Origin of the sequence: Paenibacillus solani, assembly GCF_050475945.1 — a bacterium.
In the GTDB taxonomy this organism is placed as follows: Bacteria; Bacillota; Bacilli; order Paenibacillales; family Paenibacillaceae; genus Paenibacillus_AQ; species Paenibacillus_AQ solani_A.
On sequence record NZ_JBCMXJ010000025.1, the window covers coordinates 1 to 40,533 of the forward strand.

The window sequence follows — 40,533 nt, forward strand, 5'->3', positions numbered from 1 at the left end:
GCTTGCTCTCAATGGAGCCTTCAGCAATCTGCAAACCGTCCAACGATCCCTCGGCCACATTCGCGCCGGTGATGGTGCCTTCAGCGATTTGACTTCCCGTTACTGATCCCTCGGCGAGAGTAAAGTTATCAAAAGCATCCGGTGCAAGGTGCTTGCTCTCAATGGACCCCTCCGCAATCTGTTCCCCGCTCAGGGATCCGTCGGCTACGTTCGCGCCGGTGATGGTGCCCTTGGCGATTTGTCTACCGGATACAGATCCGCCGGCCAGGGTAAAGTTGTCAAAAGCATCCGGTGCAAGATGCTTGCTCTCGATGGAGCCTTCGGCAATCTGCGCCCCGTTCAACGATCCCTCGGCCACATTCGCGCCGGTGATGGTGCCTTCAGCGATTTGGCTTCCCGTTACTGATCCCTCGGCGAGAGTAAAGTTATCAAAAGCATCCGGTGCAAGGTGCTTGCTCTCAATGGAGCCTTCGGCAATCTGGGCACCGTTTAGGGAGCCATCGGCTACGTTCGCGCCAATGATGGTACCCTTGGCGATTTGTCTTCCGGATACTGATCCGGCGGCCAGGATGAAGTTTTCAAAAGCGTCGGGTCCGAGGTGGCGGCTTCCGATGGAGCCCTCTGCAATATGGGAACCATTCAAAGACCCGTCGGCCAGGTTCGCGCCGGTGATAGCACCCTTGGCGATTTGGCTTCCGTTTACAGAGTCCTCAGCGAGTGTAAAGTTATCAAAAGCGCCCGGTGCGAGATGTTTGCTCTCGATGGAGCCTTCGGCAATCTGCGCCCCGTTTAGGGACCCATCAGCCACGTTCGCGCCGGTGATAGTACCTTCCGCGATCTGGCTTCCACTTACAGAGCCCTCAGTGAGAGTAAAGTTATCAAAAGCGCCCGGTGCGAGGTGGCGGCTTTCAATGGAGCCCTCGGCAATCTGCGAACCATTCAAAGAACCTGCCGCAATGTTCGCTCCCGTGATGGTTTCCTTGGCGATTTGGCTTCCCGTAACAGAACCATTAGCCAGGTTGAAGTTATCAAAGGCGTCGGGTCCTAGATGCTTACTCTCGATAGAGCTCTCGGCAATCTTGGAGCCGTTCAAAGAACCCGCCGCAATGTTCGAACCGGTAATCGTTCCATAGGCAATTTTAGCTCCCGTAACCCCATTATCCTGAATAAGCTCCGTTGTAATCGCGCCAGCTTCAATATGCTTCGTGCTGATGCTGTGCGTCTGCAAGTGATGGGGGAGAACGGCGCCCTCTGCCAATTGCCTTGATTTCACAGACCCGGGTTGCAATTGATCACCCCCGACACTATCCGGCTGCAAGTGGACATGGCCGACAGACTGATCCGCCAGATGGGCCATGTTGACGGAGTAAGGTGCGAGATGGTGACTCTGAATAGAGAATAACTCTATATGCTTGGATGCGACAGCCCCTTCGCTGAGATGGTCTCCATGGATCGATTCTCCGGCAATATGCTGGGAGAGAACGATACCGTCTACAAGGTGTGATGATTCAATGCTTTCGTTCTGGATATGCTGTGCGCTGACCGAGCCTGGCGCTATATGCCGATCGGTTATGGCAACATTCTCAATATGCCGGGATTGGACCGCCTCATCGCCAAGATTTTCCGATAGGACGCTCGCTTCTTGGAGATGCACTGTCGAGATGGAGAGCGGTTTGATTTTTTCTCCGCTAACGGCGTTTGTTTTTAATGCCGTCCCCGATACGGATGAAGGCGTGAGGTGATCTTCCGTAATCGATTGCGATTTAAGCTTCGCTCCGGGAATACTCCCGTCGGCAAACAGCATGTCGGCCGAACGGCTTTCGTCAGCCAGATGGTTTAGCGTAATGGATTTCTTTTTTAAATGATAGCCGTGGATCGCTTGCTGTGTGATATGTTTGCCCAGGATGGACTCCAGTCCAAGATGTACTCCCTCCACCGCCTGTTGGGCAATTTTGTCTGAGGTAATGGCTTCATTCTGAATGGCTTCCTTGGCCACGGAATGGGCTGACAGGTGGGTGGAACGGATGGCTTGGGAAGCTATTTTGTCACCAGTAATACTGCCCTCGGCAAGTTTGGACGACGTAACGGAAAGATCCACCAGCTTGTCGGTCGACACGCTTTCCGGTGACAGCTTCAGAGACGTAACAGCATGATCTGCCAGATGCCGAGGTGCAATAACCCCTTCGCCGATAGACGATTCGATAATGCTGCCTTCGGCAATTTTGTCGCTCGTTACCGCTCCGCGTCCGAGCGCTTCTGTTCCTACGCTCTCGGTCTGCAAATGGCAGCTGCCAACCGAACCGTTGGTCAAATGCGACGATTGGATCGCTCCGTCTTGTAAGGCATGTGCTCCGACGCTGTCCGCGGCCAGATGCTGCTGCAAAATCGATTGGCTTGCGATATTGCTGGAAGTTACGCCGCTCTGCCTGATGATGCTACCGCCAACCGAGCCCAACGCCAGCTTGCTGCTCGTTACACTTTCGGGTGCAAGCTGTTCTTCCCCAACCGACTCTCGCTGAAGATGCTGTCTCGCGATGGAACGGTCGGCCATGTGCTGCTCTCCGATCGCTCTGGAATGGATGGCCGCCCCGAGCACGCTTTCCGGAGCAAAGTGCTGCGGCAGAATGCTGCCAATTGCGATATGTTTTGCTTTCACTGCATCTTGAGAGAGATGCCGGGCTTGAACAGCCTCCGAAGCGATTTGGGATGATTCCACGGCCCCTTTAGCCAGATGACGCGTTTGTACAGCTTCATTGGAAATCTTACTCGGGAGAACACTCTGATCTGCGATTTTTGATGCAGTAACAGCTTGCTCGACCAGTTTTGCCGTATGGACCGATTGATCGGCAAGTTTGGAGCTCGTTATGCTGGAATCGCTCAGGTGACGGGTGGACACGGCACTGATGTCAATCTGATTGGGACCGACGGAACCGGGCAGAATCTGATCAGGCCCTATTGCCCCATCTTCCAGATGGCGGGCGCCCAGCGATCCATTCTGAATATGGTCGGCGCCAATGCCTCTAATAGCAATTTGGTCGGGGCCGATGCTTCCCTTGGCAATATGCTCCGATGTCACGGCCCTGCTGACGAGATGGTCGCTGTTAATGGATTTCTGCTGTATATGGGAGCCGTCCACGGCGCTATCGGCTATTTTGTTTCCGGTGATGGCGCCGTCGCGAATTTTGGATGACGTGACGGCATTGTCGGCAAGCTTGGAAGTGTGAATCGCCTCATTGGAAATATGCCGGGTTTCTACGGCGCTTGATGCGATTTTTTCTCCTATGACAGATTGGTCGTCCAGCAGTTCCGTCGATACGAGCAGCTGCTCGAGATGCCTAGCCGTAATAGCTCCGTCTGCTATTTTCTTTCCTTCAACGGCATGGTCCGCCAGTTTTTGGGTGGTAATGCTGCCATCCTTGATTTTGCTTGCGTTGACCGAGCCGTCCCTGAATTTGCGCGTCGATAAGATTCCGTCCATGAGATGCTCGCCCGTGACTGATAATGGAGCAATTTTGCTCGAAGTCACTGCTTCGTCTGCAAGGTGAAGGCTGGAAACGCTATAGTCTTGCAGTGCTTCAGGACCGACCGCTCCACGAGCAAGCTTGGAAGCCGTAACCGACTTGGATGCGATCCGGTTCTCGGTTATGGCATATTCACCTATGTCCTCTGTAAATATAAATGCTCCCTTAATTTCGGGCATTTCTTTTTCAAGAATCAACTGCTCCGGTTCGATTTCCGTGTTCGGCAGAGAAGGAGGATCGGAAGATAGCGTCAAATGGTCAGAAGACAATGGCGGGGATTCAGAAACTGCGATGGGAGAGTCAGGAACCGCCGGGGTGGGTTCAGAAGTTACTGTGAAGGTGTCAGATACTGCAGCATCTTCTGTTTGTATAGCAAAAGTTTCGCCATTTATTATAGGATCGGTGACTTCCTCGCTTTTTTGCTGCCTTAATTCAATAATGCCAATGAGATCCTCTTCCGGATCAGCAAGAGGTAATGTTGAAAGAATATGGGCTTCTTTATCGGTATCTGTTTCTGTTGATTTTTCTACTTCGGTACTGCGTCCTTTACCACGCATCAACATATCGAGTTCTCTGGTACTGGGGTCGACCCTGAATGGGGAGTTAGAAGAGGCCGAAGTTGATGAGTTCTTTTTCTTTTTTTTCAAGACTGCACGCTCCTTCCGAATACTGATCGTCTCCGGTATCATATGCAGGTCATTAGGCGACCGTCACTGGTCTTTTGTTATTGAGAGCCAGAACTGGAGCTTAATATATGGAAAAAGGACCTGGCACTGGCCAAGTCCTTCATAGAGCGCGAAAAGCGCATATAAAATTTAACCCCTGACAGCCTATTAAGGCTACAGTTGGTTCCAATTTGAAGTTTCTTTTAAGAATCTTTGCTTCCAAAACGACAAAAGCCCTGCCTCTCTTCCGTCCTTGCGGCTCCGATGACCGCTCCAGTGTGAATCAGAAAACCATTCCGTAAAACTCTTACTCTAGGGTCATAAAATAGGAATTTGCACTTCAACAGAGATGTTAATAGCTATGTTTCGAGGAACTAACGGGGTTAAACTTCATGTAACAATGAAATATTATATCATAAAAATCTGACATTAGCAAATACAATCAAATGAATCTTGAAATGTTACCTAAAATAGCTTGATTTTTTTTGGAAATCCAACGATATTCATATTAACAGTTTTTTCTTGAATAGGGTGTTGATCAACTCTTAAATCTGTTACATCATGTCGAATACGTATGGAATCACACAGATCTTGCGGGTGTTTATTATCTGTATATGAAAGTAGGCGTTCCATGCAACTGTATAAGTCATTTCTTAAACAGCTGATCCGAAACTATATGATCGGGTCCATGGCGGCTGTGCTTGTTGTGGGTGGCGTATTAATGGTAACGACCCTGGAGATTTCTTTTGAAGAAGGCGTACGTCTCATGGTCATATTGGCCATATCGTTCATGGTGATGATTGCCTCGGAGCTGATCGTCTTTCTGCGGCATCTACGTCCGATTCATGCAGGCTTCGACGAAACCAATACGAGTCTGGATACACTGGAAAAAGCCTATTTGAGTATACATCGTATGCCGCGTCTGGCGGTATATCGTATATTCGGACCCCATTTATTAGGTTTGTCTATTCCAGCCATTCTACTCACCATTTGGATGATGGAGCAGGGAAAGTTAAGTTTTCCGCCATTTTATATTTGGTTGGCTTCTCTTGGGGCGGTTTTGCTTGCCAGCTGTCATGCCATGATTGAATTTTTTCTGACCATAGCAGCTGTCCGTCCGCTGATCAAGGAGATCCGGAGGCAGGCGTTATCGCGGTATGGTGTGGATTTTTCCCTTGAGGGTCATGTATTTATGGCCATTCGAACGAAGTTTCTGCTAAGTACGATGCTGATCGGCACCTTCCCGTTGTTTTTGTTCAGTTTGGCTGTCCAGATCCGATTGGAGGGTCTAAGTCAGATCGTAGCTCAGCAGTACTGGGGCTGGGCCGGGTTTATATTGCTGCTTGGTGTCGGATTTGCTTATGTTGGCGCCTTGCTCTTAACGCAGGATCTCCAGCGGCCGATCCGGCAGCTGTACCGGGCGATGAATGAGATTAAGGAAGGGCGTTTGATTCAGACATCCAATCTGTATTCCGACGAATTCTCCACCTTGATCGCAGGTTTTAATATGATGGTGCGCGGATTGCAAATGCGGGAGGAGCGGAATCGCAAGCTGCTGGACAGTTATTTTGCTGCACTGGCAGCGGCACTGGATGCGAGGGACCCCTACACGGCAGGACATTCACTTCGGGTGGCGGAATATGCAGTTTTAATCGGCCGACTGGCAGGACTAAACGAAGAGCAAGTCGATCTATTGCACAAGACGGCATTGCTTCATGATATCGGCAAAATTGGAGTTCGGGATAATATTCTGTTGAAGGAAGGGAAACTCACGGCAGAGGAATTCGATCTGGTGAAAGCCCATCCGGCGCAAGGAGAGAACATCCTGCTTCAGATCGAGCCTGCTGATGCTATGGCTCCTTATTTGGAGGGAGTACGCTCCCATCATGAGCGTTATGATGGTGGAGGATACCCTGATGGCTTGAAGGGGAAGGAAATTCCTTTGTTCGGTCGTATTATTGCTGTGGCTGATGCTTATGATGCCATGACGTCAGACCGGCCTTATCGCAGTGGAATGAAATCTGTAGATGCATTGAATATTCTTGAAGCCGGCAGGGGAACCCAGTGGGACCCTGATTATGCGGGAATGTTCGTCAATTATATGAAAAGAGACAAGAAGGCCCTTTCGATCCGCTAGTGCAGATTTGGCTGGCTGTGCTGTTACATAATTCTTGAAACAGTTCGTAGATAAACTCAGAGAGACCGTATACTTTTGACGGTATACAGTCTCTCTTTTTTGATATGCGAAGGTTAGGAGTGATTTCAGCTGCCTCTTTCTATGAACCATTCTTATCCTCAACTGGCCGCGCTCAAAATAGAAAACATCAGGGTTGGCAGGGATTGTCAGGATTCAGGGAAACGCCCGCGGGGTAAACACAAGTACAGGCATTTAACAATTCATCATTTCATTTTACTATGAGGAGCTGATATTTATGGATAGCAACGTATTTAAAGGTAAATGGGAGCAGATGAAGGGCGAAGCGAAGAAGCAATGGGGTAAGCTGACAGATGATGACCTCGATGTTATTTCCGGGGAAAAGGATAAATTGGTAGGCAAGCTGCAGGAGCGCTACGGACATACAAAAGATGACGCAGAGCGCGAATATAAGAATTGGAGTTCAAGATTTCGTGACTAATCCATAAGGACAATGAGGGAGGCAGAACGAATCATGTTGGAATCCCCGGCTGTGACCGGTAAAGTATTCGATATTCGTGACGGCAAGGTGTTTACCTTACACGGAGATATGGTCAGCACCTATCATTTGGGATACTATGAGTTGACCCATGAGGAAGTTCTCCCAATCACTGATAGTCAGCGGGTGACAACATCCTCTGAGGGTCTTATGGCGGGGGACACCGGCAAATCCTTCGGCTGGCTCCGCAGGGAATGGAAGCCGCTGATAAACCTTATATTTTCATGGAAAAAGAGTGCAAATCGAGCCTGATTTGCACTCTTTTTTTAGGTTTGGGACCTCTTTAAAGCTGCTGCGAATCAACATAATAATTTCGTTTTTAAACGTGATATTGACTTGATTCGGGTGGGGTGTAGAATGAGTTCAAAAGGAAATTTTTGATGGATAGAACAGGAGGGGATGTGGTGGGAATGGTTGCACTCGTAGTCGGGGCTACGGGGCTTGTAGGACGTTTAGTGACCGCTGAGCTTCTGGATCGTGAGGAGATAGAAGAGGTTCGTGTTCTTGTGCGAAGACTTCCGGATGTCACACATCCTAAACTGAAGCCCATCCTCGTGAATTGGGAAGAGCTCGATCAATACAGCAACGCTTTTGCCGGCGTACACAGTGTGTATTGCTGTTTGGGAACAACGATAAAGAAGGCCGGTTCTCAGCAGCAGTTCCGTAAAGTTGACGTGGATTATGTAATGAAGACCGCGGAACTGGCGAAGCAGCATGGAGTGAGACAATTTCTGTCTGTCAGCTCTGTAGGTGCTAACTCTAAGGTGCGTAATTTCTATCTTCGAACCAAGGGAGAGGTTGAAGAAGGATTGGCCGGGATCGGGTTTTGGGGGCTGCATGTGTTTAGACCGTCATTACTGCTGGGAGAGAGACCCGAGCAGCGGTTTGTAGAGCGGGCTGCTTCCATGCTAATGACCACATTTGACTTTGCCTTCAAGGGACCAAAGCTGGCCCCATATCGGGCTGTTCCTGCCCTGAAGGTGGCCAAGTCCATGGTGAATATCGGGCTGGCGGATATGAAGGGTTATCATGTTTACACGAACGAAGTTATACATGTGTTAGGTGATGCAGCCGATTAAATTTGCCAGAGTCCCCCACGGCAGATTACAATGTACACATATAGGAATACATAGAAAGGGTGACTCATGATGGGTAAAAATATCATATCAACAAAGAAAGCTCCAGGAGCTATTGGGCCATACAGCCAAGCTGTAGAAATTAATGGATTTGTATATACTTCAGGCCAACTGGGGCTCAATCCGGAAACAGGACAATTCGGCGAGGGTGTTCAAGAACAAGCAAAGCTTTCGCTCAGCAACGTGAAAGCGATCCTGGAAGCGGCCGGCACAAGCCTGGATCAAGTGGTGAAAACCACGGTATTCCTGAAGGATATGAATGATTTCGCAGCAGTAAATGAAATTTACGGCGGTTTCTTCTCTGAGCCTTATCCTGCAAGAAGTGCGGTTGAGGTTGCCCGTTTACCAAAGGACGGTTTGGTTGAAATTGAGGTTATCGCTGTTAAGAACTAAATGAGAACCCTGCTTTATAGAACAAGAGCTTTGCCGGTATCGGCAAAGCTCTTGTTTTTTTGGTAAAGAAGTTACCAGATCTTAAGAGTAGGGGCAAGGGGAATGAAGAATCCCTAATAGGATCTAATATCTGGAGCTTCTTCGATTGCGCGTGAAGAAGAGCCAAATAGCATATACCAGCAGGATGACCGAAATCACAAAGGCAGACATTAAAATACTGTCGGTCTCCCGATGCTCAGCTGCAATGGCGACATAGGCCCAAGTGAAAACCAAGGGGACGATGCTGTCACGGTACCGCAAACTGATAAGCAAGGCAAGCAAGGCACCGATGCAGAGCAGCACGATTCCTGTCGTGGTTTCGTCCATCCCAAAGGGATTCCAGCCATTCTTTTGAAGCACGATGGCCACATTGACGATAAAGGCAGGACTCACCCAGCCAATATAGAGACTGAATGGAAGCTTCAGCAGCCATTTCTCGCCTGTCGTCGGGTAGCTTATCGCTTGTGTACGAGCATGTAAAATCCAAAGCGTCACCAGCAGTAACAGCATGGCGATGACAGACCATTCAATATACAAATAGTGCCATAACACAAGCCAGGTCATGTTAAATACGCAGCTCAGTATAAACCATGGTCCGATGGCTCGGACGGAATCCCGGTTGCCGGTATCGCGGCGAAGCTGGTAAATAACGAATAGAAGCAGCATGATATAGATAAGCGACCATATGGAAAAGGCGTAGCCTGCTGGGGTGATCGGCGTATAATACATATCGGATATTTCCCCGGTCGTTCTACCTCCAAGCGGTAGAACCATTGATAACACATTCACGGTAATCACGCCGGCGAAGAACAAAAGATTCCACCAGCGGTACGTGTTGGTACGATACATATAATCTCCTCCTGATAACAGTCTGGGAATATATAGAATATACCCAAAAGAATGAATATCAAGCCAGCGCGATGGTGTAAACGCTGATTCTTGCCTTTATATATATATGATTCTTTACTTAATGTATGTGAGTCTTTCGATACTCGTTCGGGGTGACCCCCTCCAGCTTCTTGAACACTTTGCTGAAATATTTCTCGTCCTGATAACCGATCAACTCGGCGATTTGCGCGATACGGATCTGGGGATTGAGCAGCAGCGTCTTCGCTTTATTGATGCGAATTCGCCCGAGAAAATCAGATAGCGTGACGCCGAATTCCTGTTTGAATTTTCGAGAAATATATTCTCTGCTAAGAAAAAATCTGCCGGCAATTTGCTGAAGCGAAATTTCTTCATGATAATGCTGCTCCAAGTACTGGGCAATGTCATGAATGATATGATTGTCCTTGGAATGAAGTTGGGTAAGAACCCGGGATGCAGAATAGAGTCTTCCGCTAATCTGTTCGCGCCAGCGATCCCAGCAAATCATGCCTTCCTCGCTATACGGGAGCGCGTACGGTAAGTCCTGCGAAATTTCAGTGTCTTCCACGGGTTCCTGCGTGCTTTTCACTTCATTTTCGGTCCAATGATATTGAATCCAGTCCCATTCTGAATTCCATCTCACCAGATGCTCAGGCGATACAAGATCTCGTTCTTTCACATCCCGCAGCCACTCTTCGGTGGCTGCTTCAATCCTGTCCTTGCTCCCGCTAAGTGCGGCGAGTTTAAATTGTTCCTCATAGGAGGAGAGCCGCAGACTGCGTGAGTTCTCGCTCTCGATGGCCCGCTCACGGTGGATCCTGCTTTTGCCGGTCAATAGATTGCGGCTGCATAAAGCCTGGACGGCAGCTGAATAAGCTTTTGGCAGATCATCGGGGAAGGAGTTCATTTTGGCAGCACCGAAATGGCTCTTCCTGCGAAGAATGGAGTAGAACCCGTCATTGATTCTCTCCAGAATGTCGTTAAAGGGGAGTCGCGAATCCCAGCAGAGCAGGATGACTTCCCCCGGTTTATCGATGTGTCGAAAGGCAATCCCCTGATCCTTAAGCAGCTCATTGCAAATATTAATAAGGGTGAAGGAGAGCAGATGCCGTTTGTTGCGGAACTTGGACAGCAAGCCTTCATCAAATTGGTCATCGCGAAGAACGGCTAAGTTGCATTCCATCCCGGCTGCAGGCAAGGGGACACGGTTTTGCAATTGAGAGACGATGGTCTCCCTGCTGCCATAACCGTTGATAAGATCCGAGAACAGGCGATCCATATAAAAGGGGGCCATTTGATTCATTTCAATATTCTGTTTGGTAATCTGTTGTCGTTTCTCCTCTTCCAGCTGCCAGGCTTGAACGGCTTTACTCAGCGCCTCGTTCAAGCTGTCAGGGTCAACGGGCTTAAGAATATAATCAATGCCGCCGGAACGGATCGTATGCCGTACATATTCAAAATCATCATATCCGCTGATGACAAGTACTTTAATATCTGGCTTCGTTGTATGGAGCCAGGTCAGAAGCTCAATTCCATTGATGCGGGGCATACGCATGTCGGTCATCACAATTTGCGGTTTGCGCTCCTCGATCAATCGCACGGCTTCCTCTCCGTCCACCGCCTGGTCTATTTCCGTAATGCCATGCCGCTCCCAATCCGCCAGAAGTCCAATAGCTTCGCGAACATGCTGTTCATCGTCAACGATCAATACTCTCATCTCTACTGTTCACTCTCCCGTGTGTTGATATTGAGCGTGACTATGACGCCGTGTGGTTCTGCATTCTCAATCGTTAGTTCGGCCTTATCGTTAAAGTATAGATTAAGACGCATCCATACGTTCAAGAGACCAATTGAATCATCGTCCTCATCACTTCGGTGATTATAGGCAGCTGCAAGCTTGCCGCGTACAGAGGCAAGCTCTGCCGCTTCCATCGATGCCCCGTTATTCTCCACCACAATGATCAATCGCCGATCATCTGAGATACGGGTTGTTATGGATATATGGCCAGTGCCTGCATGTGTATTCATACCATGCTTGAAATAATTTTCAACAATCGGCTGCAAAATCATTTTTGGCACCGGAGCTGTAAGACTTTCAGGTTCCAAATCCCATGTGATTTCCAGCTGGTCCCGGAATCGCTGCTTCTGGAGATCGAGGTACTGCCGCACATGGTTGATCTCGTCCTGCAAGGTTACGCTGCCTTCGCTCTGGCGCATATTGTAGCGCATCATATTGGCAAGCGAAGAGAGCAGGGAATAGATCCGTGGCACATTATGCTGCAGCGCCAGCGTTCCGATAGACTGAAGCGTATTGTATAGAAAATGCGGATCGATCTGCGCCTGCAGCGCTTTCAGCTGGTTGGTCTTATTGGCAATTTCCAGACGATACTCCCGCAGGATCAGATTGTTGATGGTGTCCATCATATTTCGGAAGCGCCGGGAGAGGATCCCGATCTCATCCGGGCTTGTAACGTTGATATCGACATCCAGTCGTCCCGTTTTCACCTGATTCATATAGCTTGTGAGTTGTTTAATGGGTTTTGTAATCCGAATGGAAATCCATAGTGTGCCGAATATGACAACGAATAGGGCCAAAATTGCGATAATTGCGTTAATGCTCGTTAATTCTGTTGAATTTTTGTAAAGCGTCTGGTGCGGGATCATTTTCACGAGCGTCCAGGGAGCGTAGGGCAAATCCAGCTTCTCGTAAACAATCATGGCATCCTTCCCGTCGTAATATCCTTTATCCTTTTGGGCGATTTTCTCCATAAGCACAGGGTCGTCCAAAGAATGGCCTCTTTGCTCCGCATCCGGACCGTATATGATGCTGCCGCTGTCATCAATCAAGTATAGCTGTTCTTCCCCTTTAGCATACAGTTGATCGCAAATGGCCAAAATACTGTCTAGTTTTACATCGATGGCCATAAGAGCATATTGTTCGGGAGACGGTACGTTAGTGATGGATCGATAGAAGGTGATAACTTCAAAATCCAGCATATCTGCAGGCCGCGGAGGAAAACCGTAATTATGCACCTGATGCACAGGCTCGATAGCCGTATTGCCTTGGCCGAACTCTTCTATTCTTCGATAAGGCTCTTGGCGGAATTCCCTGCGAGGCAGATTACTGGATACTTGGGTGGACTGTCCGGTCAAAGCGTTATGAAGATAAATTTGATGAATGTCCTGTGTACCTGTCACGATGGTTTGCAGTGTAGCATACAACTCGGCAACAACCCGGTGGTTATCGGGATCCAGAGCAAGATTGCTTAGAAAATGGGGATCCGAATATACGGACAAGGAAGCACGGTCAATGCCGCGCAGATAGTTCATCAGATTGGTCGCTCCTTGGTAAATCAAGCGTATATTCTCATTCACCGTCTGCTCCTTCACAGACTCTCGCGTGTGCGTAAATGTAATGATGAGCGAGAGCAGCAGGGGAATCGTTGTGACAGCGAGCATGAACGTGATCAGCCGGGACTGGATGCTGCGATACTTCATGAGGATCATCTCCTGGATTATCAAAATAGCATAAACGCGTATGGTCAATATTTTACACCTAATGGTTCATGATTCTCCGTGTTTATTGTTTACAGGTTACAGCATAATGGCTATACATCATATAACTACTTAACGAAAAGGGGAGATCAAGGGATGAATCGAAAAAAAAAATCTTCGGCGCTGCTGCAGCAGTTTCTTTTTGTGGGACCGTCCACTATTTTTTTCATCCTGATCATGATCATTCCATTCTTTCTGGGGCTTTATTATTCCTTTACGAACTGGAATGGTGTGTCTAGCAAAATCGACTTTGTCGGGTTTCATAATTTCATTACCATCTTTACCAATGATGATAAATTCCGGGATGCCTTCTCGTTCACGGCCCGCTTCACGATCCTCGGTGTCATCCTTACGAATCTGCTAGGATTTTTATTAGCCTACTTCCTCACTAAACCGCTGAAGACACGGAACGTGCTGCGTACGATTTTTTTCATGCCAAACGTGATCGGCGGGTTGCTGCTCGGATTCATCTGGCAATTTATTTTTGTCAAAGGATTTGCAGCGATCGGCAATGCCACGAATCTGGGATTCTTTAATCTGCCGTGGCTCGGAACAAAAGGGACTGCCTTTTGGGCGATTGTAATCGTTTTCGTATGGCAGACGGCCGGATATTTGATGGTCATCTACATTTCCTCGCTCAACAATGTGCCAAAGGATATTCTTGAGGCTGCCGAGATAGACGGTGCGAGCAGAGGGCAGGTATTGCGCTCCATCATTATTCCACTGGTCATGCCAGCTGTTACGGTTTGTTTGTTCCTCGCGATCTCCTGGTCCTTTAAAATGTTCGATCTGAACCTTTCCTTGACCAAGGGCGGACCGTTCGGTTCGACCGAGTCGGTGGCGATGAATATTTACAACGAGGCTTATACGAATAACCGTCTCGGACTCGGAACCGCGAAGGCAGTCATTTTCTTCATTGTGGTTGCCATCATAACCAGTCTGCAGGTTCGATTTACGAAGAGCAAGGAGGTTGAAGCGTAAATGGAGTCTACGAAAAAATACCGGCTGAACACCATGGCCACAGAACTCATTATGGTGATCATCGCATTGCTCTTCCTGGTTCCGTTCTACTTCCTGTTCGTGAACTCCGTCAAAACCTTCGGCGAACTGCTAACGGACTCGGCAGGTCTTCCGAGCACATTCGAATGGAGCAACTATTCACGGGCATGGGATATAACGAATTTTCCTAAGGCTTTCTGGAACTCGCTGGTCGTGACGGTTGTCAGCAACCTGCTCCTGGCCATGTTGAGTGCGATGACCGCCTATCAGATGGTGCGGCGCAATACACGTTTTAACCGGATCATGTTCGCGTTGTTTGTGGCCGCTATGGTCATCCCGTTTCAGTCCATCATGATTCCGCTTGTAAAGGTAACTTCATCTATGGGCATTAACAACAGCTTGTATGGACTCATTATCTGTTACCTGGGCTTTGGAGTTCCGCTGAGCGTGTTTCTATTCCACGGCTTCGTAAAGTCGATTCCGATGGAGATCGAAGAAGCGGCAACCGTAGATGGTTCCAGCGGATACGGCGTGTTCTTCCGGGTAGTTTTCCCGCTGATGAAGCCGATGTTTGTTACAGTCATTATCTTGAACACCTTGTGGATATGGAATGACTATCTGCTTCCATCCCTGATCTTGCAGTCCGCAGAGCTGCGAACGATTCCAATTGCGACCTTCGCCTTTTTCGGGCAATATACCAAGCAGTGGGATTTGGCGCTTCCGGCGCTGGTGTTAGGAATCATGCCCGTCATTATTTTCTTCCTCTTCATGCAAAAATATATCATTGAGGGCATTACACAGGGAGCCGTGAAGGGGTAGGCATCAATCGGTCAATTCTTTACCCCAGAACGATCAATATATTACCTGATCTAACGGAAAAAGGTTATTTATACTGAAAACGCTAACAGCAAAATGCAGCACATAGGGTTAAAGAAAAAAAGGGAGGTTTCATCATGAAAAGATACGGTAAGCTGTTCCTGGTTATGGTATTGGCTTTCTCTACATTGCTTGCAGCCTGCGGCGGCAAGAATGAGAATGAAGGCGCTGAGGGCGGTGCCGAGGGCGGCACGAAAACGATCAAGATTTTTCAATTTAAAGTCGAGATCGCTGAAGCTCTGAATAAAATGAAAGCGGAGTACGAAAAAGAACATCCAGGCATCAAGCTGGATATTCAGACTGTAGGCGGCGGCTCCGACTATGGTGCGGCACTGAAAGCAAAGTTCGCTTCCGGTGATGAGCCCGACATTTTCAACGTCGGCGGATATCGTGACTTGGAAACTTGGTTCGAGAACGTTGAGGATCTTTCGGATCAACCATGGGTGAAGGACGTTGTTGATGTTGCTAAAGAACCTATGACGAAAGACGGTAAGCTGTATGGACAACCGATGACCATCGAAGGATATGGCTTCATTTATAACAAAGACTTGTTTGAGAAAGCGGGAATTACCGAGCTTCCTAAGACGATCTCCGAGCTTGAAGCAGCAGCCAAAAAGCTGCAAGATGCAGGCATTACGCCATTCGTGAACGGATACCAGGAAACATGGATTTTGGCTAACCACTTGCTGAATATTCCATTTGCTCATCAAGAAGATCCGGATGGATTCGTCAAAGGATTGAATGAGGGAACACAGAACCTGGTAGGAAACGCAAAATTCGACGAATGGATGCGACTGTTCGACCTGACCGTTCAATACGGACAGAAGAACCCGCTGACAACAGATTACAACACGGAAATCACGACCTTTGCTAGTGGTGAAGCAGCCATGACCCAGAACGGGAACTGGACGCAAGTACAAATCGACGGCATTAACCCGGACCTGAACATTGGCCTTCTGCCAATGCCGATCAATGACAATCCGGATGAGAACGACAAGCTTCCGATCGGTGTTCCGAACAACTGGGTTGTGAATAACAAATCCAAAATGAAAGATGAAGCCAAGGAATTCTTGAACTGGCTCGTAACCTCGGAAACCGGTAAACGCTACATTACGGAAGAGTTCAAATTCATACCAGCGCTGACTAGCATCGAAGCGAACAGTGAGACGCTTGGCGACCTGGGGAATGATGTTGTGAAATACAGTAAGGAGAACAAAGCGCTTAGTTGGGAGTTCAATAAATTCCCTGACGGTGGCATGAACGAATTCGGCAGCCAGATGCAAGGTTATGTGGCTGGCAATGTGGATAAGAACCAATTGTTTGAAGGTATTCAGAAGTCATGGCAAAGCCTGAAAGCGAAGTAATGACGTAAAGGGAATGGCGCCTCTAAAATGAGCCATGTACGATAAAAAGACGGTGCAGAACAAAATCTGCCCCGTCTTTTTTATGGTTATCATTAATCGTAATTTCGAACCAGTAGATAAACAATCAACCCTACGACAGGGAAGAACAGCAGACCCAAAACAACCAGGATTGAAAATTCGGGGCTCCGCCCTTTTCGCCGGGCGTCATTATATCCCCATACGCAGACGGCAATGTGAAGGAAAAAGAAGAAAAAGCCCAGCAATAAAGCAATGATTCCGAATAAACCAAAACTAACCATCATACCGATAAAACCTCCCGAGCCAATAATTGTATATCATCTACATACGGGTGATCGCAGGAAGGGTTGCGTTAAATTGCCCTATTTTCCCTCTTTTTAACAAGGCGTGGCAGAACCCTGCATAAGATTAAGGGGTTATTACTACCCTATGGATATAGGAAAAGTTTTGGAATACATAGATCACATCACGACCGTAAATACATGGTATGATAGAGAGTGACGTTATTTTTGGTATGGAGTGAAAAACTCCTGGTGTGGTTTTGAAATTACGAAGTGATCGTATAAGATAATAATAATATCTATAAAGCAGTAAAAGACGGGAGACAACGATGAATCAACCGCTCTATGGTGTATGGTTAGGAGACGTATTCTTTTGTTTTTCCGGTGAAGTTTCAGAGCCTAAAGTGGACGCATGGAGCCGCGTAGTCCGTGCATTTCGTATGCCGGATGGAACCCGTCCCTTCACGAATGCTTCCCTTCGGCTAGCTGAACTCAGATATCCGGCCAAAACGCTAGGTTCCACAAGCAACCGACGGCCGGAACGGAAGACGCTTGGTGGCCGGACGATGGAAGGGCTTGCGATTACACCGGGGGATGCTTTTCAATGGCTGATTTCAATGGATGCCGAGTATTACCGGTCACAAGGACTGGCAGTCGGTGAAGAAATAGAATTTTGGGTACTAGCGAGCAGATTTGCCTTGGAGCTGCTCTTGCAAGGAAAGTTTGCCCCGGGGACGGCGGAGGTGCCCTCCGTCGGAAGGCGCCGGACCGCGATGCAGACCATAAAGGCGGTTTGGAAACCGCAGCTGTCTGCCGAGGATACGGATCGCTTCATGCAGCTTGCAGCGAACATTCCACCGATCGCGATTGGAACGCCGGCAGCTCTGGCTGGAAGCGATCCGACTACCCGTGAAGAAGCTGGGGCTATTGTGCTTTATTCCTTCTTGTGTGCGGTCATCGACAGCCAGGCCCGGGAGGTTGTCCGGGAAACGGAAGATAAGCTGCGTACATATTTGGCGAATTACCGGCGAGGACACTCCCCATTGGCCGAACTGTGGTGGAATAGCTTGCTGACGGCCAGTCGGGATATCCCTGTGCAAGGGACGACAGAGGAAGTCGGCGAGCTGGAGGAAGCAGTGGAACACGTCGGCGGGACCGAGTTTCCCTATGTCAGCGTGGAGGACCAGCCTCCGGGCGAAGGAACGCTTGGTCTAGGTCTGCGCCTGGAACCGCCGCTGGAGGACAACCGGACAGACTGGAAGGTGTCCTTCTGGGTAAGAAGCCAGGAGGATGAAGGATTATTGATGTCCGCGCGGAGCATATGGGGGAATCAAGGTACTGATCAGATGATTCGCGGACGGATGTATTCTGGCGTCCAGCTGCAGCTGTTAATGAAGCTGGGAGAAGCGGCAATGTTAGCGCCGGAGCTGGCTGAAGGATTGCATGGACGCGCTCCTGAAGGCGTAACCCTGACGCTTGAGCGCTTGTCAACGTTTATGAAGGAGTCGATACCGAAATTAACGGCAAACGGTATTGCGGTTCAAATGCCGTCCCGCTGGAGCAAGGAAGGGCGTCGCCGTGTCGGCTTATCCCTCAAGATGATGCAGGATGCAAGATCGCCTGGTGAATCACATCCGCTGCCTGTGCTAGGCATGGAGCATCTGGTCAATTTTCAAATATCCGCTGCGATGGGCGGTCAAACCTTGTCGCGTGAGGAGTTGAAGTATCTGGCCGAGCAGAATCTGCCCTATGTCCAGTTCCGGGGAGAGTGGGTGGAGGTGGATCTTAAAGAGATCAACCAGGTGCTGCGCTTTATGAAGCGCCATGAGAAGGGAGAAATGGAGCTAGCCGAGTGGATGCATCTTAGCGCCGAAATGGACGGGGAACGTATGTGGAAGGGCCTCTTCATCGAAGAAGTGGAGACAACAGGACTATTGTCTTCCTTACTCGAGGGTGAGAAGGAGCGCCAGCTGCCGTCCCGTCCGATTCCATCCACACTGCATGGAGAGCTGCGTCCATATCAGGAGCGAGGTTATCAGTGGCTCAGCATGATGCGCGAGCTGGGATTTGGTGTATGCCTTGCCGATGATATGGGGCTTGGAAAAACGGTGCAGGTCATCACCACTCTGCTTGAGCGGATCCGTTCTGGATCTGCAGGTAGTCCGGTGCTGATTATTTGCCCGACATCTCTGCTGGGCAACTGGCAGCGTGAGCTTCAGCGGTTCGCTCCTGATCTCACGCTGCATGTGCATCATGGTGTTCGCCGCCTGCGTGGAGAAGATTTCCTGCAAGAGGCAGCCGACCATGATATCGTACTGACTACGTATCATCTTGCGGGTAGAGATGGCAGCGATTTATCTGCCATCCATTGGTCAAGTGTGGTGCTTGATGAAGCACAGTATATTAAAAATTATCGGACCAAGCAGGCGCAGAGCGTCATGAAATTGTCTGCGCCTCACCGGATTGCCATGACCGGAACGCCAGTGGAGAACCGTCTGGCAGAGCTGTGGTCGATATTTCATTTTCTCAATCCGGGATATCTCGGATCCTTTCATTCCTTCCGCCAGCGTTATGCACCTGGAGAGGGACAGCAGGAGCGACTCCGGGAGCTTCATAAACTGGTATCCCCCTTCATGCTGCGCAGGCTGAAGAGTGATCCGGATATTCGCAAGGATTTGCCTGAGAAGCTGGAGTTAAAATCGTATTGTCCTCTGTCCGAGGTTCAGGGTGCGATGTATCAAGCAGTTGTTGATGAGATGATGGGACAGATCGAGAGCCAGACGGGTATGGCCCGTAAAGGTCTTGTGCTGTCTTCCCTCACCAAGCTGAAGCAGATCTGCGATCATCCACAGCTGCTCAGACGTGATGAAGGACGTCCATTACGTCCGGACTCTTCGGGCAAGATGGAGCGCATGCTTGAAATTCTTGACAGTATCGCTGATGTTGAAGAATCCGCCCTCATCTTTACACAGTATGTAGGGATGGGAGAACTGCTGGTAAGCATGCTTGAACGAAAATACGGGAAGCAGCCGTATTTCCTTCATGGCGGAGTGCCAAAACGCGAACGGGATGAAATGGTACGGAAATTCCAGTCTGGCGAGGGAACAGAATTCTTCGTTTTGTCGTTGAAGGCTGGAGGCGTAGGGCTGAATTTGACTCGTGCGAATCATGTGCTCCACTATGATCGCTGGTGGAACCCGGCAGTCGAGAATCAGGCGACAGATCGTGTATTCCGTATTGGACAGCACCGTAATGTTCAGGTTCACAAGCTGATCTCACAAGGTACGCTGGAGGAACGCATCGATGAACTGATCGAACAGAAGAAGGCCTTGTCCGAGCAGGTCGTGGGTGCAGGTGAAACGTGGCTGACGGAAATGTCAGACGGTGAGCTGCGTCAGCTGATTGAGCTGCAGGAACAAGAATGGATGTAAGCTCGTGGATTATTATATAGAGGATAGAGATTTCGAAGAAGTCTCTTGGAATATGGAACGGGATTGGAATTGGATTGTAAGGAGGGATGGGCCATGGAATCTGCTGGATCGGCAGAAGGGATTGGACTGGAAATATCACCTGGGCAGTTAAAGGCTAAAGTAAATGGAGGCAAGGAATCATCGGAACCTCATGAAACTAGTGTTCAGGTGGATATGTTAAATCCTGCAGACCGCGAGAAGGTGCTGGCTTATCTTGAGGAAGACCCGCTGGCGTTATATCGTTTGCTTGCAGGCCAAGATGCCGCCTGGCTGGATGAACTGGCGCCATTGTCCCTGGAGGGCAGCGAGACCGCCGGGGCCTCTTGCTCCTGCGGCCAAGCGGCCTGCGGGCAGGCAGCAGCCTTGCTGGCTGCGGCAGCCCGGCAGCTTGAGGCAGAGCCGCTTCAGCGGCTGACGCTGCTGGGGCTGCCGCGGGAAGCACTGCTGGCCAGCATCTTCGACGCCTGGGCCAAAGCAGCCCCTCCGGCAGCGGGCGGCTCTGCCGCAGAGCTGGCCACCCGCGCGAAGGAGAAGGGGCCATCCGGCCCTTCTCCAGGCGAATGGGTGGCCGAAGCGGCCGCTGAAGGCCGGCTGCACCGGCCCGGCCCTCAGCTTGGCGAGCTGGAGGTGCAGCTGTCACCGCCGCCTCCGGCAGATCAGCTTGGCCCAGCCGGTGACTGGACAAGCTTGCTGCCTGGGGTGCGCGGCGTTTCGAAAGCGCTAGGTTTGGTTGCCCGCGGCGCGGCCAAGCAAGCTGAGCAGAAGCGCCGCAGTCTGAAGCTTTAGCTCAGGAGTTGCGATATAGCAATGTACTTCATTCGCTAAAAACTGCCGCGTATCATGGAGCATGCTGTCGTATGCCTAAATTAGATCAAGGATATTCGTCATGAGTCGCCAGTCCCCGGTTTGTCCTGTCGTTTGCGAATAAGGTACAATGAAGACAGGACAAACCGTGGGAAAGGAAGAGGCAGAGGATGAATGCATTTTCGAGAAGAGGAGCACGATTTACAAGCGCAATGCTGTCGTCGCTGCTGTTAACAGGGGTTATTCTGGCAGGCTGCCAATCGAATGATACCGGATCCGGCAAGGCAGAGGGACAGCAGCTGCAGTCACCGGCCGAAGGCCAGGAAGGGAACACGCTGCCTGAAGGCAGTCCGGAGGAGCAGCAGGCAGACCCGGTTATGGCGAAGCGCAGCGAGAGTGCGCTTCAGGCCACCATCCAGGAGAGCGGCGGTAAGCAGGTCGTAACCAATGCGGAGGCCATGACGGTTATTGTGAATAAGCAGCGGAGCTTACCGGATGGTTATGAGCCGAAGGATCTGGTAGAACCGAATGTTCCATTTTCTTTTGATGAGCCGCATGAAAAACGGCATTTGCGAAAAGAAGCGGCAGATGCGCTCGAGGAATTGTTTGGCGCAGCCAAAGCGGAGGGCATAGAGCTTCGCGCCGTGTCGGGATATCGTTCATATGCACGTCAAAAGTCTATATATGAGAATAATGTCCGCACTAAAGGGGAAGCCGAGGCAAACCGTGTAAGTGCTGTACCAGGGACAAGCGAGCATCAGACAGGTCTGACAATTGATGTCTCCAGCCCAAGCGCTGGCAATGCGCTGGAGCAGACGTTCGGGCAGACGGAGGAAGGTCAGTGGCTGGCTCGCCGGGCACCGGATTTTGGCTTTGTCATTCGTTATCCTGAAGGAGCCGAGAATATTACCGGTTATATTTACGAGCCGTGGCATATCCGGTATGTAGGCAAGGATCTGGCCCCTGATATTGCCGACAGCGGGTTAACGCTGGAGGAGTATTTTGATGAGGATAATATTAAGTTGTAGGCTGTGCAAATAGTCGTGGGATAAACGGGACTTTTTATCCTTGCAGCCCGGCTTTTGAATCTATACAGTAGAACAGGACCTAATGCAAGGCTAGGCCGGGTGATGTTCTTGTTATACGAATGAATCCCGGAGCATGCGCTCCGGGATTCATTCGTATTGGATGGACAGACTTTCGCGTTATTTGTTCAGAGGTGAGTCCTCGTAACCCGGATCGTCATATCCGGTATCTTTTAACTTGTTGATAATGTTCATGTCCTCTATGGTTTTGCGGGTGCGCTCATCCCCATGGTCATGGAGAAAGCGGTAGAGGTTAATGGTGCGCTCATCATACTCGTCAGCAGCATCATCATGGTCCGCTGATTTATAAGGAACGAAGGTGCGTTTAAACGCATATCGATCACTGCTGCTAACCTCATAGAGCAGCCCTCTCAGCTTTGAGACCTCTTCATCATCCATAGATACGACATATTCATTTGTATCATTGGGTACGTCTTGGATCAGGTTGTGGTTGACTGAAACATAATACGTCTTTTTATGGTTGGTCATCGTAAATCCCCTCCAGACTTTTCGCAGTGGCAAGCTGCACTTAAATAGGCGGCTTGCAGGCCGGCATGATCCGATATGGTATTGTGCATTTTTCTAATCATTTACACGTTCGGGACCCGGCTGAATCAGGGAACGTAATTGGAAGGGGCTGCCTTTTCCCATGGGATAAGGAATTTGGTATGATAGAATCACCATGGCCACAGTATACTGAATATGGGGTTCATGTCACTGGCCCATGAATTTGCCTTGACTGGTAAAAGAAACAGGGATAGACAGTTTATGGCTTGCTACAAATCGTTTATAACTTAATGAGAGATATAACTAGCTGCCGGCAGCGCCCGGTGAATCGGATATGAGAAAGAGGAGGATTCCTGTATGAATATTTTGCAAAAACTTAAAGATGGAGCTAACCGTGCAACAGAAAAGGCTCAGCATGTGGTGGAAGTGAATAAACTTAATAGCCAGATCGCCGAAATCGAACAGCAGAAGAACTCGTATTATCTGCAGATGGGTAAAGCGTTCTACGAAGGCTATCGCCAGCAGGACATGAGAGATGCAGAGAAAGAAATGGTCGAGCTCGCCCAAACCTGTGACGGATTGCAGGATCAAATTGAGTCTATTCGTAACCGTATTGCTGTGCTCAAAAATGAACGTATCTGTGAATGCGGACGGGTCGTTGCGTTGGATGCAAATTTCTGTCCTTATTGCGGAAACAAGCTTTCTAATCTGATGGATCCGGAAGAAGGAATCTCAGAAGAGCCAAAAGTGCAGGAACGCAGAGGCATATTCGACCAACATGAATATGCAGCGGCTGAAGAAGAATTACCGGAGAAGGATGAAGAGCTGAGCTATGATTACCGTGCAAATCCGGATTCGTATGAGTCGGATGCATTTGAATCCGATCCATATGAGCCTGAGCCGGAACGACAGCACGAGGAAGATGATCTGTCTGAGCCGGTCATCGATCCGGAACAGCTGCGTTTGGAGAAAGAAGAGCAGGAGAGGGAGCTTCGTCGCTGGGAAGAACTCGAGCGAGAGCGGGAGCGACAATTGGAGCTGGACCGCCGCATTCGTTTTTGGCAGGAAAATAACCAAAGTCAGGATTATGTCGGCGATGATGAAGCAACCCGGGATACGGTAAAGTGCCAAATTTGCAGTGTCGATTTGCCAAAAGGCTCGAAATGGTGTCCGCGCTGCGGAGCGGAACAGATCTAAGTTATAGAAATTCGGACGAACATGCCTTTGCGCACTGATTAAAAAGACAGTATGAATGAGAGAGCAAGCGTTCGAGCATCTGTGGGGGGACTATTATTATGGAACAATTGCTGCATCATTTACGCAATTTGGGATTTACGGAGATCGAGTCGAAGATTATGGTGGATTTGGCGGAGCATGGGCCGGCAGGTGGATACGAGGTAGCTAAACGTTTGGGTGCTTCACGCTCCAATGTTTATGCAGCCATGCAGCGTTTGGAGCGGCAGGGGGCACTTGAACGGATGGAAGGAGAGCCTGTCCGCTATCGTTCGTTGAAACCTGAGGAGCTGACGCGGATGATATCCGGACGCGTGGAGGCGTCTCTCGCTTTTGTGGAGAAGAGTCTCCCGCGGGGCAGCGGTACGGCGGCTCCTTTTCTTAGCATGGAGGGAGATCAGGCGGTACTTGATGTACTCGTCCGGGAATTGAAGCGAGCCCAGCAGGAGATCGTGGTTGATGTCTGGCGTGAAGAGGCGGCGCTTCTGCGTGAACCGCTGGCTGAGGCAGAAGCCAGAGGAGTGAAAGTGCTGTGGGCATGTGACGGTCCGGATCAGGGACTTTCGAGAACGCTGGCATGGTCTGGCTGGAAAGGACTTGCGGAGCGTAGGGGAGGCGGTCGGAAATTCTCCTTTGTGGTTGATCGTGAGTGGTGCATACTTGGGATGCGCGGCGGAGAATATGATACAGGAGCGGTCATCACTGAGCATCCGGTATTGGCAGAACTGCTGCTCCATCATTTTACCCAGGAGATGGTATTGTTCCAGCTTGAACAGGATATGGGAGAGCAGCTGGAGGAACGTTACGGAGAGCATTTCGGCTTGATTCAGAGCCAATATTTTAATGCAGAAATGGACACCGAGGATTTAGATGAGCTTCGTGCGGAAGCAGATTCCCTTCAACGAAATGCAGACAATGTTGAAGCAGAGGGAGAAGACGACCGGGATACGGCTTAGGACAGGTTTTATGTATGAGGAACGCCCCGCAGAAGTGAGTTTTGTCACAGCCAGGCATCATATTCACCTATATACTGATATAGTATAGAGACGCCGGGATGTATCTTGGCGTTTATTTGCCTAAGGGTCGGCTTCAAGTCGGTACGAGGGGTTAAGACGGCAGATGTCCATGAATTCCGCGGTCTTAATGACAACGAAGAGAAGGAGATGAGTGAGCATGGAATGCATCGTTCATTTTACGGTCGGTCACAAGGAAGGACCTAAGAAGCTTCGGGGATTGATTTTTGTTGACAAGGGAAAGAGTCCCACAGGCCAGCAGCTGCTTGATATGTTTCATGATATGGAGTACAAGATTGTTCCTGACCCGAATGATGAGCTCCTCTTCAAACCGGAGAACCCGGGAGAAAGCTATACTTATATACGTGTGAATGAATTGGATATGGGGCAGGAGCGTTATACGGAGGACCGTAATCTTAAATCGCTGCTGAATGAGCTGCTGCCTAAACAGCGCACGGGTCTGTAACAGCTCGCCAAGATCGCCAAAGATCCAAACAAGGATGATTTTAAGCGCTCCCCCTTCCGATAATTGCTGGGATTTGCAAAATCCGCTTGCTATAATGGTTGTACGGAAGGGGATGGCGATGTTTATTATTGCAGGAATCGTGGCACTTTTGATATATGGTTTGCTTGTTTATTATATTGGCCGAAGTGTATGGAGCTGGTGGGGGCCCGAGTCGTCCACAACCCTTAAATGGGTATACATAGTCGTATTGGCCGTGGTATCGACATCGTTCATATCAGGACGGTTTTTCGGTAATTTGACCGTGCTGCATATCATAGGCTCGTATTGGATGGCAATTTTCTATGTGCTGATCATCCTCCTCCCATTGATGCACATCGTGTTATGGCTGCTGAGCATGACGGCATTGCGAAGTGATGGGCTGAAGAAGACGGCGGTATCTGTTGTGCTTGTGCTGATGGTGCTTGTGCTCGGTTTTGGTACATATAACGCGTATAGTCCAACCGTTCGCGCTTACGATATCCAGGTGGACAAGGATGCCGGTAATATGAAGAAGCTGAATATCGTCATGGCGTCTGATATGCATTTCGGCGTCCTGTCAGGCAAGGCGCATGCTAAGCGTATGGTGAAGGAGATCAACAGGTTGAAGCCTGATCTGGTGTTGTTTCCAGGCGACATTATTGATGATGATCTGGATGCTTATTTAAGACAGGGCATTGATCGGATTTTGACCGGTATTCAGGCACCCTATGGTGTATATGCCTCGCTTGGCAATCATGACCGATTCAAAGGCGAGATATCAGAACTGATCGCGGCTCTTGAGGACAGCGGCATGACCGTGCTGTATGATGAGAAAACGACGGTAGAAGGATTGACGCTTGTTGGCAGACGGGACAAACAGGACCGGAACCGGGCCGATCTGTCCACGATCATGGAGGGCACGGATTTATCCAAACCGGTCTTTCTACTCGATCATCAACCGAATGCACTGGACGAAGCCCAGCAGCAGGGCGTTGATCTTGTTGTTTCGGGTCATACGCACCGCGGACAGGTATTTCCGGCTCACTTGATTACGAAGGTCATGTTTGAGAATGATTGGGGTTACTTGCAAAAAGGCCGGACGCACTCCATAGTGTCCTCGGGCTACGGATTCTGGGGACCGCCGATTCGGCTGGGATCCCGCTCCGAGATCGTGCAGATTCAGGTTACATTTCAATAGATGAAATTGTTGGATGGGGCCACCGATGAGGTGGCTTTTTTTCTGGCTTGACTGCTAGGATACATATGATTGGAATAAAGTGGACTTTATTGTCTGATTCGGTAGTAGTAAGCGCTAGCTGGATATTAGAAAGTTCCATATCAGCTCGTTATAGTGAGTGGGCATGCACCCGATCTATCGGTGATCCCCTGGAATGGATGAATGCGATTGTACCTACAATCCTGCCCCATTGTGACATTTGGGACAATTTTATAATAAATTGACCACTGGTTTGCTATTTCCGTAAATTTTCACTTTATTTTTTCATAGAGAATGTGTATACTTCATTCATTCGGATATTATGTGTATTCTTAAATCTTGGTTACTAGACATCTTCTCGTATAGGTGCAGGAATGGGCCTGCATGTTTCTACCCGATCACCGGAAATGATTGGACTACGGGTTATAGCAGCAGCGGACAAGCCTGGTCGTATGGCCGAAGGCTGTCGGCGCTTTTGTTGCTTATGCCCACTTGATCCTTTCCCGGAGATTTACGAGGAAGGAGAAAGTGGGCTTTTTGGCTTGCAACAAGGACATCAAACTTAAGGGGGAGCATCATGCAATTACTGCAGAACAAAGTGAAAGAGGAAGGTATTGTATTAAGCGGACAGGTGCTGAAAGTGGATTCGTTTCTGAACCACCAGATGGATCCGGTATTGATGAAAGAGGTTGGAAAGGAATTTACACGGTTATTCAAGGAATCGAACGTGACTCGTGTATTGACTATTGAATCCTCCGGCATCGCGCCTGGTATTATGACTGCGCTTGAGATGGAAGTGCCTCTGATCTTTGCACGGAAGCAGAAATCGCTGACACTCCGTGAGGATATATTTGTGGAGAAGGTATACTCCTTCACGAAGCAGGAAACGAACGAAATTACGGTAGCGAAAAAGTTTATCAAGCCGGGCGATAAAGTGCTGATCGTAGATGATTTCCTTGCTAACGGCGAAGCGGCATTCGGTCTTGCGCGGATCGTAGAGCAGGCGGGGGCAGAAGTGGTGGGCATTGGCATCGTCATCGAAAAAGCTTTCCAGCCAGGAGGACGGCTCTTGGCCGAAGCGGGCTATCGGGTGGAATCGCTCGTTCGCATTGCATCACTTGATGACGGCGTAGTGACATTCGCTTAGGACGGTAATACAACAATACGCGGGAGGAATTAAGAAGCCATGGACGAACAGAAACAGGCGGTGCAAGAACCGATTTTTGATAAAAATCGGAGCGCAGGTAAAACCTTCTCACTTGGTTTGCAGCATGTATTGGCTATGTATGCAGGGGCCATCATCGTACCGCTTATCGTTGGCGGACAACTCGGCCTGACTACGGAACAGCTGACTTATCTCATTGCCATCGACCTGCTTGCTTGCGGGGTCGCTACCTTGCTGCAGGTATTCGGCAACAAGTACTTCGGTATCGGTCTTCCGGTTATGCTTGGATGTGCGTTCCAGGCCGTGGGCCCGATGATTATTATTGGGCAGCAGCACGGAATGTCAGCTATTTACGGAGCGATTATCGCCTCGGGTTTATTCGTTATTCTGTTCTCGGGTCTATTCGGTAAGCTGATTAAAGTATTCCCGCCAGTTGTTACCGGCTCTGTTGTTACTATTATCGGATTGACACTGATTCCTGTGGCTTTGACCGATCTTGGGGGCGGAGCGGGTGCAGGTGAGGAGTTCGGCAGTGTACTCAATCTTTGCCTGGGCTTCGGTGTTCTGATCTTCATTATTATTATGAATCGTTTTGCAAAAGGCTTCTGGCGTTCTATATCCGTTCTGCTTGGCCTCATCATCGGTACGATCGCAGCCGCATTCTTCGGCGGGTTGGATTTGACGCCACTGCGCGAGGCTGGATGGTTCCGTGCTCCCCAGCCATTCTACTTTGGGACGCCGGAATTCAAGATTATGCCAATCGTGACGATGATTCTGGTGGCGATAGTCAGTGTTGCCGAATCGACAGGGGTATTTATGGCGCTTGGAAAAATTGTTGATCGTGACATTTCGTCTAAGGATCTGTCCCGAGGCTACCGTGCTGAAGGAATTGCCATTGTTGTCGGAGGGATCTTTAACTCATTCCCTTACACTACGTACTCTCAGAATGTTGGATTAATTCAGATGAGCCGCGTGAAGACACGGGATGTTATCGTTGTAGCAGGCAGCTTGTTGATTCTGATCGGATTTGTTCCGAAGATCGCGGCCTTGACCCAGCTTGTACCATCCTCTGTTCTTGGCGGAGCCATGGTTGCTCTGTTCGGGATGGTGGTATCATCAGGTATTCGGATGTTAGGGGATCAAGTGGACTTGAATCGCCATGAGAATCTGTTCATCATCGCTTGTTCTGTCGGTATGGGTCTCGGTGTAACGACGGTGCCCGATCTCTTCGCCAATTTGCCGGACAGTATCCGCATCCTTGCCGATAACGGCATTGTGGCGGGCAGCTTGACAGCCATTGTGCTGAACCTGATCTTTAACGGTTTGAGATATACGAGCCCGACACGTACCGAGCATGGAGAGACGGCAGAGGGGCATGCAGCTTAATAAAAGCATCAAAAAAAGCAGCTGGATAATTTCAGCTGCTTTTTTGTTTTTACCATATCCCGCAGATTTAGATGCGCTGCATTTGTTTCTCCGCGACATTGCCGATCCAGGGGAGCTTGAACCATTTGCCCTGAATAGCATTAGCCATAAGCACCAGCCACATCAGCACGCCGACCAGTGCTAGCAGGGCGGAGGCTAAAAGGCCGATAATGGGCACAGCGCTCGACAGTAGATGGGCAACCGCAAGAATGCCGAAGGCCAGTAAGGATTGAAGAGCATGGAATATGACGTAACGGCTTCTCTTTTCTAATGAAAGAAACAGAATCCCTCCGACCATGGGAAATAGATAGCACAGCGTTGCGGCCAGATTCTCGGGAAGTCCTGTGGACGATTTGAAAGGGGACATTTCATCAACTCCTTGTCTTAGGACCATTCTGGATAGGTCAAGCTCTTATACCTTACCTTATGATCCGACTGGACAAAGTATGATGAAGTCCGAAAACTTATTTCATTTTCAATTGGAGCAAGTACTTTACGAGAGCATCCTGCTGCTCTTGCGTGAAGCCGCTGCCCTCGTCCACCCAATATGAGTGTCCCTGACCCGTCACATGCGTGTCCCGAAGCCGGGCATCCTTGCGGTTCGCCTCGATAACTTGCGATCTTAGCTTACGGTCGATCATAGCTTTTAGACTGTTGTAGGGATCTGGTTGTATCCCTTTCATAAGCGTTTCGGTTACACCCACCTGGGAGAGCTCAGGGCCGACAGCAACCCCGCCGTCGTGCAAATAAGGTGCGGACCAGCGAAGACCGAACAGCCCTTTGACTTTATAACCGCCCCCTGATTGTTTATGACCGAAGCCCAGCGTGATCTGATCCGGATCGATATCATCCATCGGGACTTCAACCGTCTTTGCATCTGGCGGCAAGGGGACGGGGGTATCAGGCGGGTAGAATTCAGTTTTGCCAAAAGCATTCTCCGTCCGACTGAAGGCTGCAGCTCTTGCCGGTTCGGTGCCAATTTCCGCAGCCCGCATAATGCGATTGTTCGTAAAAAAATCACCTGCATGACATGTGATGCACTGTGCTTTTCTGAACACGGCTGCTCCGAGTTTGATGGTCTTCGGATCCGAGGCTTCCGCAGGATCGGTTTCAGGCGGACGCACGGTATTCTGATAGGCTGACATGGCGTTCACTTGTTCGCCGGCTTTAAATCCAGGCGAGCTGATATACAGCCCATTCGGTGCAATGGCCGAAACCTTCGGATAGTTGGGGATTTTGATAACCTCGTTCACGCCGGGTGTACCGGGATTTGGGTCCAGCCGATTGAAGAATTCCGTTGGTTTAAGTCCGCTGCTTGGATCATAGCGAAACTTGGAGTTGGCAGCATTTTGTAGGATCGTGCCCACATAGATTTCTTTATCGATTCCCCATAAACGCTCACTAACCTCAGTTTGGCTCAGTGTATCCGTGTTCTGAGCGTGCACATTGTTGCTGAACGTGCTGAGACCCTTGAAGGGACCTGCGAGGGCGAAGCCGCTCCAGCTGTAAGGGTGGCCGCCTTTTGTAAACATGTCGGGGATTTGGGTTACATCGCTGATAAGGTCAACGGTGGTATCAAAATTACCTGGCGCCCATTTGACCAGGTTGTCATCAACGGCCTTCTCCAGTTGCATGGGATCAGGAAGCGCCTCGGCTTTACCCTTGGAATTCATCACGGTACGTTTCTCGTTCTTGATATAATCGACCAGGCTCGCCACGTCCGTATGTGTGAAATATGCTGCGCTGTTCGGCGCCAGCGCCAGCATTAAACCCATGTTCAGATCGGAATTGGGGGCGCCTTCCACGACCTTTCCCGTTTCACGGTTCACGGTGGCGTGACAGGCCATACAGCTGACACCGATACGCGTTTTGCCTTGAGCATACTTAACCGTAAGGCCAATGGGGAAATAGGCTCCCTTTGCAACATCAAAGCCGGTGTCGATTTTATCCCCCTTGCGGAAGAATAAGCCGCCAACCGTCACATCTTGGTCAAGCTCTACACGCAGATTGGTCGTTGCTTCTCCCTTCAACTCAGCGATTGCCTTTACCACATTTTTTAGCTTCATCGGCCCGTCAGCAATTCCTAAAATATCGGTTAGGAATACCTCGTTGCCAAAGGTCTCCTCATAAAGTGTTCGTCGTCCTAGGGCCAGCAGCTCTTTAGTCACTTCAACTGCGCCATTAGCCGCTAATCTTGGATCTTGATCCTGAAGAGCAGCACCGGGAACCGTTAGCGTCTTGCCCCAGACATCATATTTTCGGATGAAAGCCGCTTCATGGACTTTCGTCTGCTTCGTATTCTCCAGTTTATGTTCGGGCGGTATATAGGCGTACTCCGGCTCTGCAATATAAGCTGCCACCCAGATGATAACTCCTATAGAAATGAGAATCAGCAGCGGCAGTAGTCGCTTCAGTTTTGGCATATCATTTCACCCTTTATATAAGCAGGACTATTGAATCATCTCTTCACTGCCAATAAACGGGGACTTAATCTACGTGCACATCATGACGAAGTGGAGATTCGGCATTTACTTGTTTATCGGGGCCTTTCTCCTTTGGTACCAGTCGTTCGTCTGTTCTGCCCTGATGATGGTTCTCAAAATCATACTCAGCCAGCCGCCACTCGGTTGAGCCCTTTTGCGGGTCAAAAGGGAAATCCTCGCCCCGCTTCAAATATTCTTCACGACCCCATTCATTCGTATAGGTTCCATCAACTTCAACCACTTCTCTAGAAATGGGATGAAGATCTTTATCTTTTCCGGCCATGCTCGCATGCTCCTCTCAAATTGGTTTTAGAAATGATTCATATCGCATAAAGTAACCAGAAAGAGGAGGTACTATCCAACTGAAATTTACATGGTATCCAGATGGATAAGCTTTACCCGAAAACCGGAATTATCGGATAGGGAAGGCAAGTCCGGGTCTGTCAGTCTTGTATTGGCGAAGCTGCTGCTGATTTGGATGACTGAGGTGGATCATTGAGAATATAACGTTCCAGCAGAATTCTCGGGTTCTTCCAGCGGCTAACCTTGCTGTCCGCCGTAAATACGGCGACCATATCCAGCTCAGGGAAAAGGTAGATCTGCTGTCCACCATGCCCGTGTGCGAGCGCATAAGGAGTGCCGCTGTGTATGCCGGTCCACCATTGGAATCCATAATCGCCAAAGGCGGGATATCCTTGGACTTGAGGCGTCAACGCTTGTTTGAGCCAAGCTTTCGGAATAAGCGAAGTACCTTGCCATACGCCTCCATTCAGACAGCATAGACCGAATTTGGCCATATCCCGGGAGGTGAGGTGAAGACCAATATGCCCCATACTGTGCCCCTCAGGACTCGGTGTCCAGGCAGCATGATGGATACCGAGCGGCTCGAACAAATGCTTCCTGGCAAAAGCATAGGCGTCCAAGCCGGTGGACTCGCTAAGTACCACGGAGAGCAGATGAGAATCGATGCTGCGATATTGAAAATTCCCCATATCCTGTTCTATGATGGGGAGAGAGAGTGCGAAGCGCGTCCATTTCTGATTGCGATGAAAGCGGTGAATCAGCGGTTCTCCAAGCTTCTTGCCAGTTTGCCAAGCGAATCCGGAAGTCATGGTCAGCAGATGGAACAAGGTAACCTTGCTTAATAGGGGATGTGCGCTCAGGGGAATATATGCCTTGAGGATATCCTTCACAGAGGAATTCAGCTCAGGCAGTTCATCGCGTGAGTGGGCAATGCCGCATAATACGGATGTAAAGCTCTTGGTTGCCGATCTTAGATCATGAAGTGAGGAGACGCTGTAGCCTCCGTAATAACGTTCATATATCAGTTTACCGGCGTGAAGCAGAAGAAAACTGCGCATTTTCGGATATCGCTTCTGGATAATCAAGTCGATCTGATCCAGAGCCTCACGCCGAAGTCCTGTATCCTCAGGGCTTGCCAGTGGTATGGGGGAATTTAATGTGACAGGGGAATGCAGGATAGACTGTGTATTCACCATGATATAAAGCCTCCTTGGATCTCAGAATCTTGGAGCATTATTCATTGGCCGCCTTCAGTTGTTTGAAGCCGCAGGCATAGCCGCTTAACAGTATCTTAACCAATATTAGAGTTCGCAGATAAAGTAAACCTAAGCAGGGTATTAAAACAATTTTTGGGAAAGATGAAACAAATAGATCAATATGATATAATATAATAATGATTCAGTTGCATGCTGTTAGGGTATGTATAGTGTCAGGTGCATTGGTAAGTTGCTGAATATCAACCTAATCATCACCAATAGAACTGCAATATGGCTTCAACTTAATAAGGTAGATCTTTTCGGCATTCTCTTTAAACGGAGTATTATATTCCATACGTTTTAGGAGGGATCCATCATGGCAACGAAAGGTCACAATGAGGTTAAGGAAAGTCTGCGGGAAATGACACGAATTTTCCGGCCTAAAGATCCGAAAAAATTTGTAAAGGAGTACGTCCGGAAGTATCATATTATGGGAGGCTATGAAGAAGAGCTTACTCTTGTTGTTGAGCATGAACTTGGCAAGCTGAATTCCTCCGTTTCGTAACCTGTAACAGCACCTGATCCATAGAAATATCTTAAGCACGCATCTTCACCTTGTTAATAACTAACGATGTGAATCATACAGCGTTTATGGATAAACCGCTTTTGGGACAAAGTTCCCAAAGGCGGTTTTTTTGCGCTTTTGGAAGCCCGAGTCTGCAGCTACTTCTTGACTTGCGAGAAAAGTCGGTTTTGCCAAGGCGATTTTGTCTTCCTCCCAACATATATTGTAGCAATCGATCCGTTAAGGATATAAGGGAGTGGGCAGATGTGAGGACACCGCTTAGAAGCAAGGAGGATATCAAGCGTATCCGTGAATCGGGACGTATCTTGGCTGCATGTCACCGCGAGATTGCACAGGTTTTGAAACCGGGAATTACAACATATGAGATTGATGCCATCGTCGAGAGGTTCTTGGAAAAGAACGGAGCCTACCCGGAGCAAAAGGGATACAAAGGGTTTCCCTATGCGACTTGCGCCTCGGTAAATGAGGTAGTGTGCCATGGATTTCCTAATAAGCGCCCGCTTGAAGCTGGGGATGTGGTTACCATCGATATGGTGGTGAACAAGGATGGATGGCTCGCTGACTCAGGCTGGACATATGCGATAGATCAGGTGTCCGCAGATGTGCGGAAGCTTATGGAACACACGCACGAAGCGCTGTTCAAAGGGATTGAGGCAGCTCAGCCAGGCGCTACTCTGGGTGATGTAGGTCATGCAATAGAGCAGGTTGCTAACAGGGAAGGCTATGGAATTGTAAAGCCGCTTGTCGGCCACGGTATTGGCCGTGCCTTGCACGAGCCGCCTGATGTTCCGAACTATGGAATTCCCGGGCGAGGGCTTAGGTTAAAGGAAGGTATGGTCATCACCATTGAACCAGTGTTTACTTTAGGCCGTTCAGGTGCAGTGTTCTGGGAGGATGACGGCTGGACCATTTCGAGTGCGGATGGATCGGTTGGCGTGCAATATGAGCATACTATCGCTATTACACGGGAAGGCCCTATGATATTGACGGAATAAATTCTTTCCATTGAAAAGGTGGAGGCATTCTATGCAGGACTGGTGTCAGGCTTGTCTGGGAGGCCTCCGGCTTTAACATTTATTTACCAGCGAGTGGAGAAATGGCGGTATATAGATTCAAAAAGGCGGAAATGACTGTATATATAGGCTATGGGACTGTTGTTCCAGGGTTGCATGGAATGTCGAATGATAGGTTGCAGAATGAAAGAAAGGCTTTGAAAGCGATTGCAAAATCAGTAATAGCGCGACTTTGACGACTTTTCGAACAATTTGTGAACTCCCTGTGAATGATTGACAAAAGTTACCCATGAACTTATATTTAATAGGTGATTGCTTTAATTGACAGGATTACTTCATCCGTGATTGTGCAGGTAGATTACCGCTGTTTGCGCCGGATGGTAGTCTACGAAAATCGGAAAAGTGGGGTAGATCAATGATGAAACGGTGGCAGGCTGTAAAGCGTCTTCTTCCTTTGATGGCCATGTTTGCTTTGGTGTTATCCGGCTGCGGCCGAGAGGATTTGTCGGTCTTAAGACCACAAGGTCCGGTAGCACAAGGTCAACTGGATTTAATTAAGCTCTCCATTTCGGTCATGCTTGTCGTAATGGTAGTGGTTTTTGGGATTGCCACGTACGTGCTTATTAAATTCCGTCGAAAAAAGGGACAAGATGAAATTCCTGAGCAAGTAGAAGGTAACCATAAGCTTGAGATTATCTGGACAGCGATTCCGTTGCTCTTGGTACTCGTGCTTGCAATTCCAACGATTCAGAAGGTATTTGCGTACGGTGAGAACGACTGGAACAACCCGGAGGCTGTTAAGGTAGAGGTTACGTCTCATCAGTTCTGGTGGGAATTCAATTATCCGGACTACGGTGTGAAAACCGCCCAGGAGTTGGTAGTTCCTGTAGGTAAGAAAATTGCGTTCCAATTGAAAACAAATGATGTGCTTCACTCTTTCTGGGTACCATCGCTCGGAGGTAAGATGGATACAAACACAGAAGGCAGCGTCAACTACATGACACTGGTTGCTGACAAAGCGGATACATACATTGGTAAATGCGCAGAGTTGTGCGGTCCTTCCCACGGTTTCATGGAATTCCGGGTGAAAGCGGTTGACGATGCGGCATTTGATAAGTGGGTTGCAGCGTTTAGTGAACCTGCTGTGCTTCCTGCGGATACAGCACTCGCTGAGAAATTCAAGACCAACTGTCTTTCTTGCCATGCTGTAGGCGATCAAGGCGGGGCAATGGGCCCTAACCTGACAGGTATTGGATCGCGTGAGACTATTGCGAGTATCTTGCTGAACGACATAAGCGGCAAACCAGGCACGAAGCCGACGAAAGATAACCTGGTGGAATGGTTGATGGAGCCACAGGCCGTTAAACCTGGCAACACGATGCCTAATCCTAAGGATCTCGGCTTCAGTGACGAAGAAATCGAGCAAATTGCCGATTACTTGGCCAATTATAAGTTGGATTATTAATACAGCAAGAACTTTAAAAGGGGGTACAAACCTTGGCTCACGCTCATGCACACAGCCATAGCGCCAAACGCTACACGGGTTTAATGGATTGGCTGACAACCGTTGACCACAAGAAAATCGGTATATTATACCTGATAGCGGGCGGCTTCTTTTTCGGGATTGGCGGTATTGAAGCGATTCTGATTCGCTTGCAGCTGATTAAACCGATGAACGATTTGGTGTCGGCGCAGGTATTTAATGAATTGATTACGATGCACGGAACGACGATGATCTTTCTGGGTGTTATGCCCGTTATCTTCGCTATCATGAACGCGGTTATCCCGCTTCAGATCGGTGCGCGGGACGTCGCGTTTCCATTTTTGAACTCACTTGGATTTTGGACGTTTTTGTTCGGTGGACTTTTGCTTAACCTTAGCTGGATTATGGGCGGCGCGCCTGATGCGGGCTGGACTTCCTATACGCCGTTATCTACCACTGATTACTCGTCCACACACGGTGTAGACTTCTATACCATAGGACTTCAGATTGCCGGTCTCGGTACGTTGATCGGTGGTATTAACTTCCTGGCAACCATCATTACGATGCGTGCACCTGGAATGTCCTTTATGAGAATGCCGATGTTTACATGGACGGCGTTCATTACTTCGGCAATGATTCTGTTTGCTTTCCCTGCCATTACGGTGGGTCTTGTATTGCTTAGCTTTGACCGTTTGCTCGGAGCGAACTTCTTCGATGTTGCGGCGGGCGGTAGCCCTGTATTGTGGCAGCATATTTTCTGGATTTTCGGTCACCCTGAAGTATACATTCTGATCTTGCCAGCGTTCGGTATTATTTCAGAAGTCATTCCGACCTTCTCACGTAAGCGATTGTTCGGATACAGCTCCATGGTGTTCGCTACTATCCTGATTGCCTTCCTGGGCTTCATGGTATGGGCTCACCATATGTTCACAACAGGTCTGGGACCTGTGGCGAATGCGCTTTTTGCTATCGCTACGATGTTGATTGCGGTACCTACAGGTATCAAAATCTTTAACTGGCTCTTTACGATGTGGGGCGGTCAAATCCGTTTCACGAGTTCAAATCTGTTTGCGATCGGTTTCGTACCTACATTCGTAATGGGCGGCGTAACAGGGGTTATGCTGGGAGCTGCTCCGGCAGACTATCAGTTCCATGATACGTACTTTGTTGTAGCTCACTTCCACTACGTCATCGTCGGTGGTCTTGTTTTCGGTCTATTTGCAGGTCTCCATTACTGGTGGCCAAAAATGTTCGGCCGGATGCTTAATGAAACACTTGGTAAATGGACGTTCTGGTTGTTCGCAATCGGCTTCCATATGACATTCTTTGTACAGCACTTCCTTGGACTGCTTGGTATGCAGCGGCGGATTGTCTCATACTTGCCGCACCAAAATTTTGATGAACTCAACTTCATCAGTACGATTGGTTCGATCTTGATGGGAATTGGGGTACTGGCTTTCTTGGTCAACGTTGTTATTACGGCAAGAAAACCGGTTGGTGCTCCAGATGATCCGTGGGAAGATGGCCGTACGCTCGAGTGGAGTATTCCTTCTCCACCGCCAGAGTATAACTTTAAGCAAATCCCGCTCGTTCGCGGTCTTGATGCTTTCTGGAAAGAGAAAATGGCAGGTAATAAAGAGATGACTCCAGCCGAACCGCTCGGTCCAATCCATATGCCTTCGCCAAGCATCCTTCCGTTTGTTATGTCATTGGGTTTGTTTATCGGTGGACTTGGTTTCATGTTTAGCACGGAGGATTTCTCGAATTCGTTCATGAGCTTAATCTTCAATAAATATATTGTTCTGATTGTTGGTCTTCTGATTACGTTCGGTGCAATGATTGCACGTTCCGTGCATGATGATCCTGGTTATCACATCGAAGTCGAAGAACTTGAAGGGGAGGGGAAAGCATGAGTCACGCTGAACATGTAAACGGCGAACTTCCTCACGAGCCGGAGAAGGCAACTCTCGAAGGCCGTAATAAGATTCTTGGCTTCTGGCTCTTCCTTGGTGGAGAAGCCGTACTCTTCGGTACGTTATTTGCAACATTCCTGGCGCTTCGTGGTCAGAATAACGAAGGTCCTACTGCTTCGGAGTTGTTCTCACTACCAATTACAGCAGCGGCAACGCTGATTTTGCTTGTAAGTTCTTTGACGAGTGTGTTCGCCATTCAGGCGCTCCACCGTCACAATATCGAGAAGCTGAAGTTGTGGCTGATCGTTACAGTTGTTTTGGGTCTTGGCTTCCTAGGCCTAGAAATTTATGAATTCTATGAATATGTTGCGCATGAATCGTTTAACATGAAGACGAGTGCATTCTCGTCAGCTTTCTATACGCTGGTTGGGTTCCACGGAGCTCACGTTGCATTCGGTGTCGTATGGATCAGCTTGTTGATTGCTCAGCTGTTCAGAAAAGGGTTAACCGTAGTTACAGCACCAAAGGTATATGTTTCTGCCATGTACTGGCACTTTATCGACGTTGTATGGGTGTTCATCTTCTCGGTCGTATACCTTCTTGGAAAGGTGGGCTAAGGAATGACTGCGAATCAACAATCGAATGAGGGACCTACAGTTAAACACCGCCATCGTGTGGAAGGTCCTGAGAAACACATTATTGTATTTATTTTCTCCATTGTGCTGACTGCGATTGCTTTTGCAGCCGTAGCAGCCGGTGGAATCAACACGGCATTTACGATCATTATTTTGCTCGTTATGGCTGTGTTGCAGGTGTTCGTGCAAATGGGTTACTGGATGCACTTGAAAGACAAGGGGCATATGATGCCAATCCTATTCATGATTGGTGGCTTCTTCGTAGCAAGTACCTGTATTGTCATGGCGCTGTTTTGGGTTTGGTGGTAAAATGAAAAAGAGGTGGGCTACTTCAGCCCCCTCTTTTTTTAAATCGTAGGCTGGTGTCACAATATCGTCAGAATTTAACCCGTTAAGGGGAGGTTTTTGCATGCTGGGCTTAGAATATTTTAGTTTTGCAGCTAAATGGACTCCTTTGTTTATGGCCTTTATGCTGCTTGTAACGGCAGGCTACTTCCTGGTGATTGGACCGCTTAGCAATCGCTTTGAAGGGAGTGCACCAGTGTCCTTCGGACGGAAGACACTGTTTGTGAGCGGCATGTTTATGTTCTATCTCGCACAGGGCGGTCCCATTAATCTGTTAGGGCATACCATGTTTTCATTTCATATGGTTAGTATGGCCCTATCTTATTTAGTGGCTGTACCACTTCTGATATTGGGAATTCCTGTTTGGCTGTGGCGCGCCTTTGATAAGGTGAACCCGTTTAAGAAACTTGCATTTCTGGCACGCCCGATTGTAGCCGCGGTTGTGTTTAATGGTTTGTTTTCTTTTTACCATTTTCCCGTTATTCACGATTTCGTCATGTTGCATTTCTGGGTGCATCGACTGTATTTTCTGATACTGTTTATTGCCTCATTGCTGATGTGGTGGGCCATTATTCAGCCAATACCGGAGAAGGATAAGACTACGGGGCTGATCAAAATGGCATATATTTTTCTCAATATGGTACTGCTCACACCGGCTTGTGCGCTCATTATTTTCTCCAGTGAGCCGATGTACGCTACCTATAGTGATCCCGCGATATGGGCCAAGGCGATGGGATATTGTGTACCGGGCGATACTTCCTTTTTGCTTACCCAGTTTGGTGGTCCTGAGTATTTTGGTTACCTGGAACCTGTAATCGATCAGCGGGTAGGCGGGATCATCATGAAGTTTTTCCAAGAGATTATTTTTGCCTCGATGCTCGCCTATGTGTTCTTTCATTGGTACAAACGAGAAAATCAGGAAGACGATCCTTTGCCAAGCGAGATTCCTCCAGGCAATCTCAATCAGGCGTAACAGGATTATTGAAGGGGGATCCATATGGATTGGTTTTTTATATTTCCCACGATCAGTACAACATTTATCGTGATCAGCGCCGTGCTGGTAGCGATCGGCTGGGGACTTATTATTAAGGGAAAGCGTGAGGCTCATAAGAAAGTTATGATCTGGGCGGCCGTGGCTGCCGTTATCTTCTTTGTCATCTATTCTTCGCGCACCGTATTTATCGGCAACACTTCATGGGGTGGCCCAGATAATTTGCAACCGTATTATCAGGTATTCCTGGTCTTTCACATTGTGCTGGCTACCGTAGCAGCTGTTTTTGGGATCACGACACTGGTCCTTGGTTTCAAGGAGAAGTATTCCAAGCACCGTAAATGGGGCAGAGTTACGTCGATTATCTGGTTCTTTACGGCCATAACCGGCGTAGCCGTATATACCTTGCTATACCTGTTATATCCGGGCGGGCATACACAGCCTGTATGGAAAGTAATATTTGGTATGTAATTATGCGTGGGAGAACACCCGTCAGAGGAATCTGGCGGGTGTTTTTTATTTTTGAGGGCGGCTTATTCAAGAGCAAAGTGAGTAGTTGTAGGGGGAGTGTAACCGTTCCGGTCGCTGTTGAAACCAGGAAACTGGGATGAGACAAGTAGGATGTTTCCCGGTTTCAAAGGCGAACGCCAGGTCTCCTCCACGGCTACACTCCCCTGGTGCAGGGAAGCTTTTGAATGAGCCGCAGCAAGGATGGGACACCCGCCAGGAAACCTCTGGCGGGTGTTTAGGGTGTGAGGGAAGTGTGCGGGAAGAGT

General features: G+C 49.0%; 36 protein-coding genes and 1 riboswitch. Of the genes, 25 read left to right on the top strand and 11 right to left on the bottom strand.

The annotated features are described in order from the left end of the window. On the bottom strand, positions 1-4,168 hold a 4,168-nt coding region (locus ABEQ74_RS27740), incomplete at its 3' end, for a hypothetical protein (protein WP_430125423.1). Positions 4,169-4,817: 649 nt separating this feature from the next. Between ABEQ74_RS27740 and ABEQ74_RS27745 the strand changes: the two genes are divergently transcribed. The 5 genes from ABEQ74_RS27745 to ABEQ74_RS27765 all read left to right on the top strand — a co-directional run bounded on the left by ABEQ74_RS27745 (position 4,818) and on the right by ABEQ74_RS27765 (position 8,408). Further along, positions 4,818-6,323, top strand: a complete 1,506-nt coding sequence (locus ABEQ74_RS27745) for an HD domain-containing phosphohydrolase (protein ID WP_430125424.1) — start codon at positions 4,818-4,820, stop codon at positions 6,321-6,323. Positions 6,324-6,618: 295 nt separating this feature from the next. Further along, a complete protein-coding gene (locus ABEQ74_RS27750; RefSeq protein WP_430125425.1) occupies positions 6,619-6,822 on the top strand; it encodes a CsbD family protein in 204 nt (67 codons plus the stop codon). Between the two features lie 33 nt (positions 6,823-6,855). Next, complete coding sequence (locus ABEQ74_RS27755; RefSeq protein WP_430125426.1) at positions 6,856-7,131, top strand: hypothetical protein; 276 nt, start codon at positions 6,856-6,858, stop codon at positions 7,129-7,131. Between the two features lie 152 nt (positions 7,132-7,283). Further along, positions 7,284-7,958 carry an NAD(P)H-binding protein gene (locus tag ABEQ74_RS27760; RefSeq protein WP_430125427.1) on the top strand — a complete coding sequence of 225 codons (675 nt, stop codon included), beginning with the start codon at positions 7,284-7,286 and terminating at the stop codon, positions 7,956-7,958. A 69-nt stretch (positions 7,959-8,027) separates the two neighbouring features. Next, positions 8,028-8,408 (top strand): RidA family protein, encoded by a 381-nt coding sequence (locus ABEQ74_RS27765; RefSeq protein ID WP_430125428.1) that lies wholly within the window; start codon positions 8,028-8,030, stop codon positions 8,406-8,408. A gap of 123 nt (positions 8,409-8,531) precedes the next feature. On the opposite strand, the gene ABEQ74_RS27770 is transcribed toward ABEQ74_RS27765, so the two are convergent. The 3 genes from ABEQ74_RS27770 to ABEQ74_RS27780 all read right to left on the bottom strand — a co-directional run bounded on the left by ABEQ74_RS27770 (position 8,532) and on the right by ABEQ74_RS27780 (position 12,812). Further along, complete coding sequence (locus ABEQ74_RS27770; RefSeq protein WP_430125429.1) at positions 8,532-9,296, bottom strand: tryptophan-rich sensory protein; 765 nt, start codon at positions 9,294-9,296, stop codon at positions 8,532-8,534. A gap of 118 nt (positions 9,297-9,414) precedes the next feature. Then, complete coding sequence (locus tag ABEQ74_RS27775; RefSeq protein WP_430125430.1) at positions 9,415-11,031, bottom strand: response regulator transcription factor; 1,617 nt, start codon at positions 11,029-11,031, stop codon at positions 9,415-9,417. Positions 11,032-11,033: 2 nt separating this feature from the next. Beyond that, the gene (locus tag ABEQ74_RS27780; protein WP_430125431.1) at positions 11,034-12,812 is read right to left on the bottom strand and encodes a cache domain-containing sensor histidine kinase; all 1,779 of its coding nucleotides are present in this window, start codon (positions 12,810-12,812) and stop codon (positions 11,034-11,036) included. Between the two features lie 153 nt (positions 12,813-12,965). On the opposite strand from ABEQ74_RS27780, the gene ABEQ74_RS27785 reads away from it, so the two are divergent. From ABEQ74_RS27785 to ABEQ74_RS27795, 3 genes are all read left to right on the top strand, one after another. Further along, positions 12,966-13,850, top strand: a complete 885-nt coding sequence (locus ABEQ74_RS27785; protein ID WP_430125432.1) for a carbohydrate ABC transporter permease — start codon at positions 12,966-12,968, stop codon at positions 13,848-13,850. Continuing rightward, entirely contained in the window at positions 13,851-14,687 is an 837-nt protein-coding gene (locus tag ABEQ74_RS27790) for a carbohydrate ABC transporter permease (protein ID WP_430125433.1), read from the top strand. It begins immediately after the preceding gene. Positions 14,688-14,821: 134 nt separating this feature from the next. Beyond that, entirely contained in the window at positions 14,822-16,108 is a 1,287-nt protein-coding gene (locus ABEQ74_RS27795) for an ABC transporter substrate-binding protein (RefSeq protein ID WP_430125434.1), read from the top strand. Positions 16,109-16,200: 92 nt separating this feature from the next. On the opposite strand, the gene ABEQ74_RS27800 is transcribed toward ABEQ74_RS27795, so the two are convergent. After that, entirely contained in the window at positions 16,201-16,407 is a 207-nt protein-coding gene (locus ABEQ74_RS27800) for a PLDc N-terminal domain-containing protein (RefSeq protein ID WP_430125454.1), read from the bottom strand. A gap of 329 nt (positions 16,408-16,736) precedes the next feature. On the opposite strand from ABEQ74_RS27800, the gene ABEQ74_RS27805 reads away from it, so the two are divergent. The 3 genes from ABEQ74_RS27805 (at position 16,737) to ABEQ74_RS27815 (ending at position 21,709) form a co-directional block, all read left to right on the top strand. Continuing rightward, positions 16,737-19,838: a DEAD/DEAH box helicase gene (locus ABEQ74_RS27805; RefSeq protein ID WP_430125435.1), complete on the top strand. Its 3,102-nt coding sequence runs from the start codon at positions 16,737-16,739 to the stop codon at positions 19,836-19,838. A gap of 93 nt (positions 19,839-19,931) precedes the next feature. Further along, complete coding sequence (locus ABEQ74_RS27810; RefSeq protein WP_430125436.1) at positions 19,932-20,663, top strand: hypothetical protein; 732 nt, start codon at positions 19,932-19,934, stop codon at positions 20,661-20,663. A 188-nt stretch (positions 20,664-20,851) separates the two neighbouring features. After that, positions 20,852-21,709 carry a M15 family metallopeptidase gene (locus ABEQ74_RS27815; RefSeq protein ID WP_430125437.1) on the top strand — a complete coding sequence of 286 codons (858 nt, stop codon included), beginning with the start codon at positions 20,852-20,854 and terminating at the stop codon, positions 21,707-21,709. A gap of 177 nt (positions 21,710-21,886) precedes the next feature. Here the strand turns inward: ABEQ74_RS27815 and ABEQ74_RS27820 are convergent, their stop codons facing one another. Continuing rightward, on the bottom strand, positions 21,887-22,255 hold the full coding sequence (locus ABEQ74_RS27820; protein WP_430125438.1) for a hypothetical protein: 369 nt from the start codon (positions 22,253-22,255) through the stop codon (positions 21,887-21,889). Between the two features lie 375 nt (positions 22,256-22,630). Between ABEQ74_RS27820 and ABEQ74_RS27825 the strand changes: the two genes are divergently transcribed. The 6 genes from ABEQ74_RS27825 (at position 22,631) to ABEQ74_RS27850 (ending at position 28,770) form a co-directional block, all read left to right on the top strand. Next, positions 22,631-23,470: a zinc ribbon domain-containing protein gene (locus ABEQ74_RS27825; protein ID WP_430125439.1), complete on the top strand. Its 840-nt coding sequence runs from the start codon at positions 22,631-22,633 to the stop codon at positions 23,468-23,470. A gap of 98 nt (positions 23,471-23,568) precedes the next feature. Next, positions 23,569-24,462, top strand: coding sequence for a TrmB family transcriptional regulator (locus ABEQ74_RS27830; protein ID WP_430125440.1), 894 nt, complete (start codon positions 23,569-23,571; stop codon positions 24,460-24,462). A gap of 217 nt (positions 24,463-24,679) precedes the next feature. After that, complete coding sequence (locus ABEQ74_RS27835) at positions 24,680-24,985, top strand: hypothetical protein (RefSeq protein WP_430125441.1); 306 nt, start codon at positions 24,680-24,682, stop codon at positions 24,983-24,985. A gap of 118 nt (positions 24,986-25,103) precedes the next feature. Continuing rightward, positions 25,104-26,201, top strand: coding sequence for a metallophosphoesterase (locus ABEQ74_RS27840; RefSeq protein WP_430125442.1), 1,098 nt, complete (start codon positions 25,104-25,106; stop codon positions 26,199-26,201). 356 nt (positions 26,202-26,557) lie between these two features. Continuing rightward, positions 26,558-26,658, top strand: a riboswitch (purine riboswitch). Positions 26,659-26,796: 138 nt separating this feature from the next. Further along, positions 26,797-27,366, top strand: a complete 570-nt coding sequence (locus tag ABEQ74_RS27845) for a xanthine phosphoribosyltransferase (protein ID WP_053490085.1) — start codon at positions 26,797-26,799, stop codon at positions 27,364-27,366. Positions 27,367-27,405: 39 nt separating this feature from the next. After that, positions 27,406-28,770: a nucleobase:cation symporter-2 family protein gene (locus ABEQ74_RS27850; RefSeq protein ID WP_430125443.1), complete on the top strand. Its 1,365-nt coding sequence runs from the start codon at positions 27,406-27,408 to the stop codon at positions 28,768-28,770. A 67-nt stretch (positions 28,771-28,837) separates the two neighbouring features. On the opposite strand, the gene ABEQ74_RS27855 is transcribed toward ABEQ74_RS27850, so the two are convergent. The 4 genes from ABEQ74_RS27855 to ABEQ74_RS27870 all read right to left on the bottom strand — a co-directional run bounded on the left by ABEQ74_RS27855 (position 28,838) and on the right by ABEQ74_RS27870 (position 32,791). Then, positions 28,838-29,176, bottom strand: coding sequence for a DUF4870 domain-containing protein (locus tag ABEQ74_RS27855; protein WP_053490083.1), 339 nt, complete (start codon positions 29,174-29,176; stop codon positions 28,838-28,840). A 97-nt stretch (positions 29,177-29,273) separates the two neighbouring features. Continuing rightward, positions 29,274-31,232 carry an electron transport protein gene (locus ABEQ74_RS27860; protein ID WP_430125444.1) on the bottom strand — a complete coding sequence of 653 codons (1,959 nt, stop codon included), beginning with the start codon at positions 31,230-31,232 and terminating at the stop codon, positions 29,274-29,276. A 64-nt stretch (positions 31,233-31,296) separates the two neighbouring features. Then, a complete protein-coding gene (locus ABEQ74_RS27865) occupies positions 31,297-31,575 on the bottom strand; it encodes a transposase (protein WP_430125445.1) in 279 nt (92 codons plus the stop codon). Between the two features lie 160 nt (positions 31,576-31,735). Next, positions 31,736-32,791 carry a serine hydrolase domain-containing protein gene (locus ABEQ74_RS27870; protein ID WP_430125446.1) on the bottom strand — a complete coding sequence of 352 codons (1,056 nt, stop codon included), beginning with the start codon at positions 32,789-32,791 and terminating at the stop codon, positions 31,736-31,738. A gap of 376 nt (positions 32,792-33,167) precedes the next feature. On the opposite strand from ABEQ74_RS27870, the gene ABEQ74_RS27875 reads away from it, so the two are divergent. The 8 genes from ABEQ74_RS27875 (at position 33,168) to ABEQ74_RS27910 (ending at position 40,228) form a co-directional block, all read left to right on the top strand. Next, on the top strand, positions 33,168-33,356 hold the full coding sequence (locus ABEQ74_RS27875; RefSeq protein WP_006208082.1) for a hypothetical protein: 189 nt from the start codon (positions 33,168-33,170) through the stop codon (positions 33,354-33,356). A gap of 266 nt (positions 33,357-33,622) precedes the next feature. Continuing rightward, complete coding sequence (gene map / locus ABEQ74_RS27880; protein ID WP_430125447.1) at positions 33,623-34,372, top strand: type I methionyl aminopeptidase; 750 nt, start codon at positions 33,623-33,625, stop codon at positions 34,370-34,372. Positions 34,373-34,805: 433 nt separating this feature from the next. Beyond that, positions 34,806-35,855 carry a cytochrome c oxidase subunit II gene (gene coxB / locus ABEQ74_RS27885; protein WP_430125448.1) on the top strand — a complete coding sequence of 350 codons (1,050 nt, stop codon included), beginning with the start codon at positions 34,806-34,808 and terminating at the stop codon, positions 35,853-35,855. An 83-nt stretch (positions 35,856-35,938) separates the two neighbouring features. Continuing rightward, positions 35,939-37,786: a cytochrome c oxidase subunit I gene (gene ctaD / locus ABEQ74_RS27890; RefSeq protein ID WP_430125455.1), complete on the top strand. Its 1,848-nt coding sequence runs from the start codon at positions 35,939-35,941 to the stop codon at positions 37,784-37,786. Then, positions 37,783-38,403: a cytochrome (ubi)quinol oxidase subunit III gene (locus tag ABEQ74_RS27895; protein WP_430125449.1), complete on the top strand. Its 621-nt coding sequence runs from the start codon at positions 37,783-37,785 to the stop codon at positions 38,401-38,403. Before ctaD ends, ABEQ74_RS27895 begins: the two co-directional genes overlap by 4 nt. A gap of 3 nt (positions 38,404-38,406) precedes the next feature. Next, positions 38,407-38,730, top strand: a complete 324-nt coding sequence (locus ABEQ74_RS27900; protein WP_430125450.1) for a cytochrome C oxidase subunit IV family protein — start codon at positions 38,407-38,409, stop codon at positions 38,728-38,730. A 100-nt stretch (positions 38,731-38,830) separates the two neighbouring features. Beyond that, positions 38,831-39,739: a cytochrome c oxidase assembly factor CtaG gene (ctaG, locus tag ABEQ74_RS27905; protein WP_430125451.1), complete on the top strand. Its 909-nt coding sequence runs from the start codon at positions 38,831-38,833 to the stop codon at positions 39,737-39,739. Positions 39,740-39,763: 24 nt separating this feature from the next. Continuing rightward, positions 39,764-40,228 carry a DUF420 domain-containing protein gene (locus ABEQ74_RS27910; protein WP_430125452.1) on the top strand — a complete coding sequence of 155 codons (465 nt, stop codon included), beginning with the start codon at positions 39,764-39,766 and terminating at the stop codon, positions 40,226-40,228. Positions 40,229-40,290: 62 nt separating this feature from the next. On the opposite strand, the gene ABEQ74_RS27915 is transcribed toward ABEQ74_RS27910, so the two are convergent. Then, positions 40,291-40,533: hypothetical protein (locus tag ABEQ74_RS27915; protein WP_430125453.1), on the bottom strand; the 243-nt coding region annotated here is incomplete at its 5' end.

Bases quoted from the DNA above. Each gene is read 5' to 3' on its own strand.
- ABEQ74_RS27745 (WP_430125424.1), top strand. From the start codon at position 4,818: ATGCAACTGTATAAGTCATTTCTTAAACAGCTGATCCGAAACTATATG.
- ABEQ74_RS27750 (WP_430125425.1), top strand. From the start codon at position 6,619: ATGGATAGCAACGTATTTAAAGGTAAATGGGAGCAGATGAAGGGCGAA.
- ABEQ74_RS27755 (WP_430125426.1), top strand. From the start codon at position 6,856: ATGTTGGAATCCCCGGCTGTGACCGGTAAAGTATTCGATATTCGTGAC.
- ABEQ74_RS27765 (WP_430125428.1), top strand. From the start codon at position 8,028: ATGGGTAAAAATATCATATCAACAAAGAAAGCTCCAGGAGCTATTGGG.
- ABEQ74_RS27770 (WP_430125429.1), bottom strand. From the start codon at position 9,296: ATGTATCGTACCAACACGTACCGCTGGTGGAATCTTTTGTTCTTCGCC.
- ABEQ74_RS27775 (WP_430125430.1), bottom strand. From the start codon at position 11,031: ATGAGAGTATTGATCGTTGACGATGAACAGCATGTTCGCGAAGCTATT.
- ABEQ74_RS27780 (WP_430125431.1), bottom strand. From the start codon at position 12,812: ATGAAGTATCGCAGCATCCAGTCCCGGCTGATCACGTTCATGCTCGCT.
- ABEQ74_RS27785 (WP_430125432.1), top strand. From the start codon at position 12,966: ATGAATCGAAAAAAAAAATCTTCGGCGCTGCTGCAGCAGTTTCTTTTT.
- ABEQ74_RS27790 (WP_430125433.1), top strand. From the start codon at position 13,851: ATGGAGTCTACGAAAAAATACCGGCTGAACACCATGGCCACAGAACTC.
- ABEQ74_RS27795 (WP_430125434.1), top strand. From the start codon at position 14,822: ATGAAAAGATACGGTAAGCTGTTCCTGGTTATGGTATTGGCTTTCTCT.
- ABEQ74_RS27800 (WP_430125454.1), bottom strand. From the start codon at position 16,407: ATGGTTAGTTTTGGTTTATTCGGAATCATTGCTTTATTGCTGGGCTTT.
- ABEQ74_RS27805 (WP_430125435.1), top strand. From the start codon at position 16,737: ATGAATCAACCGCTCTATGGTGTATGGTTAGGAGACGTATTCTTTTGT.
- ABEQ74_RS27810 (WP_430125436.1), top strand. From the start codon at position 19,932: ATGGAATCTGCTGGATCGGCAGAAGGGATTGGACTGGAAATATCACCT.
- ABEQ74_RS27815 (WP_430125437.1), top strand. From the start codon at position 20,852: ATGAATGCATTTTCGAGAAGAGGAGCACGATTTACAAGCGCAATGCTG.
- ABEQ74_RS27820 (WP_430125438.1), bottom strand. From the start codon at position 22,255: ATGACCAACCATAAAAAGACGTATTATGTTTCAGTCAACCACAACCTG.
- ABEQ74_RS27825 (WP_430125439.1), top strand. From the start codon at position 22,631: ATGAATATTTTGCAAAAACTTAAAGATGGAGCTAACCGTGCAACAGAA.
- ABEQ74_RS27830 (WP_430125440.1), top strand. From the start codon at position 23,569: ATGGAACAATTGCTGCATCATTTACGCAATTTGGGATTTACGGAGATC.
- ABEQ74_RS27835 (WP_430125441.1), top strand. From the start codon at position 24,680: ATGGAATGCATCGTTCATTTTACGGTCGGTCACAAGGAAGGACCTAAG.
- ABEQ74_RS27840 (WP_430125442.1), top strand. From the start codon at position 25,104: ATGTTTATTATTGCAGGAATCGTGGCACTTTTGATATATGGTTTGCTT.
- ABEQ74_RS27845 (WP_053490085.1), top strand. From the start codon at position 26,797: ATGCAATTACTGCAGAACAAAGTGAAAGAGGAAGGTATTGTATTAAGC.
- ABEQ74_RS27850 (WP_430125443.1), top strand. From the start codon at position 27,406: ATGGACGAACAGAAACAGGCGGTGCAAGAACCGATTTTTGATAAAAAT.
- ABEQ74_RS27855 (WP_053490083.1), bottom strand. From the start codon at position 29,176: ATGTCCCCTTTCAAATCGTCCACAGGACTTCCCGAGAATCTGGCCGCA.
- ABEQ74_RS27860 (WP_430125444.1), bottom strand. From the start codon at position 31,232: ATGCCAAAACTGAAGCGACTACTGCCGCTGCTGATTCTCATTTCTATA.
- ABEQ74_RS27865 (WP_430125445.1), bottom strand. From the start codon at position 31,575: ATGGCCGGAAAAGATAAAGATCTTCATCCCATTTCTAGAGAAGTGGTT.
- ABEQ74_RS27870 (WP_430125446.1), bottom strand. From the start codon at position 32,791: ATGGTGAATACACAGTCTATCCTGCATTCCCCTGTCACATTAAATTCC.
- ABEQ74_RS27875 (WP_006208082.1), top strand. From the start codon at position 33,168: ATGGCAACGAAAGGTCACAATGAGGTTAAGGAAAGTCTGCGGGAAATG.
- coxB (WP_430125448.1), top strand. From the start codon at position 34,806: ATGATGAAACGGTGGCAGGCTGTAAAGCGTCTTCTTCCTTTGATGGCC.
- ctaD (WP_430125455.1), top strand. From the start codon at position 35,939: ATGGATTGGCTGACAACCGTTGACCACAAGAAAATCGGTATATTATAC.
- ABEQ74_RS27895 (WP_430125449.1), top strand. From the start codon at position 37,783: ATGAGTCACGCTGAACATGTAAACGGCGAACTTCCTCACGAGCCGGAG.
- ABEQ74_RS27900 (WP_430125450.1), top strand. From the start codon at position 38,407: ATGACTGCGAATCAACAATCGAATGAGGGACCTACAGTTAAACACCGC.
- ctaG (WP_430125451.1), top strand. From the start codon at position 38,831: ATGCTGGGCTTAGAATATTTTAGTTTTGCAGCTAAATGGACTCCTTTG.
- ABEQ74_RS27910 (WP_430125452.1), top strand. From the start codon at position 39,764: ATGGATTGGTTTTTTATATTTCCCACGATCAGTACAACATTTATCGTG.